The 57,671-nt window shown below is 58.1% G+C and carries 31 protein-coding genes (2 of these 31 only partly in view); 16 read left to right on the top strand and 15 right to left on the bottom strand.

What is annotated here, in order from left to right; all coding sequences use genetic code 11:
• Together Pan181_RS15295 and Pan181_RS15290 are read right to left on the bottom strand one after the other, a co-directional pair.
• Nucleotides 1–2,725: the 5' portion of a lamin tail domain-containing protein gene (locus Pan181_RS15295; protein ID WP_145247830.1), read on the bottom strand. Its footprint begins 1,553 nt before the window's first position; 2,725 of the gene's 4,278 nt are visible here — the first part of the coding sequence; it begins with the start codon at nucleotides 2,723–2,725; its stop codon lies beyond the left edge, outside the window.
• A 164-nt stretch (nucleotides 2,726–2,889) separates the two neighbouring features.
• Nucleotides 2,890–3,807, bottom strand: a complete 918-nt coding sequence (locus Pan181_RS15290) for a helix-turn-helix transcriptional regulator (protein ID WP_145247828.1) — start codon at nucleotides 3,805–3,807, stop codon at nucleotides 2,890–2,892.
• Between the two features lie 199 nt (nucleotides 3,808–4,006).
• On the opposite strand from Pan181_RS15290, the gene Pan181_RS15285 reads away from it, so the two are divergent.
• The 5 genes from Pan181_RS15285 to Pan181_RS15265 all read left to right on the top strand — a co-directional run bounded on the left by Pan181_RS15285 (nucleotide 4,007) and on the right by Pan181_RS15265 (nucleotide 11,092).
• Complete coding sequence (locus tag Pan181_RS15285) at nucleotides 4,007–4,981, top strand: carbohydrate kinase family protein (protein WP_145247825.1); 975 nt, start codon at nucleotides 4,007–4,009, stop codon at nucleotides 4,979–4,981.
• Between the two features lie 57 nt (nucleotides 4,982–5,038).
• Entirely contained in the window at nucleotides 5,039–6,127 is a 1,089-nt protein-coding gene (locus Pan181_RS15280) for a TIM barrel protein (protein ID WP_145247823.1), read from the top strand.
• A gap of 343 nt (nucleotides 6,128–6,470) precedes the next feature.
• A complete protein-coding gene (locus Pan181_RS15275) occupies nucleotides 6,471–7,856 on the top strand; it encodes an SUMF1/EgtB/PvdO family nonheme iron enzyme (protein ID WP_231943608.1) in 1,386 nt (461 codons plus the stop codon).
• 53 nt (nucleotides 7,857–7,909) lie between these two features.
• Nucleotides 7,910–9,307: a Gfo/Idh/MocA family protein gene (locus Pan181_RS15270; RefSeq protein WP_145247821.1), complete on the top strand. Its 1,398-nt coding sequence runs from the start codon at nucleotides 7,910–7,912 to the stop codon at nucleotides 9,305–9,307.
• Nucleotides 9,308–9,559: 252 nt separating this feature from the next.
• Nucleotides 9,560–11,092: a hypothetical protein gene (locus Pan181_RS15265; RefSeq protein ID WP_145247819.1), complete on the top strand. Its 1,533-nt coding sequence runs from the start codon at nucleotides 9,560–9,562 to the stop codon at nucleotides 11,090–11,092.
• Between the two features lie 45 nt (nucleotides 11,093–11,137).
• Here the strand turns inward: Pan181_RS15265 and Pan181_RS15260 are convergent, their stop codons facing one another.
• Nucleotides 11,138–12,283, bottom strand: coding sequence for a 3-keto-disaccharide hydrolase (locus tag Pan181_RS15260; RefSeq protein WP_197528389.1), 1,146 nt, complete (start codon nucleotides 12,281–12,283; stop codon nucleotides 11,138–11,140).
• Nucleotides 12,284–12,573: 290 nt separating this feature from the next.
• On the opposite strand from Pan181_RS15260, the gene Pan181_RS15255 reads away from it, so the two are divergent.
• Entirely contained in the window at nucleotides 12,574–15,417 is a 2,844-nt protein-coding gene (locus Pan181_RS15255) for a ThuA domain-containing protein (protein ID WP_197528388.1), read from the top strand.
• 27 nt (nucleotides 15,418–15,444) lie between these two features.
• On the opposite strand, the gene Pan181_RS15250 is transcribed toward Pan181_RS15255, so the two are convergent.
• The gene (locus tag Pan181_RS15250; protein ID WP_145247813.1) at nucleotides 15,445–16,464 is read right to left on the bottom strand and encodes a zinc-binding alcohol dehydrogenase family protein; all 1,020 of its coding nucleotides are present in this window, start codon (nucleotides 16,462–16,464) and stop codon (nucleotides 15,445–15,447) included.
• On the bottom strand, nucleotides 16,461–17,303 hold the full coding sequence (locus Pan181_RS15245; protein ID WP_145247811.1) for an amidohydrolase family protein: 843 nt from the start codon (nucleotides 17,301–17,303) through the stop codon (nucleotides 16,461–16,463). The genes Pan181_RS15250 and Pan181_RS15245 overlap by 4 nt, the downstream gene beginning before the upstream one ends.
• A gap of 191 nt (nucleotides 17,304–17,494) precedes the next feature.
• Here Pan181_RS15245 and fucP point away from each other — a divergent pair, with 191 nt between their 5' ends.
• From fucP to Pan181_RS15230, 3 genes are read left to right on the top strand one after another with little or no spacing between them, the layout of a single operon-like run.
• A complete protein-coding gene (gene fucP, locus Pan181_RS15240; protein ID WP_231943607.1) occupies nucleotides 17,495–19,069 on the top strand; it encodes an L-fucose:H+ symporter permease in 1,575 nt (524 codons plus the stop codon).
• A 40-nt stretch (nucleotides 19,070–19,109) separates the two neighbouring features.
• On the top strand, nucleotides 19,110–20,426 hold the full coding sequence (locus tag Pan181_RS15235) for an L-fuconate dehydratase (protein WP_145247809.1): 1,317 nt from the start codon (nucleotides 19,110–19,112) through the stop codon (nucleotides 20,424–20,426).
• Between the two features lie 44 nt (nucleotides 20,427–20,470).
• Nucleotides 20,471–21,214, top strand: coding sequence for an SDR family oxidoreductase (locus tag Pan181_RS15230; protein ID WP_145247807.1), 744 nt, complete (start codon nucleotides 20,471–20,473; stop codon nucleotides 21,212–21,214).
• 637 nt (nucleotides 21,215–21,851) lie between these two features.
• Here Pan181_RS15230 and Pan181_RS15225 read toward each other — a convergent pair.
• Nucleotides 21,852–26,531 (bottom strand): lamin tail domain-containing protein, encoded by a 4,680-nt coding sequence (locus Pan181_RS15225; RefSeq protein WP_197528387.1) that lies wholly within the window; start codon nucleotides 26,529–26,531, stop codon nucleotides 21,852–21,854.
• Between the two features lie 708 nt (nucleotides 26,532–27,239).
• On the opposite strand from Pan181_RS15225, the gene Pan181_RS15220 reads away from it, so the two are divergent.
• The 4 genes from Pan181_RS15220 (at nucleotide 27,240) to Pan181_RS15205 (ending at nucleotide 35,956) form a co-directional block, all read left to right on the top strand.
• On the top strand, nucleotides 27,240–32,348 hold the full coding sequence (locus Pan181_RS15220; protein WP_231943606.1) for a DUF1549 domain-containing protein: 5,109 nt from the start codon (nucleotides 27,240–27,242) through the stop codon (nucleotides 32,346–32,348).
• Between the two features lie 24 nt (nucleotides 32,349–32,372).
• A complete protein-coding gene (locus Pan181_RS15215; protein WP_145247801.1) occupies nucleotides 32,373–33,842 on the top strand; it encodes a DUF1501 domain-containing protein in 1,470 nt (489 codons plus the stop codon).
• Between the two features lie 231 nt (nucleotides 33,843–34,073).
• Entirely contained in the window at nucleotides 34,074–35,441 is a 1,368-nt protein-coding gene (locus Pan181_RS15210; protein ID WP_197528386.1) for an MFS transporter, read from the top strand.
• A 317-nt stretch (nucleotides 35,442–35,758) separates the two neighbouring features.
• A complete protein-coding gene (locus Pan181_RS15205; protein WP_391483957.1) occupies nucleotides 35,759–35,956 on the top strand; it encodes a transposase in 198 nt (65 codons plus the stop codon).
• A gap of 552 nt (nucleotides 35,957–36,508) precedes the next feature.
• Here the strand turns inward: Pan181_RS15205 and Pan181_RS15200 are convergent.
• Entirely contained in the window at nucleotides 36,509–37,186 is a 678-nt protein-coding gene (locus Pan181_RS15200; protein ID WP_145247799.1) for a DUF2293 domain-containing protein, read from the bottom strand.
• Between the two features lie 125 nt (nucleotides 37,187–37,311).
• On the bottom strand, nucleotides 37,312–39,030 hold the full coding sequence (locus Pan181_RS15195; RefSeq protein ID WP_231943869.1) for a GxGYxYP domain-containing protein: 1,719 nt from the start codon (nucleotides 39,028–39,030) through the stop codon (nucleotides 37,312–37,314).
• Nucleotides 39,031–39,435: 405 nt separating this feature from the next.
• On the opposite strand from Pan181_RS15195, the gene Pan181_RS15190 reads away from it, so the two are divergent.
• Together Pan181_RS15190 and Pan181_RS15185 are read left to right on the top strand one after the other, a co-directional pair.
• Nucleotides 39,436–42,615: a DUF1553 domain-containing protein gene (locus Pan181_RS15190; RefSeq protein WP_197528384.1), complete on the top strand. Its 3,180-nt coding sequence runs from the start codon at nucleotides 39,436–39,438 to the stop codon at nucleotides 42,613–42,615.
• A complete protein-coding gene (locus Pan181_RS15185) occupies nucleotides 42,612–44,075 on the top strand; it encodes a DUF1501 domain-containing protein (RefSeq protein ID WP_231943605.1) in 1,464 nt (487 codons plus the stop codon). The genes Pan181_RS15190 and Pan181_RS15185 overlap by 4 nt, the downstream gene beginning before the upstream one ends.
• Before the next feature lie 51 nt (nucleotides 44,076–44,126).
• Here the strand turns inward: Pan181_RS15185 and Pan181_RS15180 are convergent, their stop codons facing one another.
• From Pan181_RS15180 to Pan181_RS15155, 6 genes are all read right to left on the bottom strand, one after another.
• The gene (locus tag Pan181_RS15180) at nucleotides 44,127–44,522 is read right to left on the bottom strand and encodes a hypothetical protein (RefSeq protein WP_145247795.1); all 396 of its coding nucleotides are present in this window, start codon (nucleotides 44,520–44,522) and stop codon (nucleotides 44,127–44,129) included.
• Between the two features lie 245 nt (nucleotides 44,523–44,767).
• A complete protein-coding gene (locus tag Pan181_RS15175) occupies nucleotides 44,768–45,817 on the bottom strand; it encodes a DUF1559 family PulG-like putative transporter (protein ID WP_145252250.1) in 1,050 nt (349 codons plus the stop codon).
• Nucleotides 45,818–45,905: 88 nt separating this feature from the next.
• Complete coding sequence (locus Pan181_RS15170) at nucleotides 45,906–47,639, bottom strand: PQQ-dependent sugar dehydrogenase (RefSeq protein ID WP_145247793.1); 1,734 nt, start codon at nucleotides 47,637–47,639, stop codon at nucleotides 45,906–45,908.
• A gap of 118 nt (nucleotides 47,640–47,757) precedes the next feature.
• Nucleotides 47,758–51,912: a PEP-CTERM sorting domain-containing protein gene (locus Pan181_RS15165; RefSeq protein ID WP_197528383.1), complete on the bottom strand. Its 4,155-nt coding sequence runs from the start codon at nucleotides 51,910–51,912 to the stop codon at nucleotides 47,758–47,760.
• Nucleotides 51,913–51,931: 19 nt separating this feature from the next.
• Nucleotides 51,932–52,579, bottom strand: coding sequence for an IS630 family transposase (locus Pan181_RS15160; RefSeq protein ID WP_145244957.1), 648 nt, complete (start codon nucleotides 52,577–52,579; stop codon nucleotides 51,932–51,934).
• Nucleotides 52,567–53,031 (bottom strand): helix-turn-helix domain-containing protein, encoded by a 465-nt coding sequence (locus tag Pan181_RS15155; protein ID WP_145244956.1) that lies wholly within the window; start codon nucleotides 53,029–53,031, stop codon nucleotides 52,567–52,569. The genes Pan181_RS15160 and Pan181_RS15155 overlap by 13 nt, the downstream gene beginning before the upstream one ends.
• A gap of 699 nt (nucleotides 53,032–53,730) precedes the next feature.
• On the opposite strand from Pan181_RS15155, the gene Pan181_RS15150 reads away from it, so the two are divergent.
• On the top strand, nucleotides 53,731–54,912 hold the full coding sequence (locus Pan181_RS15150) for a XylR family transcriptional regulator (RefSeq protein ID WP_145247789.1): 1,182 nt from the start codon (nucleotides 53,731–53,733) through the stop codon (nucleotides 54,910–54,912).
• Nucleotides 54,913–54,927: 15 nt separating this feature from the next.
• On the opposite strand, the gene Pan181_RS15145 is transcribed toward Pan181_RS15150, so the two are convergent.
• On the bottom strand, nucleotides 54,928–57,671 hold the 3' portion of the coding sequence (locus Pan181_RS15145) for an efflux RND transporter permease subunit (RefSeq protein WP_145247787.1). It continues 451 nt past the right edge of the window; only the last 2,744 of its 3,195 coding nucleotides appear in the window; the start codon falls outside the window, past its right edge; it ends in the stop codon at nucleotides 54,928–54,930.

The raw sequence follows: 57,671 nt of genomic DNA, 5'->3' as shown, positions 1-57,671 counted from the left end.
GCAAGAGGAAGGTATTGCGAAGCCAGTCGACTTCGGCCAGCCAGGTATCTTTGGTCTTCGCTGGTTCGTTGTGCTGGTCACCCCAGCGAGCCGATTCGGCGATGATGGCCATGTCGATCTGCGCAGCCCGCGCGTCGAGCATCGCCTGGGCGTTATCGATGGTCAGCGGCCCGTCATTGAAGAACAACTGCTGCACCCGATCGGCAAAGCGAACACGGTATTCTTCATGTTCGGTGAGTTGCTGATGGATGTAGCGAGGGTTCAGATTCGAGGGAGAAGTGCCGACCGAAATGTCGTTGGTGCCGTTGTAGTAGACATTGTGATCCTGGGCACCCATCGAGTGTTCGCTGTCGTGGGCAATCCACATCCAGCCTTGGCTGCCATCCTGAGGGCGAATCGTCCAAAAGTTGTTCGGTGCGTTATTGCCAAGCGTAAGCGGCATGTCGCGGTTCGCGGTGTAGTTAACACTGATCATGAAGTCGATCAGGTTGTCGACGTCAATGTGTTTTTCGAGTGCGGGGTTCTCGGTGCCATCGGTGTTCAGGCCTTGGATCGAGTAGTAGGCCTCGTCGGTTTCGAATCCCGCATTCACCAGAGTCGACAACGTGTTCCAGGCATCAAGATTGCCATCGGTCGCTTCGATGACGGCTCCGCTGGCCTTTACCGCGTCCCAGTCTTCATCGGTTCCGCCGTAGTACGTGGAAGCAAAATCGGCCTCCGGGCGTTCCTCCGTCTGGTACAGGCCCCAGTACACCCCGTTGATATACAGGTGGTAGTAGTCGCCGCGGGTGTAGGCTTGCCCCATCTCGCCTTGCAGGTCGCGCGAGAAAATATCGCGGAGGAACGTGTTGTGGTTCTCGTTGTTAAATGTGTCGTTACTCCACGCGTAGTTCTGGGCAGTTCGCAGATCGAACGCGTCGAACTCGTCGGCTCCCTCTTCGCCGAACAAGGGGAAGTTGAGCTTGCCGTCGCCGTACTCGCTACGGAAAAACAGACGGAACGAGTGCTTGGGGTTAAAGTCGCCGCGACTGAAGCCACCCCGAATCCGCAAGCCTGCGTCGGTCTGAAAGCCGGTGGTGCCGTCGCCGTTGATCAATTCGATCGAGGTGGGGCGTTCCCAGGCGCGGCCACGCCCTTCCGCATTCACGTAAATGCCGCTGGAGGAGTCAAACAGATTATCCGAGTCGGTGACCAGCGAGATCGACGGGATATCGCTCAGTGCATCTTGGAGTTGCGGCCCCCAGGTAGCACTGTTCACAATGTTGGGATCCATGCCATAGTCGAACACCTGTCCGTTGACCGAACCACTGGGGAACCCAGAGGGGGCCGACCCGGTAGGAGATTGAGCGACAACATCGGACAGGAACAGATAGGTCTGCGTATCGGCATTCGTCGGCTCAAAACCAAGCTTGAACGCAGCAGCCCTGATGACCGAGGTGGCGGAGATATTCACCGCGCCGGTGTATTCGATGCCGTTGAGAATGTTCATGTTCTCGTCGACCATCGGAGTCGATCCATCGGTCGTGTAAACGATGGTCGCGTCGGTGGTCGCAGAAGTGATCTGCAAGTTGAACGGAGAATTATAGAACCCGCGATCGTGGCTGAACTTCGTGTCCTCGACGAAGCCATCAAACGCTTGCCCATTGGCAAACCCCGGAGTCGGATTGTCGAAGTAACCGACCTTTACCGAATCGCCGATTTCTCCACTCACCCCGCCGACGAGTTCGGCCATCATCACCATGTCGGAGCTATTGGAGAGATTCAAACCTTGGATCGACAGCACGTTGTCGCCGGCGACCAGTTGAGGAAGGTAACTGGAGATATCGAAGTCGACAAAATCTTCGACCACAACGGAGTCCCCTCGTTGGCCGGTTGCGACCGAATTCCATTGCAGCACATTGGGAGCAAACTGCTCGGCGATCAACTCGCCATTGAGGTAGGCGGCAAACCCATCGTCGAACAACATCCGCAAGGTCAACGAGTTGAGCGTGCTTGGGTCGGCGAGGTTGAACTCAAATCGCGTATAGACCGAAGTGGTGCCCGAGGGGATTGTTGTGTCGATCAGGCTCGAATAGTCTACCAACGAACCGGGACTGTTCTCGTAGCCGATGCCGGAGGTGCCAGTATCCCAGGTCGAATTGTCGAACAACGGTTCGGTCCAGGTGGTTCCCAAATCGCCATGGGTCGGTACCCAGTACGACATGGGAGAGTCGCGGTCGACGAAGGTCTGGTCGTACGACGCCATCTCGATGCCATACGAATAGTCTTCGGTCTGCTCGGGATACTCGGGAGTGAACTCGTGGACGATCGCCGAAGATGGGTCGCTGAGTGCCAGGTACTCGCCCCCTGCGTTCAGGGCGAAGTTGGTATGCAGTGCGCCGCCCGGGTCGATGTAGGCATCGTCATCCTGGCCCGAAGCAAACACCACCAGGAATTCCCCGGGGCCGATCACCGACTGCGCGACGTTGGGAAAAGTCCACTTATCCAAGTCGTTCGAGCGATCGGTCAGGTGCCAGCCGGTCAGATCAATCGACTCGGCAGTGGGGTTGTACAGCTCGATCCAGTCCGAAGCGTTGCCATCGCCGTCGAACAGGGTGCTATCGTTGCTCGCCATGAACTCGGTGATAAGCGGCGTAGTCGACAACGTGTATCGTGGTTCGAGTTTCTCGAACCGACCCACCGACTTGAAATTGTGGTGAGCAAGCGCACCCTTCCCGAATCTCATAGATGTTGCCTCAACGTCGTTGTCGTTTTAACCATGGCTAGTCAAGGGTTTCAATATAGCGGGCGCGAGAGTGAATGCCAAATTATTTCCCCACGGGTAGCTATTTCGATAGATCGCAGTACCCAGCCCTGTGGGGCGAAAGTAGTGGATGATGAGCAGCGAGCTCAACTTGCTGGCGTCCGTCGATGGGCACGCTGCAGCTCGTGCTTGCGGTACTCAAGCGGCGAGACTCCCTTGGTCTGTCGAAACACCCGGTTGAAGTTCGATAAGTTGGCGAATCCACAGCAAAAGGCGATATCGGCAATGGTTTTTTCGGTTTGCATCAGCTCTCGACAGACTGCGTCGACGCGCACCTCGTTCACAAACGCGACGAACGTCCGCCCGGTAATTCGCTTGAACTCTTGGGAGAAGCAGGTGCGCGACAAGCCCGAAAGTTCGACCATTTCCTGCAACTCGAGAGGCTCGGAATAGTGCTGAGTGATCTGCGAGATGGCTTCCTGAATGGCGCGAAAGTGGACCGTGCGAACGTTGCCGCCGTATGCTTTCTCGGACAGGGGGACGGCCCCGTCGATCAGCTGTTCGACCTTCGCCAGCAGTCGAAACAACTGCTGCAGTCGGCCCAAGTCGGACGCTTCGGCCATGGCTTCGAAGATCGGCAGCAAACTGCTGGCCGCTGGATCGCGAAACCGATACACCCGCCCGGCAGTGCGGATGGTGCGGGCAAACTCGGCAAACTCTGGGAGCTGCGCAAGCGGGCGGCGATCGTCGATCGAGAACTGAACCGCCATGCCGCGGGTGGGGCCTATCGCTTGCCAGCAGTGCGGCACGTTCGGCGAAACGAGCAGCAGCTCGGGACCTTGGAACGGGCCGATGAAGTCGCCGGCGAACAATCGCCCTTCGCCGGCGGCAACAAACGTGAGTTCGGCGTCGTCGTGCAGGTGAAGCTGACTGCCGAGGCCGTGAATCCGCTCGCAGGTGTTGTTTGCGCCGACCAATTCCACCTCGCCGACGGTGCGGTCCCATCGCAGCAGTCGAAGCGACTCGGTAGGGCTGCTGAGTTGGGTTTCGACAACAAGCTGCATGGTGGTCGCCTGCGAGGGAGTACGCCAGCGGTTTGGGGGCGTTGTAGTAGTATTGTCGTTCTGCGACGCGAAAAACTCAAGCTGTTGCGTACGATACCACCATGATTGGGATGATTTTGGTAGAAACCGCCCGCTTCAACCCCTAGGCTGAGAACATCGTTTGGAACCATCAACTCTGCACCCGACAGGCGGCTGGGGCATGTGTGAGCAGCGTAGTATCGACGTATTAGTCTGCGGCACCGCGGTGCTCGACATCGTGGTCAAGCCGGTAGAGCTGCAGCAAGCCATCGGCGGCGGCAAGCTCTTCAAGACCTCACCGCTCTCGGTGCACGCAGGCGGCATTGTTGCGAACTGCGGAGCAGTGCTCGCTCGACACGGCATGCGAGTCTCGGCGTTAACCGTGGTTGGGAACGACGTTTGGGGCGAGATGCTTCGCGAGCGGATGCAGTCGCTCGGGATCGAAGTCGAGTCGGTGGTCGCGACCGAGGGATCAACTAGCACTTCGATTGTGCTGGTCGACGAGAGCGGGCAACGCTCGTTCGGGCATCACGTTGGAGTGCTTGAACAATATGACTTGAAGACCGTTCAGATTCACTCTGATTTACTGACAAACACGAAGCTGCTGCTCGTCGGCTACCTGGCGCTACTCCCTGAGTTGGAGAAGGAGCTTCCGAGTTTGTTTCGGCAGGCGAGAGAAGCCGGTTGCCTGACCGCGCTCGAGCCAGCCGGCAGCGGCGGCGACGTTGAGCTGCTGAAGCCCTGTTTGCCGTGGCTCGACTATTACTTCCCGAGCAAAGAGGAAGCCTACGCCCAGACCGGCGAGTCGGATCCCGCAGCTATGATTGCCGCGTTCCGCGACTTTGGAGCCGCAGGCGTCGTCGGAGTAAAACTCGGTGCCGACGGAGTGGTGGTCAGTGAGCGTCCGGGCCAGCTGCAGGCGATCGCGGCGGTCGAACCGCCTGGCAAGGTGGTCGACACCACGGGAGCGGGCGATTGCTTTCTGGGGGCGTTCCTCGGAGGTCGCCTACGCGGAATGGATTGCACCAACGCGGCGAAGCTTGGTGCTGCTGCTGGAGCGAGCTGCGTGACCCAAATCGGCGCCCAAGCGGGGCTGCTCGATCTGAGCGACGCTTGCCAACTAGCCGGCGTGCCGACCCCCGAAGCATCGATGTGAGAACTGTTAAATACAAGTAGTTACGATACCGACTCATCCGTCATAGGAAATGAAGCAATGACTAGCCAGGCAGACTATAAGTTTTCGTTCGGGCCTTGGAACATCCACGAAGGTGCCGACCCGTTTGGCCCCACGGTGCGCGACTCGGTCGACTTTGCCGCGAAGATCGCTGTCTATAAACGACTCGGTTTCGATGGTGTTCAGTTGCATGATGACGATGCCGTCGCGGATCTCGAAGACAAGTCGTGGGACGAGATCCAGGCTGAAGCCAAAGAGATGCGGCGGCTGCTAGAGTCGGAAGGGCTGGAAGCCGAGTTCGTTGCTCCGCGGTTGTGGGAAGACCCACGGGGAATCGACGGCGGCCTTACCGCCAATGATCCAGAGGTTCGCCGATGGGGAGTGGAGCGGTCGAAGAAAGCAGTCGACATTGCCAAGCTCATGGGCACCGACTTGGTGGTGCTCTGGTTAGCACGAGAAGGTACCTACATTCGCGAGTCGAAGTCGGCCCGCGTGGCCTACGACCGCTTGGTCGAAGCGATCAACACGATGCTGCAGCACGACCCGACGATTCGGATTGCTATCGAACCAAAGCCAAACGAGCCGATGGATCAAGCGTACGTGCCGACCATCGGGCACGCGCTGGCGCTGGCCGAGCGAACCTGCGATCCACAGCGGGTCGGGGGACTCATCGAAACCGCCCACGCTCAGCTAGCTGGTCTGGATCCGTCGGACGAAATGGCCTTTGCTCTTGGCAACGACAAGCTGTGGAGCGTGCACCTCAACGATCAGAATGGTCTGAAGTTCGATCAGGACAAGTCGTTCGGTAGCGCCAACCTGCGGGCCGCGTTCAATCAGGTTCGAGTGCTGGAAGAAGCCCGCTACTTCGACACCGGGCGGTACATCGGCCTCGACGTAAAGGCCATGCGTACGCAGGAAGCCAGCCGAGCGACTCAACATCTGGCCAATAGCAAAGCGGTGTTCGAGGCACTGGTGCAAAAGGCTCGAACTTTCCCCGAGCAACAAGCACAGCAATTGATCGCAGATCGTGATTACGAGTCGCTCGAAATGCTGGTGCTGAGTCATTTAATGGGAGTCGCGTGCCCTGAGCTGCAGCAACAAGAAGATTATGCGACGCAAACCGCTTGATGACAGACTCAAGACGCTCACGGTCGATGCAAAGGGTGCCGACATGGCATTCCTTTGCTCGATCGTTTCGCGAAGACTCGGAGCTGAGAACCTCCTGAGCCGGTTTAGATTACTACGGATATGGTAATACGGCCAACCAAAAAGATTCGAGAATAATAGTCGTTTCGCGATGCCAACCGAGAGCGTGTGATTGGTTGGTCCCGCGGATACAATAATTCGGTGATGCAGGGATGTCGGATCGTGACACTACCTCATGAGCAATGGTGCAACAATGCGTGATGCGGCGAGCGGAAGGTGGAGCGTTGAAGTTCGCGTGGCAAGGTCAATGCTGATGCCTGCGATCATGGTGATAATCTGTCTCTCGATGGGCGAAGCCCGCGCGGTGGTCGACTTTGCGACGCACGTGCAGCCGATCTTGGAGCAAAACTGTGTTTCGTGCCATCAGGGAGCAGAACCCGATGGCGGGCTCAACCTGACAACCAAGCAGCAGGCATTCTCGTCTGGCGATAACGGCCCGGTGATTGTCGCCAAAGAACCGGAAGCAAGCTCGCTGTACATCCGCACTCGTGTCAGTGCGTTAGCTGCCTCCTTGATGCCCCCCGTCAATGCGGTCGGTCCACTCGCCAAAGAGCAAGTCGAAACACTGCGGCAGTGGATTGCCGAGGGAGCCAACTGGCCGGAGGGAGTCACCCTCACCGCCAAGGCCAAACCAACCGTGGTGAAAGGTTCGCCTGATAACCTGGAGCTTCTCGAGAAGATTCACGCTTTGATCGTCGAGCGCTCTACGGCCGACGCCAAGGCGGAGATGGTCGATTACGAATCCCGAGTTCCGCAAACGAATGTTCCGTTCGCCATGAAGGCCATCCCAGGCGGTACGTTCAAAATGGGTAGCCCTGCGACCGAGCCCAATCATGGCGAGAACGAGGGGCCGCAGCGTGAGGTGAAACTCGAACCGTTTTGGATGGGCAAGTGCGAAGTCACTTGGGACGAATACGAGCCGTTCATGATCTCGGTGGTCGAACGCGAGAAGAATGGTAAACGCAAGGATTTCGATCCCACGAAGCACACGATCGTCGACGCGGTGAGCGCGCCGACCGCTCCCTACATGGAAATGAGCTTCGGCATGGGGCAGTCGGGCTACCCGGCTATCAGCATGACCCAACATGCAGCCAACAAGTACTGCCAATGGCTTTCGGCCCAGACGGGCCACTTCTACCGCCTGCCGACCGAGGCGGAATGGGAATACGCCTGCCGGGCTGGAACGACCACTGCCTACTCGTTTGGCGACGATCCCGCGCTGCTCGATGACTACGCGTGGTACTACGAGAACAGCGACGCGCAGTATCAGAAGGTCGGCACCAAGAAGCCGAATCCATGGGGACTCTACGACATGCATGGCAACGTCATGGAGTGGACCGCCGACCAGTACCAGCCCGACTACTACCAACGCCTCACCGGCGGCGCGACTAATCCCTATCTAAAACCCGATAAACTCTATCCGCGGAGCGTGCGCGGCGGCGGCTGGGACGATGACCCCGAGAACCTGCGCTCGGCAGTTCGGCGTGGATCGGATCCCTCCTGGAAACAGCAGGATCCTCAATTGCCAAAGAGCATCTGGTATCACACCGATGCCATGTGGTTGGGATTCCGCATGGTTCGCCCCCAGAAGATTCCCACCGTGGAAGAGATGGATGCTTATTGGAATAGTGCGACAGGCAAAATCAAGTAAACAGCGAGGCGTCAGAGTTCAACCAACTTCTAAAACAGAATGGTAACAAGGTCATGGCTACTCCCAATGCAAGCAATCCTAACCGACGTGGCTTTCTAAAAACGGTCGGCGCTGCATCCGTTTTGTCCACGGTGCCGCGCCATGTGTTCGCGCAACACGGAAGCGAGGCGACCATTCGGGTCGCCCTGGTCGGCTGTGGCGGGCGTGGCACCGGTGCGGCGGCCGACGCGTTGAACGTGAAAAGTGCTAAGCTCAAGCTGGTTGCGATGGCCGATGTGTTCGACCATCGCTTGAACTCCAGCTACAACACCCTTACCCAGGTGTTTGCAGACCAGGCGGATAAGGTCGACGTGCCCGCCGATCGGCGATTCGTTGGTTTCGATGCTTACCGCCATGCCCTCGACCAACTCCGCCCTGGCGATATTGCCATCTTTGCAACTCCGCTGGCGTTTCGGGGCGTTCATTTTCAATATGCCATCGAGAAGGGCGTGAACGTCTTCATGGAGAAGCCGCTCTCGGCCGATGGACCCACTTCGCTAAGGTTGCTCGAGCTAGCCAAGCAGGCCAGCGAAAATAACTTGAAGTGCGGGGTCGGACTCATGGTGCGTCACTGCCGCGCCCGACGCGAACTGCACGATCGAATCGCGAACGGTGAGATCGGCGACATCATCCTGATGCGCGGTTACCGGATGCATGGCCCCGTAGTCACCTGTTTCTCGACCCCCAAGCCGGAGGGACGCGAGGAGTTGATGTGGCAGATCGAACGCTTCCACAGTTTCCTCTGGTCGAGCGGTGGGTTGTTCAGCGATTTCAATATCCATCAGATCGACGAACTGTCGTGGATGAAGAACGCCTGGCCGGTCAAAGCGATGGGCATCGGCGGTCGTCATTACCGCGGCGACTACATCGACCAGAACTTCGACAGCTATGGAATCGAGTACACCTACGAAGATGGAGCGAAGCTGTACTTCGATTCCCGCATCATGCCTGGCTGTAAGAACGACATGTCGAGCATCGCCCATGGCAGCAAAGGTTCCGCAGTGGTGAGTCACTCGGGGCATACGCCGGGACGCGTGCGGATTTGCTCGGGGCAGAATCAGGATCGCAAAGACACCGTCTGGGCGTATCCCCAACCCGAACAGAATCCCTACCAGCTTGAATGGGACGATCTGGTCGAGGCCATTCTGAAAGACACGCCGTACAACGAAGTACCGCGTGGGGTGGAAGCTAGCGTCGTGACCAGCATGGGACGCATGGCCGCTCATACCGGGCAGGAGATCACTTTCGAGCAAATGCTCAACTGCTCGCACGAGTTCGCGCCAGGCTTGCCGAACTTCTCAAAGGATGGCCCCGCTCCGGTGATGCCTGATAGCGAAGGGCGTTACCCGGTGCCGATGCCAGGCATTGTGCGCGACACCGAGTATCTCACTGCAACCACGCAGCCTTCGTAGCCATTCGTGGTGGATGCATTCCGCTGACAAACAAGAAACTCCAGTCGGGCACTTGTTGTTGACTCGACTTGGAGTTTCTTGCTTCTTGCTAAATGCGATGCGAATAGTCATCGCTTCGACTCGATTCGCATCGCATGATATCACCAATCGTAGCGCTCTCGACTAGTCAGCAATCGTTACGACGTTACGATATACTATCCAGCCGGAGGGTTGGGAACTCATCAGCAACTTCGCAAGCAAAGAGAGTCCACCATGCGAAACATTCCATCGCGGCGAGCATTTCTCGGATCGACCGTTGCCACGAGTGCCGCTCTGGGATTGGGCGACCTTGGTTTTCTGAGTACGCTGGCGCCGGTCTCTGCGGCCGAGGCCCAAGTCGATCCGAACTTTGTGCAACTCCGTCCCGAGATCACTCCGATCGTACGGTTGATCGAGGAGACCCCTCGCGAAAAGTTGCTGGAAGTCATCGCCGAACGGCTTCGCACCGGACTCAGCTATCGCGAACTACTGGCCGGATTGCTCCTGGCCGGCGTGAAGAACGTGGAGCCCCGCCCAAGCGTTGGGCACAAGTTTCATACTGTGCTGGTAGTGAACTCGGCGCACCTGGCCAGTATTTCGTCTCCGCCTGAGCATCGGTGGCTCCCCATCTTCTGGGCGCTCGACTACTACAAGAGCGCCGCCCAGCGCGATGTCGTGGAGCGGGGGGATTGGACCATGCAACGCGTCGACGAGTCGGCCTTGCCTGCACCGAGCGAAGCGGCCCGCGCGTTTACCGAGGCGATGGACAAGTGGGATGTGTCCGCGGCCGACACTGCGGTTGCTGCGCTGGCTCGCCAGACGGGAGCGATGCAGGTGTACGAGCTACTGTTCCGCTACGGCATGCGCGACTTCCGCTCGATTGGCCATAAGGCGATCTACGTCGCGAATAGTTGGAGAACCCTGCAGTGCATCGGCTGGCAACACGCCGAGCCGGTGCTTCGCTCGCTCACCTACGCGCTGCTTCAGCACGAAGGCGACAATCCCAGCCAGCGCGACGCCGAGGCCGACCGCCCGTATCGCCAGAATGTCGAACTCGCCAAGCAGGTCCGCAGCGACTGGCAAGCAGGCATCGTCGAGCCGAGTGCAACCCGCGAACTGCTGGCGACACTTCGCTCCGCAACACCGCAGCAGGCGAGCGAGCAAGTGGTCGACCTGCTAAATCGCAAGATCAGTCCCCAGGCGGTTTGGGACGCGCTGTTCGTCGCAGCAGGCGAGTTGCTCATGCGTCAACCAGCGATTGTCGCCTTGCACGCAGTGACCACCACGAATGCGTTGCACTTTGCTTACCAAACGTCGGGCGATCAGGAGACTCGCTTGCTGTTAATGCTGCAGAACGCCGCGTTTCTTGCCATGTTCCGCGACGCGATGGGGGGCCGCGGTTCGGTGAAGTCGCTCTCCATCGACGACCTGCAGCCGGAGGTTCCCACCGAGCAAGGAGCCGGAGCAATCGAGGAGATTTTCTCGGAGTTGAATGGGCAGCCAGCGACGGCCGCGTCCAAGATGCTGGGCTATCTCAATCAATCGCAAGATGCCAGCGAGATGATGGATGCCGCGCGGGTGCTGATCTTCATGAAAGGAGATAACGCCCACGACTATAAGTTCAGCTCGGCGGTGCTCGAAGACTACTACCATCTCTCGCCGGATTGGCGGAACACCTACATGGCGTCGAATCTGTTCCTGATGCGCGGCTCCCAAACGCCCGACAACCAACTCGTTGCCCGCGCCCGCAGTGCTCTGAAGGGATGATTCTCGTCGCAAGTGCCTGCAGGTGATGATAAGAACTAAGCCAAGCTACTTTGCGGGCGAGGGGAGCTGGCGGATCATCATGTCCTTCCATTGAATCGTCTCTTGGTTGCGATGCATTTGCAGCGAAATGCGTCCCCACCGGCGGCGATTCATGCTACTGCTCTCGGCGACAGTCGTCCCATCGACTCGCACGATGCAGGTATTGTCCTGCAGAACGACATGCAGTAGCGACCACTCCCCCTGCTTGCGAGGAAGCTGACTGGCTCGCACTCGACCGTAGATGCTGCCAGTTGGATCGTTGCTGTCGAGGATGTCCTCGATCTGAATTTCGAATCCTCGCCCATTGTCAGGGACCCAGTCGAAAAATACCCCACCATTGGCAAGCAGCGTCGGTTGAATAAAACACTTCCATTCGCAGTTATAAAACTCTTCGTCCGAAACAAGGTAACCATGTCCATCGGCCGATGTGAGCACGCCCTGTTCGTCAACTTCCCACGTGGCCGAACACTTGTCGCTGATGGTCCATCCGCTGAGGTCGACTCCGTTGAACATGGGCTTCCATTCATCCGTCACCTGGTTGGGAAGACGCTTGATGCGAACATGGCGAAAATCGACCCGCTTGCCTCGGCAGGCGAAACCCAGGTGCCCGACGCGTTGCTTGTATTTCAGCAGAGGGTGTTCTTCGCAGTTCACGTCTTGCACTAGCTGACCGTTGAGTCGAACCTCGAGTTTTGGCCAGTCCAGCTTGATTTCCAGTTGCTGAAACTCCTGATCCGACGAACCATTGTTCGCCCGCGCGAGCGGAGCCGACGCCCCGGCGATCGCTCCAGTGGAGTAGGGGGTGAGCTGTCCGGTGCCGTTGATTTGGTACTCGAAGCCGATGTCCGCGACCCGCCCCGCTTGGGGGGCCGAGAAGTAGATGCCCGATTCGGCTCCGTAGTAGGTTTTGTATTCGAGCCGCAGGATGAAGTTCTCATACTGCTCGGCGGTTCGCAGCCAGCTTGGCCAGTTGCTGCGACCAGTGCAGACAATCATTTCGTCGCGCACTTCGAAGTCGCCGCCATGCATGGCGACCCAGCCTTCGAGGTCGTGCCCATTGCAAAGCGGCGCGAAGCCTTCTTCGAGGGATTCGTCGGCGAACGCTGAGGAAGTGAGCATCAACAGCGACAGGGCCAAACTCGCTAGAGCCATTCCCAACCGTATCAAATAGTTGCGTCGCCGATGCTGGTGCATGGTGTATTCCAAGGGGGAGGTGGAATGATTTCAGCGTTAGTGTGTGATTGTACCAGCGGGACGCAAGAGTTGCTGGTCGGTGGAACAGCAGTGCAGTGAGAAATAGAAGAAAGTACCCCGAATAGATTCGAGATGCTTGGCGAAAGGTGTTAGAATCCTTGCCAAATCATCCCCCCTGAATGCTGCCCCCATTGCATGGATAGGTGACGATCGTGATGCAACCACTTCGAATTCTCAGTTTGGTCGCCATGAGTCTGTTTTGCTCAGCGGCATTAGCTCAGCAGAGTGAGCCAGCTCCGACCGACGGTATAGAGTACGAACGAGGCGTGCGACTTCGCGTCTACCGAATCGAGCAGCCGAAGTCCGACTCGCCGCAATTGGCCGCAGGGCAGAGTGCGAACATTGATCAAACGATCTCCGAGTTCAAAATCACGGGTGACGAGGCCTATCTCGCCGATGTCGAGCGGCCGCTGCTGGTGCAGATGGAATGCCTGCTGAAGTCGGAGGTCGCCCAGCAAGTGGAACTTACCTTGAAGACGGCAGCCCGTTGCACGTTGCAGGTAGAGGATCGTGGATTCGCGAGCCCCCCGAATAGCAGAGGGCTACAAGCCAAGGTGTCGCTCAAGCAAGGAGTGAACCGCATTGAATGCACTGCGCTGTTTGTCAAGCAGAAGCCAGAACTAGAGCTGCTGATGCAATCGAAAGAGCAATCGGAGCCAACTTCCATCGCAACCAGCGAGCTACAAGCCCAGGCGTTTCACTTCCGCCCCACGAGTCCTGGGGTAAAGCGTTTGGCTCGCGACGAAGATCGCCCTGGATTGGGAGCGAAAGTCGTGGGGCTGCATCCGAGCATCAATCTTGCGACCATCCGCGCCCCGGACGACTACGTTCCTGTCGGGGGGCTCGATGTGCTGAGTGACGGAACGTTGGTCGTCGCCACGTTCGACGCCCGCCGACTCCGTGCGCCGAGTCCTCAAGAAGAACCCGATGGCGAGCTTTGGCTGTATCACGGAGCCGAAGGCAAGGTCGAGGGTATCCGCCGCGAGAAGATTGCCGAGGGACTCTACGAACCGGCCGGCGTGTGCGTGGTCGGCGAATCGATTTACGTGTCGCAGCGATTGGAGGTGACCCGTTTCGATCGCCTGGAGTCGCAAGGCAAATGGCAAGCAACCACCGTGGCCAGCGGTTGGGAGTCGAACGATTTTCACGCCCTCAGTTTTGGTTTGTTGCATCAGCCAGGGCAGGGGGGGCATCCAGGGCATCTCTACTTGGCCAAGGGGACCGGGCTGGGATTGAAATCGAATCCGCCGAACCACGGCTCGGTCTGGCGCATCGACCTGTCGCTTCCTGTCGGTGAGAACGTCGAAGCCATCACCGGCGGCCATCGCACCCCAAACGGGCTCGGCTGGGGCCCCAATGGCGAGATCTACGTCACCGATAACCAAGGCGAGTACACGCCGGCCAACGAGTTGAACCTGGTGAAGGATGGCTCGTTCTACGGGTTCTTCCATCGCACCGGTGCGCACGCTGAGCTATCACCGTTCCAGCCAGACGCCACGCGCGACAAGAATCCCTCGGCGGTAACCGAAGCGACCGTGTGGATGCCGCAAGACGAAATCGCCAACAGCCCCTCGGAGCCGGTGCTCGTTCCCGAGGGCTGGCCTTTCGCGGGGCAAATGCTCGTTGGCGACGTGAAGTACGGCGGCATCAATCGCATTGGCCTCGAGCAGATCGATGGCGTCTGGCAAGGCTGTGCGTTTCGGTTCACGCAAGGCATGGAAGGCGGCGTCAACCGCTTGGCGTTTGGCCCCGGCGGTTCGCTGTTCGTAGGAGCCATCGGCGGCGATCACGCAGCCACCTGGAATTGGGTCGACCCCGACGGGCGGAAAACTTATCAAGGCTTACAACGATTGCAGCCCAACGGCGAGATGCCATTCGACATCGAATCGGTCCACGCGCTACCCGAAGGTTTCGAGGTGCGATTCACGCAACCCGTCGATGAGAGTGCGGTAGCTGATCCCAGCAACTACCTGGCGGAGCAGTGGACCTACCGGGCGACGCCTAACTACGGTGGTCCCAAGTTTGAGCTGGAACCGCTCGCCATCAAGCAAATCACTGCCTCGGCGGACCGTCGCAGCGTTGTACTGCAGATGGATGGGGTAAAAGCAAATCGCGTGGTGCATCTCACCGCGGATCCCATCAATGAGCAAGGCGAAAAGCTCTGGTCGTCCGAGGCATGGTACACGGTTCGGCGTATCCCGCAAGACAAAACGCCTAAGCCGAGCCGAGTGGTCATTGTGACCGGCGACAACGAGTACGGATCGGAACTGTCGATGCCGATGATTGGTTCGATCCTGGAGCAACTGCCAGGGTTCGAAGTCAAAGTGTTGTACTCAGTTGACGAGCAGGGCAACCGCGATCGCCACGCCCATTCGATCCCCGGACTTCGCGCGCTCCGCGAGGCCGATCTGGCTGTGTTCTTTATGAGGTTCCGTGCCTTGCCCGACGCCCAGGTGAAGGAGATCGAGGATTACGTCGCGTCGGGCCGACCGGTGATTGGGCTGCGGACCTCGAGCCACGCGTTCTTGTACGAGTCGGGCCCTCACCAACATCTCGATAATGGTTTTGGCGACGAGGTACTCGGCCAACGCTGGATCTCGCACTACGGGCATGGGACTAGTTCCATGGCCAAGGTCGATGCGTCGGCGATGAACTCCCCCATCCTCCGCGGCATGAAACCGGAGTTTCCCTTAGCGTCGTGGTTGTACGTGACCGATCCCCCCACGCACCCGCTTCCCGCGGATTGTCACCCGTTGCTCACTGGCATCGCGCTTAAAGAGCCTGGAGAGGTGGCGTCGAAGTTCGGCGAGGAGCAACCGCTGGCGTGGACTCGCGAACTCCAGACTGCCACGGGCCAAACGCAGCGAGTGTTTTACACGTCGCTGGGGCATCCGCGTGATTTTCTCGACGAGCCCTCGCGCCGATTGCTGGTGAACGCGATCTACTGGGCGCTGGGGCGTGAGGGGGAGATTCCCGAGTCGGGCGCGCCGGTCCCGCTGCCCAAGGGGTATCGCCCGCCGAATCCCAAGTAGCGAGCGTCGGCCCTTTCAAACACCAAACTAGGCGTTCAGGTCGATTTGAATCTTGGTAAACTCACGCGGCGACTCGGCCCACGCTTGCAGCAAACCGGGAGCTTGGTCGAGCGAGCCTCGGTGCGAAATCACCCTGTCGGTCGGAAACCGCCCGCTTTGCAGCAACTCGATCACGTCGGCAAAGTCGCTCGGCAACGCGTTCCGCGATCCGCGGATGTCGAGTTCCTTCATGACGAACCACTTGGTGTCGTACTCAACCGGCGACTTCGCGTAGCCGATATACACCACCCGTCCGGCGAAGGAGACCAGATCGATCGCGGCAACAAAGGTCTGCGACACGCCGACCGCTTCGATCACCACGTTCGCTCCATGCCCGCTGGTCCAGTCGGCAACTCGCTTGTCGAGCGGCTCGCGACTGGAGTTCACCGTTTCGCACGCACCGCAGGCTCTGGCGATTTCGATCTTCGCGTCGTCGATGTCCACGGCCATCACCCGCGCCCCGCGAAAGCACGCGCCGGCGATCGCGCCGAGCCCAATCGCTCCCGCACCGAACACCAGCACCCGATCGTCGGGACCCACCTTACCCCTAGCGGCCGCGTGGAATCCCACCGTCAGCGGTTCGACGAGTGCAAGCTCGGCGAACGAGAGCCCATCGGCCCGCATTAACTTATCTGGTGGTAGCGCAATGTACTCGGCCAGGGCCCCCTCGCGCTGCACCCCGAGCGTTTGGTTGTGCTGGCAACAATTCGGGCGGTCGGCTAGGCACGCAGCGCACTCGCCGCATTCGGTGTAAGGGAACACCAACGCTTGCTCACCGATTTGCCACTCCGTGACGCTGGCCCCTACCTCGGCAACTACGCCCGAGAGTTCATGGCCCGGCACACGTGGGTACGACACCAGTGGATTCAGGCCACGGAAGGTATTGAGATCGCTGCCGCAGTAGCCGACCGTTGCGACACGGAGCAGCACTTGGTCTTCGTGGATCGAAGGCACCTCAAGTTCAACAAGACGGCACTCGCCGGGCGCAGTGATTTGCAAAGCTCTCATGATACCGGTACCTGCAGTTGGTACGCTTCGATCGCGGTACCGCTGAAGAGCTGTTGTTGTTCGCTGGGGGTAAGCTCGGCGGTCCACGATCGTACGACTTCGAACCATTTCGCGTAGTCGGACGCCAGCAGGCAGACTGGCCAGTCGGAGCCAAACATCAGCCGCTGAGGGCCGAACGCCTCGAGCACTACGTCGAAGTAGGGCCGCAATGCATCGGCGGACCACGTCGCGCAATCGGCCTCGGTCACCATGCCAGAGACCTTGCAGTAGACGTTCGGCCGGCGAGCCAGTTCGACGATCTGCGTCCGCCACGGCTCTAGTGCTCCGTCGGCGATGCGCGGCTTAGCGATGTGATCGAGCACCAGTCGCAGGTCGGAGTGATCATCGACAAACTGAATGGTCAGCGGTAAATGTCGCTCGAAAATCAAGATGTCGTACGTTAGATCGAAACCAGCAAGCAGCGAGACCCCGCGATTAAAGTCGGAGTTCAGAATGAAGTCGTCGTCGGGTTCGTCATGCACGATATGACGGATGCCACGTAGCCAGGGGTTTTGCGAGAACCGCTCGAGCAACGCTGCAACTTCCCCATCGACCAGCGGCAGCCAACCGACCACGCCGCATACAAACTCGTGTTCGGCAGCCAAGTCGAGCAGCCAGGTGGTCTCTTCCGTCGACTGCCGAGCTTGCACCGAGAGCACCCGGTCGACGTCAGTGGTGCTAATCGCATTCGACAGATCGGGTGGTAGGTAGTCGTTGGCCAGAACGCTCATCGAGTCGCTGATCCACCCGAATTCCAAAGCGGTGTAGTTCCAGAAATGATGGTGAGCGTCGATGATCATCGCCATAGGTTCCGCCGGCAGGAGATAAGCTGGGAAGTAGAGGGGAAGTCTAGCGAGCGAGGGGGGGGGCAATGCCGATCCCACAACCCCACCAAGTTCAGACAAGACGGTAATGGAACCAGCTACCGGACGTCAAGAAAAATAGGCAGAAACTCTTCGCCAGCTGAGTGCTTGGAACGAAAGTTTTTGTAGTGAAACTTCGTGCCATAAAAAAAGTGACATCCAGTGATCCGGCTGTTATGATTTCCGACACTCGCCTCCTCCTCTTCTCTCTTTTCACGTGGGGACCAGCTTTGGAAAGTTATTCAGCGACTGCAGATTCTGTTTCTCCAACAGGTGGTACTGGGGAGAATGCCGACGGCCATGCTGCGCCTAAATTGAACGATGGTCCGCCAGCGATTGTCACTGCCGAAATGGTCTACCCCTTCATCTTGGTGACCACGCTCTTTGCGTTGTGGGGGTTCGCGAACGATGTTACTAATCCGATGGTCAAATCGTTCCAGCAGATCTTTCAATTGAAAGCCTGGCAAGGCAATCTGGTGCAGTTCGCCTTTTACGGTGGGTATGCAACCATGGCGATTCCCGCGGCGCTGGTGATCCGCAAGATTTCGTTCAAAGCAGGCATCATTATTGGGCTTACGCTCTATGCCATCGGCGCACTTTTGTTTATTCCCGCCAGTATCAGCCAGATGTATTGGCTGTTTCTCGGTTGCTTCTACATTATCACGTTTGGTTTGGCGTTTCTGGAAACGTCGGCCAATCCCTATATTCTTTCGATGGGCGATATACGTACCGCCACGCGTCGACTCAACCTCGCCCAGGCGTTCAATCCGATGGGGTCGCTCGCGGGGATGTTCGTTGCTGCAGTCTTGGTATTGCCCAACTTGGAAGTCAACGAATTTCGTAAGGAGCATATCGACGCCCATCCGGAGTACAAAGAGCAGGGATTGTCGGCCGGGGAGATTGGTGAAAACGTCTCATTAGCCATGAAGTCGATGGCCACGAATCAACCGGAGGCCTACGCCGAACTCAGATCGCATGATCTCGGTGTAATCCGCGTACCGTATGTGGCGATTGCCATCGTCGTGCTAGCCGTTCTGGCGACTTTTCTCGTGTCGAAAATGCCCCACACCGGACATACCGAGGAGCCGATCGAACTATCGCACACGCTCGCCAATCTGGCAACGTTCAAATACATCGGCGGGGTCATTGCCCAAGGCGTATACGTCGGTGCTCAGATCATGTGCTGGACCAACATCATCGAATATGGCATGAGTGTCGTCGGTATCGACGCGGCCAGTGCCCAGTGGTACAACATTGGCGGCATGGTGCTGTTCCTGGCGAGTCGTTTTGTATGGACCTATGTATTAGGGTTTGTCCGTCCGGGGCTCTTGTTAGCGGTGCTTGCCATGGGGGGCATCGTATTCAGCTTGGGAACCGTATTGCTTCCCGCGCATGTTGGAATCATCAGCCTGGTCTGCATTTCGTCGTGCATGGCCGCGATGTTTCCCACGATTTATGGGATCGCCCTCGATGGTTTGACGGTCGATGACGCCAAGTTGGGGTCGGCTGGGCTTATTTTCGCCATTGTCGGTGGGGCTCTCATGCCTCCGTTGCAGGGATTGGTGATCGACTGGGCGAGCAAGGAGTGGGGCGACCCAACCCTGGCGGTGCGGGCATCGTTCCTGTTGCCAGCCGCTTGTTTTGTATTTGTTGCCATCTATGGATTCCTGGTAAATCAATCCAAAGAACCGGTGGCCGTGTAGTCGTTTTTGTGAACTGTCGCGATTCTCTTGTTAGCTGATTATGGACCCAACACTTACGATCACCGATTGCAAAGTCGTCGACCTTCGTTTTCCTACTTCGGAGGAAGCGCATGGCTCGGATGCCATGCATAGCGACCCGGACTATTCGGCCGCGTACGTCGTGCTTACGACCAACCAATCCGACCTCACTGGCTTTGGGCTTACTTTTACCCTTGGCCGGGGCACCGATTTGTGTGTGGGAGCCATTGAGCAACTCGCCGAGAAGATCGTCGGCAAGCAGCTTTCGACGCTGGTGGAGTCGTTTAGCGAGACGGTTCACCAGCTGGCGAACGACTCGCAACTGCGATGGCTCGGGCCTGAGAAAGGGGTGGTGCATCTGGCCACCGCGGCGCTGCTGAATGCCGTGTGGGACCTCTGGGCGCGGGCCGAAGGAAAGCCGCTATGGAAATTGGTATGCGATCTCACTCCCGAGGAGTTACTGCGGTGCATTAACTTCAGCTATCTCTCCAACGCCCTCACCAAAGAGCAGGCGCTCGAGATCCTGCAAGCCAACGAAGCGACAAAAGCAGTTCGCGAAGCGGAGCTGTTAGAGACGGGCTTCCCGGCTTACACGACCTCGGCCGGTTGGCTCGGCTACTCCGACGACCTGATCCGCCGGTTGTGTCGCGAAGCGTTGGCCGACGGATGGGAGCACTTCAAGCTGAAAGTGGGAGCCAACCTGGAGGATGATCGTCGTCGCGCGGCGATCATTCGTGAAGTGATTGGCCCCGATCGCAAGTTGATGGTCGACGCGAACCAGCGATGGGAAGTCGCCGAAGCGATTGAATGGGTCAAGTCGCTGGCCGAGTTCAACCTGTGGTGGGTCGAAGAACCGACATCGCCCGACGATGCGGTCGGCCATGCTGAGATTGCGCGGGCGATCGCGCCGATTGGCGTCGCCACCGGCGAGCAATGCCAGAATCGGGTGATGTTCAAGCAGTTGCTTCAGCTCAATGCGATTTCGTTCTGTCAGATTGATAGTTGCCGAATCGGCAGCGTGAACGAGATACTTGGCGTGCTGCTGATGGCCAAGAGGTTCGGTGTGCCGGTCTGCCCGCACGCGGGTGGTGTGGGGCTGTGCGAGTATGTGAACCATTTGGTGATGATCGACTACATCGCGGTGGGAGCAAGCTTAGAGAATCGCGTCGCCGAGTTCGTCGACCACTTGCATGAGCACTTTGTTTATCCCGTGGAGGTGAAGCGAGGGCATTACATGCCGCCACAGGCTCCCGGGTATAGTGCCGAGATTCACACCGCGAGTCTCGATGACTATCGCTACCCAGATGGAGTCGAATGGCAGAAGCGGCTCAGCAAGTAATCCAAAATTCCGTCATTGAAGCGTTCACTAACTTGAGGAAAGCAATGGGGCAACGTCTAGAAGGCAAAAAGATCCTGGCGACCGCATCGGGGCAGGGCATCGGCAAAGCCGCCGCGCTGGCATTCAGCCGCGAAGGGGCTCAGGTGCTTGCGACCGATATTAACGAAGAAGCACTCGCAGCACTCAAGTCCGAAGCCCCTTCGATCGAAATCGCCCCGCTCAACGTGTGCGACGCCGAAGCGATCGCCAGCATGGCGGCCAGCCATACCGATATCGATGTGCTGTTCAACTGCGTCGGCTACGTGCACCATGGCACGATTCTCGACTGCGAAGAAGCCGACTGGCAACGCTCGATCGATCTCAACGTGACTTCGATGTACCGCATGACTCGCGCGTTCCTCCCTGGCATGGTCGCCCATGGCGGGGGATCGATCGTGAATGTCGCCTCGGTAGCCTCGAGCGTGACCGGCGTGCCGAATCGCTTTGCCTACGGAACCACCAAGGCCGCGGTGATTGGGCTTACCAAAGCGGTCGCGGCCGACTTCGTGGGCCAGGGCATCCGGGTGAACGCCATCTGCCCCGGTACGGTCGAGTCGCCCTCGCTCGAAGACCGCATTCGCGCCCAAGGCGACTACGAAGAGATCCGCAAGGCCTTCGTCGCCCGCCAGCCGATGGGCCGGATCGGAACGCCGGAGGAAATCGCCGCTCTGGCGGTTTACCTGGCCGCCGACGAGTCGGGCTACACCACCGGAGCAATCCACGTGATCGACGGCGGTTGGTGCATCTAACGTACCGACTTACGACGAAAACCACTCGCCGAAGCTAGCTTTGCTACTTGGCATTCTTTGCCACTTTTCGCTGGGAAATGGCCACCTGCGGTGTTCTAATGAACAGGCGAGTGAGGCTCGCGGCTTTCAGCTATCGGCTGTTGGCCTTGTTAGTGATGGGAGGTGAGTGTGATGTAATGCTTTCTGTGAAGTCGAACGTTTAGCAACGCGCAGGCGAATGGTTGCTTGCGTGGGCGTTCGCTGCTGCGCGTTTGTGAAAGCTGCAGGCTTCAGGCAGTAAGCGGTTGGCTAGATGCTTCGGGTCGCTGGAAGCTCCCGTCAGCATGACATCCGTTTACCTGTATCCCCAAAACTTCCCTGCCCCCCGAATCCTGTTTCCTGACTCCTCCCAAGAATAGTTTCCCATGGGTGGGAATCTATTTTGGGCAACTATCGCCGAGGTGTTGATGTAAATACATACAGGCACACGACTTACGATTGATTCCCACTGCGAAAATAGATTCCCACTCGATGCGTTTTGGGTAATGGGAATCTATTCGAGAGCGAAAACCACTGGTTTTGTAGAGTGCGTGCAGATTCAATTTTCCCATCGGTGGGAAAATTGGGAATCTATTGCCCGCTGGGCGGTTTGCTCGGCTTACCGAAGGTTCGGCAGCGAGCGTTCGGTGCGATCTGCGAGCGTATCGAAGTCGCTAAACGCCTGCTCGCGGACCAAGTGTTGGTCATCCTGTTTGCGTGGTTGCTTGAGCAGTGGATGATGAACTTCCGTGGACTGTTCGGTGTTCGTAGCGAGCAAACCAGTAGCGACTTGCGGTCGCAGCGCGGATTCGCTCGCAGTGGAAGCAGTCGGCAACGATCGGGAGTGACTCGCGGAAAGCTGTCTGCTGGCGGTTTGCACTACCATGAACGAAAGCGGTCTGGCGGTGTTCGGGCTACCGATATCCTGAAACGCGCGATCCGCAGCGGGAGCAGTAGCCGGTTCTTCAGAATCGTCGATCGGAGTCTCGGCGACCTGGTCGACGCTAGCGTCCGCTGGTTGGGTGGTTGGAGTCGTGGGAGTGGTTGGAACCGTCGTGCTCGACGCGGCAGAGTCGCTGAAGTTGGTTGCCGCAAGGCTGCTGATCGTCGGCTGTGAAGTGCCAAGATGGTCGCGCCACACGGTGTAGTCGGCGAGGCTCACGAGGCCGTCGCCATTGCCATCGGCACCCGTGCCGGCAGCGAGCGTCTGGCCGATGCTCGACTTCCAGACCTGGTAGTCGGCCATATCGACCATGAGGTCGAGGTTGTAGTCGCCCGGGAGGACTGGCGTGTCGTCGGCGCCAGGCGTTCCGTTCGCCGCGGTCGACGTGGTCCAGTTGGCACCATCGTTGTAGTCACCTTGCAGGTCGATGATCACGAGCGAAGGGCCATTGCCATCGGGTGCGGTGGGCCAGGCTTCCTCGCCGGGGTCGTCGCCATCCTGGTAGGTAAATGATTGGATGAGTTCCGACTGATAGTCGAGCAGCGTGAGGGTTTCGCCGCCGTTGGAAAGCCGGCCGGTCCATTGACCGACGATGCGAGCTGTGATGCCGTATCGCGTTTGGAATGCAGCTTCGTTCTCGACCAGCACCACCCGCTCGCCGGGAGCCAGCGGAGTGGACGAATCGAAATGGAAATCGACGCCGCCCGAGAGGGTCACGCCATGTAAGTCAATCGTTTGATCGGAGGTATTCAACAACTCGATGAACTCGAACTCCTCGTTGTCCACCCAGCCGGCATTCGCTTCCGCGGTGGTGGGTGGCGCGGGATTGTACTGGAGCTCGGTGATGCGAAGATTCGTAGCATTTGCCAGCGTGTCGACTGTAAACAGAGCGGAGTTGAGTGCCGACCAGTTGCCACCCTGCACCACGCGGGCTTGCACTTGGGACGTGGAGGTCACCTCGATTGGCTGTCCGGTGTACAAGATGGCGGAAGGACTGATCGCCCCGCCGGGTTGGCGAGGGTCCGAACCGTCGAGCGTGTAGTAGATGCTTCCCGCCGAGGCGGTGATCGACAGATCGTACCCGCTTACTACCTGACCACCATGCTGACTAAACACGGGGGCATCGATGCTAGGATACAGACCATAGTTGCGAAACTCTTGCAACACGATCGCCGAACGTTGCGGCAGATAAGTTTCGAGAATCCAATCGCGCTCGGCGAGCCAATCGTCCTGGGTGAGCGGAGTGCCGAAAATCGCATCGCCCCAGCGGGCCGACTCGGCAACGATCGACTGCTCGACCTGATCGGCAAGTTGCTGATAGCGATCGATAAGGTAGTCGGGCGTGAGTACTCCGTCGTTGAAGAAGGCTTCGTGAATCTGGTCGGCGAAGAACATGCGATACTCGAGACTCGACTTGAGATTCGTATGCGGTTGCCCCGCGTTGCGGCTGCCGGTGAAGTCCTGGTCGAGCGTCGTGGCGTAAAGGGGAGATCGACTGCGATTGTTGCCCATCGTGTTTTCGAAGTCCCAGCTGAAGAACTCGAACCCGGTGGTAGTTGCCGGATCGCGATCCCGCCCCGCCCAGAAGTTTTTGAATGGCCAGTCCCAGTTGCCTCCCCAGACGTTGAGCATGATGTAGTCGATGTACGATTCAACATTCAGCAGCGGGGCGATGGATTCGTCGATGGATCCATCCACGCCTTTGCCCTGGAGCTCATAGAAAGCACTCAGCGACGAGCCCGCATCGTCCGACAACGCGAGCATGGCATCCCACGCTTGGAAGTCGCCGGTCTGGGCATCGCCAACGTGAATCGCGTCCCAGTTGTCCGCATCGCCGGTCAGGTAGCTGGCAGCAAACTCGTTGTCAGGGCGTTCGACCGGGTTGTAGAGACCCCAGTAAATGCCGTTGATGTACAAGTGGACGAAATTGCCGTGGGCGCTGGGATGCCCCAGGTCGTTCTGCAGCAACCGCCCGAATTCGTCGCGGGTGAACTGTTCGGTATAGCGGGCCGCGTTCCAAGAGTATCCATCGTTGGCCCCCGCCCGCAACACAATGGTATTGTACTCGTCGACGGCTCCGTCGTTTGTGAAGAGAGGAAAGTTGAGCGTCGTCGGCCCGTATTCATCTTTGAACAGCAAGCGGAAGGAGTGCTTCTTGGTCGCGCTGTGCGAGCGGAAGTAGCCCCCTTGGATGCGGATGCCAGCGTCGACCTGAAAACCTTCGCTCCCATCGGGATTGATGAGTTCTACCGAAGTCGCACGCTCCCAGGCGACACCGCCTGCAGTGCTATTCGTGTAGATGCCATCGTCGCCAAACAGATCGTCGGTACTCATGACGATCGACAGCGTGGGAATCGAGACGAGATCGGATTTGATCGAGTCGGCGTAGATTCCGCCGTAGTTGTCTCCCCCCAGGGAGTTGCCTTGCTCGTCGAAGTCGCCGATGACGTCGGGATCAAGGCCGTAGTCGGGCGATACCCCGCCCCAGTTCGTGGGTAACCCCGCGTCGAGGGTCGCCTGGTAATCCTGGCTTACGATATCGTCGACAAACAGGTAGGTTTGCGTGTCGACATTGGTTGCGATGTAGTCGGTCTTGAACGCTGCTGCGCGAAGCACCGTGGTTTGCGAGATCGTCAGCGGCGACGTGTAGAGCAGCCCAGTCGTCGGTGTCGGGACTTCGCCGTTGGTGGTGTAGTAGATACTGGCAGCAGGCGTAGGCGAGGTAATCTCGACTTGGAATGGGGCATCGTAGAACCCGCGATCGACACTAAACGCAGTATCGGCAACCCTGCCGAGCACCCCCTCGTTGTTCGCCGAGCCGGGTGTCGGGACGTCGAAATACCGCTCGGCCGAAGTCGTGGCGATACCTTTGAGTTCCGGAACCAGCAGGAAATCATCATCGCCGGCACTCAGGTTAAGCCCCTGAAGTGCCAGCACGTTCTCCCCGTCGACCAGCAGGTTGAGATACGAAGTGAGATTGATCGACTCAAAACGAATCGCCTGCACGTCGTTGCGTTCAGCGGTCGCGGTTGCATCGTACCCAAGTTCTGCAGGCGCGTTGCGTTCGGCGATCTTCACTCCATTGAGGTAGGCAACGAATCCATCGTCGTACTGCACGTTCAGAAGCAGTGCTTCCAGGGGAGTTGTCTGGCTGTCGTATTCGAACGTGCTGCGAAGATAAACGCTGCTATTTACCCCGAACATGTCGGTTTGCAGATTCGTGGGGAACAGCTGGTCGTAGCTTACCGTTTCGCGGCCAAACACTTGCACTTCACCGAGCGAAAGTACATCGGCCTCGTCGTGATTGCCATTGCCAGCGGTTCCCGAAAGGTCGGGATCCGGCGTGCGAATCACGCGGACGGTTTGTCCCAACAGCGATCCGCCGGTAAGGGCAACGAGATCGACTTCCAGCGTTTCCGGCCCAGCAAACACCACTCCACCGCCGAGGATGTTCTCGGGATTCAGCAAGTCCGAAGTAAAAATGACCGCGTCGGTTTCGTCGAGCACTTCGACGGTAATATCGCGCAAACGCGAGAAGCAGCAGCCATCGCGATTGTGCAGCACGATTTGCTCCAGGGCGTACGCGTCGCCGAGGTCGACCTGCCAGGTGGCGGGCAGGTCCTGCCCGGCAGCGGTGTGCGTGAAGTTAGTCAGATCGCCATCGATCGCCCGGTCGGATTCAAACGACGACAACTGCGACGACTGCGAAGTGATGCCGTTGAGAGCCAAGTTGATGAGGTCGCCGGTGCCGCCAGACGTGGGATTGGTCTCGTATCCAATGCCAAGCGTGGACGGAGTCCACAGCGAGTCGTCGAAAGCGGGCGTGGTCCAGGTGTTTGCCAGCGAGTCGTCTGGTGGAACCAAGTATCGCCCTGGCGAATCGCCTTGCAGCAGCACCGTGTTCGCCTGGCTAATACCGTACGAAACGTCGATAAGCTGCTCGGGATACTCCGGAGCAAACTCGTGGACCACCCCCCCCACGGGATCGGTAAGGGCCAGGTACTCTCCAGACACACTGAGGGCAAAGTTGGTGTGCAAGTATCCATCGGCGTCGACGTAGTCGTTACCCTCTTGCGACGAAGCAAACACCAACAGGTACTCACCAGGAGCAAGCACCGACTGCGTGAGGCTCGGGAAGCTCCACTTCGTCGGGTTTGCAGCATCATCGGTCAGGTGCCAACCGGAGAGATCGATCGACGAGTCGGTGGGATTGTGCACCTCGATCCAGTCGGGGTAATTGCCATCACCATCGGCGAGGGTCGCGTTGTTACTGGCCATGAACTCCGTGATGAGCGGATCGGCTGCCAGCAGTTGGCGAGGCTCGAGACTCTCGATTCGAAGTGGTCGGTTACGCATGCAGTGGGCCTTTCCGCCACCAAGGCGAGTTGCTTCGCGCGCATTGCTAGACGCCATGGATCGGTCGAAGGGAGAGCGACCCTGATGCCGTGTGGCGGGGAGTGATGCGGGCGACGCGACGCGCCGAAGGGATTGAGGAGGAGGTGTTGGGTTGAGAGGAGCAAGACCATCGCGAACGATCATTGTACAGAAAAGACATGCCTGAATCGATAAAAACATCCACAAATATAGGAGGAAACAAAGTCGATACGGGACGCTGCCAGCAACGGACTATGTTTTTGAATCACGGACTTAGAAAACAGCTCACGCAGCTTTCGACGATCTTCTTAGTGGTGCGCTTGTTCCAACGCTTTGGTGTTTCGGAGACAACGCTTAGGCAAGGTTGTGCAAGCGAGTCGTCGAGTGTCTTGTGATTCTGTTCAGGACGATTGCTTGAGTAGGTTCGTGCATCAGAGTTGTTACTCGCCATAAACTTCCTCAGTTACCTGGAGTTGTGTTGATGTAGGAAACATGCGGTTGTTTTGTGAAAAAGAAACCAAGGGTTCATCAAGAATTGTTTGGGTCCGGTTGCTCAATACGTTATCATGTCACCGCTACTCTGGATTTGAATGGTGCTGTGTTCCCACCCTCACTCCTCAAAAGGCACGTTCCTGGTTCTCCCCTCTCCGACGAACGTGGTAGTCGATGATTGCAAGATTCAGTAGAGTTGTGTTTGCTTTGATCGTGGTTGGACTCATGATGAGTCCCGACGCGGTTGCCGCTGCGGAAGAGTCGTCGCCGAGCGTGAGTTTCGCCAACGACATACAACCGATCTTTGCAGCGCATTGTTATGGATGTCATCAGCCGGCCAAGCCGAGTGGCAACTACTCGATGACGAGCTTCGACCGCCTGATCGCTATCGGCGATCGCGGAGAGCAACCCGTCGTTGCTGGTAAACCCCATGACAGCTTGCTGGTGTCGCTCATCACGCCGACCGATGGTCAGGCGGAGATGCCAGCCGATGGCGAGCCGCTGAGCGCCGCAGAAATCGAATTGATCACGCGCTGGATCGCCGCTGGTGCTATGGACGATACACCGGCTGCCAGCGAGCCGCCCATCGACCAGGCGCACCCGCCGGTCTATACCCAGCCCCCCGTTGTTACCTCGATCGACTACTCGCCCGATGGTCAACTGCTCGCGATTGCCGGATACCATGAAGTTCGGTTGCATCGCGCCGAGGGATTCGAACTCGTCGGGCGACTGGTTGGACTCTCCGAACGGATCGAAACCGTGAGGTTCTCGCCCGATGGCAAGCGTCTGGCCGTTGCGGGGGGCAACCCCGCCCAGCGTGGGGAAATACAGATCTGGGATGTCATGGATCAAGAGCTGCTGCTCTCGCACATGGTGAGTTACGACACGCTCCGCGGAGTCAGTTGGTCGCCGGATGGCAAGCAGGTCGCCTTCGGGGCTACTGACAACACGATTCGCGCGATCGACTCCGAATCCGGCGAGCAGCTGTTGTTCCAAGGTGCGCCGAACGACTGGCCGCTCGATACGGTTTACTCGGTCGATGGAAGCCATTTGGTCGCCGTGGGGCGTGACATGACCGCGAAGCTGGTCGAAGTCCCCAATGAGCGGTTTGTCGATAATATTACGTCGATCACCCCCGGCGCGCTGAAGGGTGGTATTCATAGCGTCGCTCGTCATCCAGAACGCGATGAAATCCTGTTCGGCGGTGCCGACGGTGTGCCGCGCATCTACCGCATGCACCGCCAAACCAAGCGGGTGATCGGCGACGACGCCAACCTGCTGCTCGAGTTTTCCCCGCTGCCAGGGCGGATTTTCAGCATCGATATCAGCCCCGAGGGGTCGCTCGTCGCCGCGGCCAGCAGCCTGAATGGCCAGGGGGCGTTGCATCTGTATCGCATCGATCCCGCGCAAGCACCGAGCGAAGAAATCAAGCAACTGCTCTTCAAGCCAACCCACTCCCGCTCCGCGGACGAGAACCAAAAGCTCAAGACTTACTTTACCGAATCGGTAACCGTGGTGGCTGAGCTGACGATCGAAAACAGCCCGCTGTATAGCGTTGCCATCAGCCCCGATGGCACACGCGTGGTAGCCGCGGGACGCGATGGCGTGGTCCGCATGGTTGATGGAGCCACTGGCGAGCTGCTCCACCAGTTCGATGTGGTCGAGCTGCAGTCGTCGCCGGCGGACGAGCAGGCAGAAGCCGAACTCGCTAGCACCAGTAACACGGATACCCCATCCACCTCGACCGCGGCCAACGAGCCGGTGGTGCCGGACGATTCGCCGATCGCGCGGGTGGTCGTCGAGCCGACACAGGTCGACGCGGCCAGCCTTACCCATCCCGTTCAATTGACCGTCACCGCAGAACTGGAAGATGGACGCCGCTACGATGTGACCCGTCAGGTGGCGTTCCAACTTGATACTACGGTTGCTCAAGTCGATGGCTATGGAGAGCTGCTCCCGATTGCTGCGGGGAGCACGCGTTTGCAGGTATCGTTTCACAATATGTCGACCGAGGTACCAGTCGAGATTCGCGCGTCGGAAAATGCTTCCATCGACTACATTCGCGACGTGAATCCCATTCTCACCCGGGCGGGATGCAATGCAGGTACGTGTCATGGAGCGAAGGACGGAAAGAATGGCTTCAAGCTCTCGTTGCGAGGGTACGATTCGCTGTACGACATTCGTTCGCTCACCGACGACCACGCCTCGCGGCGGGTGAATCTTGCCTCGCCGGGCGAGAGCTTGATGCTGCTCAAAGCCATCGGCGTCGTGCCGCACGAAGGTGGGCAAGTGATCGAGCCTGGCAGTCGCTACTATCACACGCTTCGCGAGTGGATCGAGTCGGGCGCGGGGCTGAACACCAACACTCCTCGCGTGATTGGGGTTCGGATCAGTCCGACCAATCCCGTAGTCGAGCAAATCGGCGAACGCCAGCAGTTCCGCGTGATTGCCGAGTACGCCGACGGAGCGACGCGCGATGTGACCGCCGATGCGTTCATCGAAAGCGGCAATGCCGACGTGGCCGAACCGGCCGGCGATCACGCTGGGCTGATCGTCACCCTCCGCCGGGGCGAAGCTCCCGTGCTGGTGCGTTACGAAGGTGCCTACGCAGCGACCACGCTCACCATCATGGGCGACCGCACCGGTTTCGAGTGGGCCGAGCAGCCTGCGACGAATGACATAGACCGCTTGGTGGACGAGAAACTCAAACGCACCAAGACACTGCCTTCGCCGGTCGCCGACGACTACGCGTTCGTGCGTCGGGTTTACCTCGATCTTACCGGGTTGCCACCCACGACCGATCAGATTGCCCAGTTCGTGGACAACACACGCGACTCTCAAACCAAACGCGATGCGTTGGTCGATCAACTCGTTGGCAGTCCGTCGTACGTGGAGCATTGGAGCAACAAGTGGGCCGATCTGCTGCAGGTGAATGGCAAGTTCCTCGGACGCGAAGGGGCGACCGCTTTTCGACAGTGGATTCGCGACGAAATCAGTGGCAACACTCCGTACGATGAATTCGTCGCCAAGATTATCACCGCCAGCGGATCGAATCGTGAGAATCCGGCCGCGTCGTACTACAAGATTCTCCGCACGCCGGAGGACACGATGGAGAACACGACCCATCTGTTCCTGTCGACGCGGTTCAACTGCAACAAGTGCCACGATCATCCGTTTGAGCGGTGGACGCAGGATGAGTACTACGAGATGGCCGCGTATTTTTCGCAAGTTACTCGAGAACGCGATCCGGAGAGCGGCGATCGCACGATCGGCGGCACCGCGGTCGAAGGCAACAAACCGCTGTTCGAAGTGGTCGCCGACGCCAGCCAGGGAGAGATGGTGCACGAGCGAACCGGGCAGGTTACTCCTCCGTCGTTCCCCTACGAAGTGTCGTACGAGTCGCCCAACAACGCGACCCGGCGACAAGAATTGGCTGCCTGGATTACCTCGCCCGACAACCCTTACTTTGCTCGCAGTTATGCGAATCGCTTGTGGGGCTACCTGCTCGGCACCGGCATCATCGAACCGATCGACGACATTCGCGCCGGCAATCCTCCTTCGAACCCTGAGTTGCTCGATTACTTGACGAACGAGTTTGTCAGCAGCGACTTCGATACCCAGCATCTGGTGAAACTGATTTGCAAGTCGGACACCTACCAGCGAAGCGTCGCATCGAACGACTGGAATGTCGACGACACGTTGAACTTCTCTCACGCCCGCCCGCGCCGACTTCCCGCCGAGGTTCTGTACGACGCGGTGCACCAAGTCACCGGTACTGCGATGCATTTGCCAGGAGTTCCGGCCGGCACTCGTGCAGCAGCGCTGCCCGACTCCGGCATTAAGCTGGCCGATGGGTTCCTCGACAATCTCGGCCGCCCGGCTCGCGAAAGTGCTTGCGAGTGTGAACGGGTGAACGAGATGCAACTCGGCCCAGTCATGGCCTTTGTGACGGGACCGACTATCGGCAACGCGATTAGCAACGGCGAGAACACTATCGCCCACTTGGCTGCTGCCGATACGAGCGACGCGGTGTTGATCGAAGAAATCTACCTGCGCATTCTCAACCGCCCGCCAATCAGCGACGAGACGACAGCGGCCCAAGCGATCTTCGACGAGATTCGCCAGGACCATGATCATTTGGTAGAGAACCGCGATCGCTACGTGGTGGAACTCACGCAGCAGTTGGCGCAACGCGAACTGGCGCGGCAGCAACAGGTCATCCACCTGAGTGCAGAGCTGGCCTCGCATCGAGTGAGCATCGCCGCAGAACGCAAGCGAATGGAACAGCAGCGAAACCAGGCCATCGCGGCGGCTGAGCAGAATCTCAAGCAGTACACGGAGGCTCTCGCCACGACTTCGGCCGAGTGGGAAGCAGAGCTGCGCGGGCAGTTTACCCCTTGGCACGCGTTTACCCCGCTGCAATTGAACACCACCATCCCAGGCGAGTTGATTCCCCAGGACGATGGCTCGATTCTGGCGAAGGTCGAGCCCGCGAAGGGAGCCTTCACGATCTCGGGCACCTCTGTTCCGGAGCGAGTTACCGCGATTCTTCTCGAAGCGTTGCCGGATGCGAATCATCCCGAATCGGGTCCTGGCTTGGCCCACAATGGCAACTTTGTGTTGACGGAGTTCTCCGCTCAAGTGTTCGATGCGTCGAGCGAAGCAGCAGCCACCGCTGGTGAGCCGCTTACCTTCGATTCGGCCAAGGCCGATTACAGCCAGGAAAACTACTCGGTCGCCTCGGCCATTGATGGTAACCTGAGCGACCGCAATAACGGGTGGGCAATTAGCGGCCAGGCGGGCCAACGCCATGTGGCCGTGTTCCGATTCGCCACGCCGGTGTTGTTGGAGGAGAACCAGCAACTGCAGTTGCAGCTGCAGCACTTGTATACCGACAGCAAGCATCAACTCGGCCGGTTCCGACTGTCGACCACCGACGCCGAAGGAGAGGCCGACTTTGGATTGCCCCCCGAGGTCGATGCCATTCTGCAAGTGGCCGCAGCCGAGCGATCGGACGAGCAAAAGAAATCGTTGGCCGACTATCGCCAGGCGAACGACTCGCGTCTGAAGGAACTGCAACAACAACTTGCAACTGCTCAGCAACCGCTGGCGATGGATGCCAGGGAGCAGGAGTTGCAATCGCAGCTCCAGAAAGCAAGCCAGCCGTTGCCGATCGATGAGCAGCTTCGTCGCATGGAACAGGAACTGCTGCTCAGCAAACAACAATTGAACAACCTGCGACTGACTGCAGCGCAGGATCTGGCCTGGGCGTTGTTGAACAGCCCGGCCTTTCTGTACAACCACTAACGCTCTGCCCAAGCGAGGTCCCCTATGTGGCGTATCACTGGAAACTCGGCTGTTAGAGACTTGTGCGATTCGCATTTGCGTCCCACGCGTCGCGACGTGCTGCGCGTCGGCACTTCGGGCTTGCTGGGACTGTCGCTTGGTTCGTTGCTGCAGCTTCAAGCCCAAGCCAGCGCCAGCACTTCGGCCGCTCCCGGCTGGGGCAAAGCGAAGAGCGTGATTCTGTGCTACCTGCAAGGTGGTCCGAGTCACCTCGATTTGTGGGACCCAAAAGAAAACGTGCCGGACAACGTGCGGAGCGTGTTCAAGCCGATTTCCACGAAGATTCCAGGCATTCAATTCACTGAAGTCCTGCCGAAGTTGTCGCAACTTAACGATCGTTTCACGATGATTCGCTCGATGAGTTACACGCCGAACGGGTTGTTCAATCACACCGCGGCGATCTATCAAATGATGACCGGCTACACCACCGACAAGGTGAGTCCCTCCGGACAACTCGAACCGCCGAGTCCTAAGGACTTTCCGAACTTCGGTTCGAACATCGTGCGGCTGAAGCCGACGCAAGATCCGATGCTGCCGTTCGTGATGCTCCCTCGCCCGCTGCAGGAGAGCAACGTTGTCGGTAAGGGTGGTACCGCTGGATTCCTCGGCAAAGCGTACGATCCGTACACGTTGTATCCCCCCGGGGACGACATGAAGATGGACAAAATGGATGGGGTGCGAGTCGACGACTTGCAGCTTCAGCCCGATGTGTTCTCGCTCCGCTTGCAGCGCCGCGCCAGGCTTCGCGAACTGGTCAGTCGCCAGATGCCAGCCATCGAGCAAGCCGTGGCGGGAGAGAACCTCAACCAGTACTACGAACGGGCGGTCGACCTCGTGGCCTCCGGGCGGGCCCGCGATGCGTTTGATTTGTCGCAGGAGCAGGACTCGGTTCGCGATCGGTTCGGCCGAAACACGTTTGGGCAAAGCTGCCTGCTCGCTCGGCGACTCGTCGAGGCCGGCACCCGCGTGGTCGAAGTGGTATGGCCGAAAGTGGCCAACTCCGACAATCACTCGTGGGACCAACACTCGGATCTCAGCAAGCGGATGCGCGACCAGTCGGCCCCGATGTTCGATAACGGCATTTCGGCGCTGATCGAGGATCTCGACGAACGCGGCATGCTGGAGGATACCTTGCTGGTGGTCGTCGGTGAGTTTGGCCGTAGCCCGCAGCGAGGCGTTAGTACTTCGGGCAACAATAACTCCGATGACGGTCGCGACCACTGGCCCTACTGCTATACCGCGGTAGTTGCCGGTGCGGGTACCAAGCGGGGGTACGTGCATGGCGAGTCCGACGCAACTGGCTCCGCCCCGTTGGTCGACCCGGTGCACCCCACCGAGCTGCTCGCGACCATCTACCATGCTTTCGGCATCAATCCCGAGACCACGGTGCTCAATCACCTGAAGCAACCGCGGGAACTGGTGAAGGCCAAGGCCGTGACTAGGCTGTTTGCCTAGGCAGTTGCCAATCCGCCTGTTCGCACAATACTGGTGGTGTTGAGCCGGATTTCGTCGACATGCAGGCAAATCGTGTGCTGCAATCGGTTGCACGCTGCCGCAGTAGTTTCGGTGCTGCGCAACAGTCCGCGGGCGACTCACTTGCTGTCGTTCCTTGGTTGTGCGAAGATCGCGACTGGTTCTCATGGTATTTCTCAAAGCGACGGACCTTGCTAGCAACGGCAACCGGCGTTGTTTCAAGTTATTTTCACAACGGTCGGCGCCGCGATGGCCAATGCGTTTCGTGCCCTGAAGCATCGTAATTTCCAGTTATTCTTTGCCGGCCAGTTTATTTCGCTCACTGGAACCTGGATGCAATCGGTCGCCCAGAGTTGGCTGGTGTACCGGCTTACCGGGTCGGTGGTGCTGCTAGGGCTGATTGGTTTTGCTTCGCAGATTCCGGTGTTCTTGATGGCTCCGTTGGGGGGAGTGGTCGCCGACCGTAACGATCGTCGTCGGGTGCTGGTGATTACCCAGACGCTCTCGATGCTCGTCGCTTTCGTCTTGGCGGGTCTCACGATTACCGATCTGGTACAGGTCTGGCATCTGTTTGTCATTGCGGTAGCGTTCGGCGTGATTAACGGATTCGACATCCCCGCCCGCCAAGCGTTTGTGCCCGACATGGTTGGCCGCGAAAACCTGATCAATGCGATTGCACTGAACTCGTCGATGTTCAACGGCGCCCGAATCGTCGGGCCGGCGATCGCTGGAGTGCTTGTTTCGCTGATTGGCGAAGGCTGGTGCTTCTTTGTGAACGCAGTAAGCTTCATCGCGGTGATCGTTGGTTTGCTGCTGATGAATATCACTCCTCTCGTGCGCCGGCACACAGGCAGCACGCTCGAAAATCTGGTGGAAGGTTTTTACTTCACTGCCCGCACAGCTCCGATTCGTGCGTTATTGTTATTGCTTGGTGTCATCAGTTTGATGGGCATGCCGTACGTGGTGTTGATGCCGATCTTTGCCGAGCAGATTCTCGGCGGCGACTCGGCCACGCTTGGTTACCTGATGGGCGCGACCGGCGTAGGGGCCATGATCGCCGCGCTGGTGCTCGCCGCCCGCGACCAGGTGTTTGGCCTCGGCAGGTGGATCGCCGCCGCGGCGGCTGCTTTCGGGGTGAGCTTGATCTTGTTCTCCATGTCGGAAAACTTCTGGCTTTCGATGTTCCTGCTGATTCCTGTCGGGTTCTCGATGATGATCCAGATGGCCGCTTCGAACACACTGGTCCAGGCGTCGGTGCCCGACTCGCTTCGCGGCCGGGTGATGAGCGTCTACTCGATGATGTTCATGGGCATGGCACCAGTCGGGGCGTTATTGTCGGGTATGGTCGCAGGTTGGATCGGTGCCCCGGCCACCCTAGCTTGGGGCGGAGGAGTCTGCATCCTCGCGTCGCTCGTATTTGCCATGCGGTTACCACGACTTCGCGAAGAAGGTCGCCAGCTGATCATCGCTCTGCAAATGACCGGCGGCGATCCAGCTGTCGAAGCAAGTTGCCAGCAACCCACGCTGACCGCGGATCCACCGATCGTCGAACCAGCCGAACCAGCACCGACCGCCCGCTAGCCACCGCCCGCTAGCCACCGCTCGGGTTGCGCGGGGCGAGAATTCGCGCAGGCGAAATAGATTCCCAATTTTCCCACCGATGGGAAAATTGAATCTGCACGCACTCTGCAAAACCAGTGGTTTTCGCACTGGAATAGATTCCCATTTCCCAAAACCCATCCGATGGGAATCTATTATCCAACCGATGGGGTTAGAACCCTCGCCTTCAGGCGAAACCTTCAGGTTCATATACTACTAGGATGGATAGTTACCGGACTGGGGCACATTGCCGCTTTATTTTGAAATGCCATTTCGTTTGGGGCGAGAAGTTACAGTAGGTGAGGAACTCGCGAAAGCTTCTGATGGAGTTCCAGCATCTGCAAAAGCAGTACTGGGGGCGTCATTTGTGGGCCCGCGGGTACTTTGTGGCGTCTAGCGGAAGTGTGACTGAGGAAGCGATTACCGCGTATATCCAGGGTCAGCGGGGAACGGAGCCCAAAGACGGGGAAGATAACTTCCGCGTAACGCCTTCGTGAGTGAAGGACTTCAGTCCGTAGCTCACGAACTCTTTCCAAACCTACCGGCTTCCAGCCGGTAGTAGTTCAGTTTTGCGGTGCCTAGCGGTCGCAAGTCATTTGCCTGTATGTATTTACATCAACACCTCCGCGGAAAGTGCCCAAAATAGATTCCCACCCATGGGAAACTATTCTTGGGAGGAGTCAGGAAACAGGATTCGGGGGGCAGGGAAGTTTTGGGGATACAGGTAAGCGGATGTCATGCTGACGGGAGCTTCCAGCGACCCGAAGCATCTAGCCTACCGCTTACAGCTTAGAGCCTACAGCTTTGATAACCGCGCAGCAGCGAACGCCCACGCGGGCAACCGTTCGCCTGCGCGTTACTAAACGTTCGACTTCACAGAAAGCATTACATCTAAATCACCTCCAATCACTAAGAAGCCGATAGCCGATAGCTGAAAGCCATGCGTACCTGTTCATTAGAACATGTTGGGTGGCCATTTCCCAGCACAAAATGGCAAAGAATGCCAGACAGCTGGGATAGCGTTGGTTGGAGAGTAAGCCTGCCAGTTGTTAAGCTTGGCTTGCTTGCGACACGGCCGTTTGCAGCGGGCAGTTGTCGACCTGTTTTCCTTCGCGGTATTTGGCGAGCAGTGCTTTGGAGTGCTGCGCTAGCATCCGTCGCACTTCGCGGCGTTTGCCTTTGACGCGGGGGATCTTCATCGAGTCGTAGGCGGTGGTCTGATGACGCATCCAGGCGATCACGGCCGCTTCGGCACGTCGCTCCACGGGAATCCGTTTCGTGCGGGCGACGGTGCCGCTGCCTACCGGCGTGGCATGCGTCGTTACCGCGTCGGCCAGTTGTTTGGCGAGTTCGGCATGGCTGGGGTGGAAGTTGAGAAACTGCAGCACCGCGTCGGCAAACTCACCCACGTATTGAGTCTGCGTCGCTTCGCGGCGTCGGACGCTGGCGGCTTGCTTCTTGGCGTAGCTCTCGGTCGAGCGCATCGCTACCAACTCGTCCTTGATGCGTTCAATGGTATTGCTGGGGGCCCATATGCCTTTTGAGAAAACTTTGCGGCCGCGCCGCTCCTGCACCACCCAGTGATCGCCGGCCGCTTTCACCCGGCGAGTCAACGCGGCATCCCCCGGCGGCAACAGCGACCAATCTTTGGGGGGCTCGAGCACCTCTCCGTCAGGCGTGCAAACGGTATTGGGGCGGGGGCCAAGCGTGAATTGGTTATTCGTCATCCAGCTACAAACTTCAGATCGAGGTGCACATCGAGGGACGTTCCGCTGTCGCAAGCGACGCTCGTTACCCTCAGTATCGCGTGACTGGCCGCGATAGCTTAGCGAAATATAAGTGGCGTGCCTCGTTAGGGGCAATGGTGCAAGCGGTATAACAGAAACAGCGTGTATGGATCGACAAACTTGATGTCGCGATGTTGCTGCGCCTGCTCGGCGGTTTGCTGATGCCAGCTGGGTGTCTTCAGGATCGTGCGGACGAACAAAAAGTGAGGTGCCTGGCCACTGGGGAGTTCGGCTAGCCGTTTACCAGCTTCTGCCGGTTCGCCATACAGATCGGTCGCCATGGGAACTACCGGCAATTGATGTTCTCGAAGTGCTTGCTCGGTGAGTGCGGAGTCGTAAACCCCTTGAGTACCAATGCCATCAGGAGAAAACTCCGCGTACTTACCAAGCCCAGCCGCATCCATCCGCGGCGCGAGACCATCGATCACGAATCCGGTGAGTGACAGGTCGTACTTATGGAACGCACGCTTGTTGAGATCGATCCACGCTTGCCAACTCTCGTCGGCATGGTTGGTATTGGCAAACTCGCCGGGGTTGATGTAGCCGGCACCACAGTCGCCCGACATAAAATAGTCGGAAGCCGCCGCGTGCGTGCGAGCGTAGTACATCGCGTGCGGCGCCCGGCGGTCGAGGCTGGGATTAATCGCCCAGCCGCAGGGAATCTTGCCATGCGCTTCATCCGACCACAGCAGCGGCACATGATGATGGAACCAGGCGGCCGAATCGTAGTCGCCCATGTAAAACGCAACATACGTGGCCGGCTTTACCTTGCCATCCGCATCTACCAGACCTTCGGCTTGTAGTCGTTCGAGCGTTGGCTTGTTCTGTAGTGGGTATTGCTCGGGTTGTGGATGGTGTTGATAGAACGAGGCATTCGCCATGCCCGAGAACCCGAGCGCATCGGCGTCGAGAATGGCGTTGTTCGCGCTGAGCATTTTTACCAGCTTCCACTCGGTGGCCACTGGTTCGTGGTGCGATCCGGCCGGGCCATAGTTCGTGTACTTGTAAGCCCAAGGGATAAAGCCACCCATGTAGTACATATTGCCATCGGCCTGTTGCTTCATCGCTGCGAGTAATTGCGTGAGCGTTTCGGTGTCGGTACCGACGGGTTGATCGGGATCGTCGACCGGGGCTTCGTCTTCCCAAACATGCAAGTCGGTGAAAAACGACTGGTTTGCAATGAAGTAGTCGTGATTCATCACGGTGCTATTCAAAACACTGCTATTACCCGCACAGCGAAGCCAGTAGAGATCGATATAGTAGGCCAGCTCGCTCTTCGAAACCATCCCGGTGTCGAGGTACCGCTCCTTCGCCCATAGATAGGCGTTGCACTTGGCACTTGCCACTCGCTTGGCGACGTCGGGGGACTCAGCGTCGCTGGTTGGCGAAGCGGTAGCGTCGAACATCACGCTTCCATCGTCGTTCATCAGCCGATACTCGTTCGCCGTAAACGACAGCTTGCTATGAGATACTTGGGAATACAGCGAGTCGGGCGAGGGATCGTAACGCAGGCACACGCGACTCTCCACCCCCGCAATAGTGCTCGCCACATTCGAGGTAGCTGGCACCCGTGGATCGTAGACCACGGTGCCCTTGAGTTGCGATTGGAATACTTTGAGTAGTTCGGTGATCGAACCAATTTGCTTGACTGGTCGGTTGTGGAGCCATTCCCCCTCTGATCGCAAGTGGTTCCACCAGAAGTCGTCGGGGTTGGGTGAGAACCGTACGAACAACGTGGAGCGATTGCGATTCACAATGCCTTGCACCGACGAGGTAAGGTGCATCACATCCCATGCTCGTTGCGCTTGGGCAGGGTCTTTGAGGTCAGCTTGATGGAGCTCGCTCAAGTCGAAGTAATAAACTGGCGACGCAGCGTGGAGCGAGCTCGATAAAACTGCCAGTGTGGCAATCACAACAGTCAAGGCGTAACGAATCACGGGTCTGCTTTCCCAGCGGAGGGTGTTGTGCGGCGACCGATGCAGTGTCCGGCAGCGGCCCACGAAATATAGGGAACGGGGAAGGGGAACTAAAATAGTAGAGCGGCGATTGGTGGGGTGCAACATCGCCGACTCAGGCCAGATGGAACGTGGGAGAACAAACTCGTAGAAAGTTTGCATCCCGAAACAACTGGGATACAATTTGGTTTTCTCCGCTGCACATACTTCTGGTTTGGTCGAAGGGAGATTCCTATGGGGGGCCGCATCGCTTGGTGCCTTGTCTGGTTGCTGGTGGGCATCGGGTGGCCGGTGGTTGGATTCGCGCAGCAGGAGAGCCAGGTTTCGTTCAACCGCGATGTGTTGCCGATTCTCTCGGACAAGTGTTTTCACTGCCATGGTCGCGATGCGGCGAATCAGTCGTCGGAGTTTCGACTCGATACCCGTGAGAACGCCATTGCCGATCTCGGTGGATATGTCGGCGTGAAGCCGGGCGACCTTGCTGCGAGTGAGCTGCACGCCCGCATTCATAGCGAGGGGGACGATCGGATGCCGCCCCGCGAAGCGGTCCGCCAGCTTACCGAAAAAGAGAAGCAACTGCTCGACCAGTGGATTGAGTCGGGCGCAGCTTACGAAACACATTGGGCGTTTGCCACCTTGCCGGAGAGCGTACCGGTACCAGCGAAGGGAAAAGGGTGGGCGAAGAACGATATCGACCGGTTCGTGGCCGCGAAAATCGAGGCCGCTGGCCTCCGGCCGAATGTCGAGGCCAGCAAAGAAACTTGGCTGCGCCGCGTGACTTTCGACCTTACCGGGCTCCCTCCCACGACAACCGAGATCGATGCGTTTCTCGCCGATGATTCGGCAGACGCCTACGAAGAGGTGGTGGACCAACTGCTGACCCGACCTGCTTGTGCCGAGCGGTTGGCAGCTGAATGGCTCGACGTGGCGCGGTATGCCGACTCGTATGGCTATCAGGTCGACTCCGAGAGATTTGTCTGGCCATGGCGCGATTGGGTGATCGAGGCCTTCCAGCGAAATCAGCCGTACGACGAGTTTATTACCTGGCAGCTAGCTGGCGATTTGCTGCCCGAGGCAACGCAGGAGCAGCGCCTAGCGACCACCTTCAATCGGCTGCATTCTCACAAAAAAGAAGGGGGCGTGGCGGTCGAGGAGTTTCGAGTCGAGAACGTGGCCGATCGTGCTCACACGGTCGCCACTGCGCTGATGGGGCTAACGTTCGAATGCGCGCGGTGCCATGATCATAAGTACGATCCGATTACGACGAAGGACTACTATCGGTTCAGTTCGTTCTTTGCGAACATCGACGAGCGGGGGCTGATTTCGTATTTTACCGACGCCGTGCCGACCCCCTCGATGCCGCTGGTTACCGACGAAGAGCAGCAGGAACTCGACAAGGCGCAAGGCGAAATCGCAGCCGCCGAACATCGACTTAAGCAAATAGAGTCCGATGCGGAATCCGATTTTGCCAGCTGGCTTGCTAGCGAGCCGAAGATAAGTGAGATCCGTGGTAAGGTCTCGCATCTCTCCTTCGACGCCCCTGAACAAGTAGATTCGGCAGAAAAGCCTACCACACTCACGATTGCCGACCAGGTGCGGCCCGATGCGCCTGCCAGTACGTCGGCAGCTAATCTGCTCATGCCAGGCAAAGTCGGCACCGCGATCAAGCTCACCGGTGACGATGCGGTGGAAATCCCAACCGTGGGGCAATTTAGCCGTGACCAGCCATTTAGCATCGCGCTCTGGATTCAGCCGAGTGAAGTGACCGAACGGGCGGTGATTTATCGTCATTCGCGCGGGTGGGACGACGCGGGGAGCATCGGCTACGAACTTACCAAACTGGGTTCGAAGCTCAGTGCTAAGCTGGTCCATTTCTGGCCGGGCAACGCGATCTGTGTCGAGACCGTCGACGTGTTACAGCCTGGGCAGTGGTGTCATGTGCTGGTGACATACGATGGCTCGAGCAAGGCCGCAGGGCTGCGGATTTATCTCAACGGCGAGCCAGCGAAAACCGAGGTGGTAAAGGATCATTTGACCCGCCAGATCACCCGCTGGGGCGGTGGCGAGAATAATCTGGCGATCGGGTCGCGGTACCGCGACCGTGGTTTCAAAGGTGGCCTGGTCGACGAGTTCCAAGTGTTCGATCGCCAGCTTAGCTCGCTGGAAGTCCGTCACGTGTACGATGGTGCCGATCTTGAGCAAGCCGTGGTGGCCGCGCTTCAGGTGGCCTCACGAAATAGTATGGACGAACTCCGCGACTATTATCTGCTGGCAGTTCACGAACCGAGCCGGCAAGCCCGCAGCGAATTGCAGCAGGCACGGCAGCGTTGGAATAAGCTAATGGACGCGACACCTGCGATCATGGTGATGCGCGAACTCGAACAGCCCTTGCCAGCCTACGTGCTGGTGCGGGGTGGATACGATAATCGTGGAGAAGAGGTGCAGGCCGACACGCCGAGCTTTCTGCCTGCTTTTCCGGCCGATCTTTCGCGCAATCGTCTTGGTCTGGCAAAGTGGTTAACCTCCGACGACCATCCACTCATGGCTCGTGTCACGGTGAATCGTTACTGGCAGCTGATGTTCGGGATGGGCTTGGTGAGGACGCCGGAAGACTTCGGAGCCCAGGGAGAACGTCCCACGCACGAAAAGTTGCTCGACTGGCTCGCCCGCGACTTCATCGAGCACGATTGGGACGTGCATCGGTTGCTCAAGCAAATGGCCCTCTCGGCGACCTATCGGCAGAGCGCGGTGGTGTCGAAGGAAGTTCGCATGGCCGATCCTGAAAATCGACTGCTGGCTCGCAGCTTCCATCGCCAACTCTCTGCGGAGATGCTTCGCGACAACGTGCTGGCGGTGAGCGGGCTGCTGGCGAACGATGTGGGCGGCCCGCCGGCCAAGCCCTACGATTTAAGTCTCTCGTACAAGCCGACCACTCCCGCGACGGGTGCCGGGTTGTATCGTCGCAGCGTGTATACGTTCTGGCAACGGACCTCGCCCGCACCGGTGATGACCACGCTGAACGCCGGTAAGCGTGAGGTGTGTCGGGTGCGTCGTGAGGAGGTACCGTCGCCGCTGCAGGCGTTGGTGATGCTCAATGGCACGCAATTCGTAGAAGCCTCGCGGGTGTTTGCCGGGCATTTGCTGAAGAAGCACCAGGAGGACGATCAGGCCTTGATCGAAGAAGCATTTCGCTGCCTGACCAGTCGTCGACCGACCGAAGGGCAACTAGAAGTACTGCAGGCGTTGTACGACGAGCAGCGGGTGTTCTATACAGCTCAACCGGCCGAAGCCGACTCGCTGCTAGCGATCGGAGACGCTGGCAACGAACCCGATCTATCCCCCGCCCGCCATGCGGCGGCAACCGTGCTGGTGAATGCCATCATGAACCTCGATCAATGCGTGAGGTTGCAATGACAAGCTTTAACGAGAATCGCAACATGGCCATGGAAAATCCGTTCGCTCCAAGCGGACTGAGCCGCCGCCAGGCACTCGAGCGTCTGGGGCATGGTCTCGGTGCGATCGCGCTGGGCACGCTATTGAATCCCACTGCGGCCGAAGGAAGCGAAGCGGTAGCCCCCGCCCCTCATCTTCCCGTGCGGGCGAAGCGGGTGATCTTCCTCTTTCAGTCAGGCGCCCCGTCGCAGATTGAGTCGTTCGACTACAAGCCGTTGCTCAACAAAATGCATGGCGAGGAACTGCCGGACAGTGTTCGCAAAGGGCAGCGACTCACCGGCATGAGCAGCAACCAGGCGAGCTTGCCGCTTGTCGGTTCTCCGTTCGCGTTCGCTCAGCATGGCAAGTCGGGCGCGTGGGTAAGCGATCAAATGCCTCACGTGGCGAAAATGGTCGACGAGCTTTGCATCGTTAAATCGGTCTATACCGAAGCGATCAATCACGGGCCGGGCGTCACATTCATGCAAACCGGTTCGCAATTTCCCGGGCGGCCGAGTTTCGGTTCGTGGCTGTCGTACGGACTGGGATCGGAGAATCGAGACCTGCCAGCATTTATTGTGCTCGTCACCAACGGGCAGGGGGGCCAGCCGCTCGTGTCGCGGCTGTGGGGCAGTGGTTTCCTTCCGGGCAAGCACGACGGGGTGCAGCTGCGGAGCGACGCCAACGCGGTGTTGTATCTCAACAGTCCCAACGGCATCGGCCGCGAGAGTCGCCGCCAGGCGCTCGATCGGTTGCAGGAATTGCATCGCATGCAACTTGCGGAAACCGAAGACCCGGAACTCGAAACACGCATCGCTCAGTACGAGCTGGCCTATCGCATGCAAGCTTCGATACCCGACGTGACGAACCTGGCGGACGAGTCGGAAAGCACGCTCGAGCTATACGGTTCCGATGTGCGAACGCCCGGAACTTATGCAGCGAATTGCCTGCTCGCCCGACGCCTGGCCGAGCGGGGCGTGCGTTTCATTCAGCTCTATCACCCGGGATGGGATCACCATGGTAGTCTCCTGAGTGGGTTCCGCAACAAATGCCAACAAACCGACCAGCCGACCGCGGCGCTCTTGCAGGATCTGAAAGCGCGGGGCATGCTCGAAGATACCCTCGTGGTCTGGGGTGGGGAGTTCGGGCGGACGAACTACTGCCAGGGCAAGTTGAGCAAAAACGAGTTTGGCCGGGACCATCATCCCCGTTGCTTCACCATGTGGATGGCCGGCGGCGGGGCGAAGCCGGGCACGGTGTATGGGACCACCGACGATTTCAGCTACAACGTGGTCGAGAATGGAGTGCACGTGCACGACCTGCACGCGACGATGCTGCACCTGCTAGGGATCGACCACGAGCGGCTGACCTTCAAGTACCAAGGGCGGCATTTCCGTCTGACCGACGTGCATGGCCGAGTTGTCAAGGAACTCGTCGGTTAGGCAAGCCTTATCAGTTGCCTAAATCGTGGGCTACCAGCTCACGTCATGGCATTACAGATTAAAGGTCATGCGACTTACTTCGGGAACATCGTCGGCAATTTCGCAGCCTTGGATTGTCTGTTCTCCACCTTCGCGAGTGATCGTGATGGTGTAGAAGCCCTGTGGTAAACCTGGCAGCTTCTGTTCCTCGCCGGAGAGCATCACGTAGCCCGTGGCGTCGGACACCCCGGTGAATGATTGCATCTCGCCCATGAACGACTCCGGCGCGAAAGTAACGGTCGCCATCTCGAGCGGACGTCCCCCCAAGCGAAGTTGAACCGTCACTGGCACAAAGCTCGACTGCGAGTCGTACACCTTAATTCGTTGTGCGATCTCGTCGGCCGAGATCGCGTCGTCGTCGTTGGCGTCCACTCGTTCCTTGGCCGACGTCAGGGCAGGGGACTTCACGAGCTCTGCCGAACTCAACGAACCATCCCCATCGGAGTCATAAGACTCCATCGCAAGGCTAGCCGCCTCATCCCCATCAAGACGACCTGAGCTCGAAGAGCCCAGGCATCCCGATGTGGTCAGGAGCGTCAGGAGAACTCCACAATACGTCACGCAGCGAAGGTGTGGTGGCATGATACAAGCGAAACTTAAGTTGGCAGGAAGCGTCGAAAAAAATATACCGCAGGGGGAAGTCCCTGGGGACACTAGCGAACCGGGCCGGTTGGTCCCTTGGGTTCCTTCACCTTGCAAGTTTCGCCAATTACGCCCATCACTTCCCAAAGGGCTGGTTCGATGTCGTAATCGACCGACTGCACCGAGCCATCGCACATCACCACATTCAGAGCGCCGGAGTGAGCACTGCCGAAGCGAACAGAGCAGGCTTCTTCGACACCGGTATCGGGCTGCGGCAGGTAGCGGGCTTCGCTACGAGTCCAACGAATCACGTCCCAGTCGTAACCTTGGTAAAGCGAGTTGTTGTCGGAGCAACTGTTCTCTCGGCTTTCTTCCGCGTAGAACGTTGGGCTCAGGTACTTCTCAGCGGCTAACATGGTGTTCGAGGTGCCACGATCGAGCTGACGAAGTTCGAGCGGAAAGCGAGGACGCACCGGGCCGTCGAACCACTTGATGTTCTTTTTCGTGTAACCCCAAGTACCACAGTTGGGATAGTTGTCGACGCAGTTCATGTTCGAAGGTCCTGCCCACCAACCCACTGGCGAACCTTCGGCAGGCGAGTGGCAACCACCATTCGCGGCGTAGTCGGTTTTGGCGACCATGAAGTCGGGTGGATCGTTAGCATTGACGACCGAATAGGGAGCGTACGACAGTCTCGGCGCTCGACGGCTTGGGCAGTAGAACGCCGGAACAATCTGGGTTTGTTGCTGGGCCAAGGCGACCCGTTTCTGTGCCGGGGTCATGCCGTTACCCACCGCATGCACCACGTCGCCTTCCATGTAAGGCAAAATGCTGTAGGCCCACCCGCCAGGTTGACGCTCGCCCGATCCCGAATCGGGATCGCCAGTCCAGGTCCATCCCCATCCGCCAGACGGCAATGCACCGTGGGCGCTCTCATGGTTCAAAAAGGCCAGGCCGATCTGCTTGAGTTGATTTCGGCACTGGGTGCGTCGGGCGGCTTCACGAGCCGACTGCACCGCTGGCAATAGCAAGGCGACCAGGATTCCGATAATCGCGATGACTACCAGCAGCTCAACTAATGTGAAACCTAACGGAGAGAGCGAACGTTTGCGAATGTGCATGAGTGACTCCAATTCTCCATAAATGGGCAGTGTAAAATTGGCGAGTGGATGCCGAGGGTACGTAGTGAACGATACTGAAAAGTAAGGGTTAGCAGGTGGAGCTGACTTTCGTAACGCTGCGATAGCTCGACCATGCGATAAACGTCATGGCGAGCGGCGCCAGCAACACTTGACTGGTTGTTTCAGGAACTTGCAGGGACTTTCCGAACGCCCACTCGATACCGACATCGGCGAGCGCGGTGTGCATCAGGTAGACGTCTTCCAAGTCGACTCTGGCGTCGAGGTTTAGATCGCCATTCATCCAGGAATGCACTCCAGCAAACGCAAACGTCGAGAGCCATCCTGCAACGAACTGATCGATATCTTGGGTGGTGAGCGAGCCATCGAGATCCAAGTCGCCAAGTATCGAAGGAGGGGCAATCGGCTCACCCGAGGTAAACAGATAGACGGTGTCGTTGTGTTTGCTGAACAGGTAAAGCTCTCCATCGGAGTCTTGCCCGAATCGCATGTTTGCGCGACCCCCTGCACCCACCCCTACGATTTCGCCAAGCGATATTGGATTATTGGAATGGTCGACCAACGATTGACGAAAAACCATAGCAGGAACTTCGTTGTTCGTCAGTTGATCGGCTTCAGCAAAGAAGATCTGGTCGGTCGATAGATTCCCGAACAGGTACAGGCCATCGAGTTCGGGAGCAAGTGTGCCGTGGTAAACCGCGCCGGCGATGATGGCCGCTGTACCATTGAGGTTGTTTTTGTGGTCGAATTGAGCGACCGGATAGGTATAGGGATCGGTAAGTCGAGTTGCCAGCGGCACTTCAGCAAGTGTGGTGCTACTGTAGGGGGTCGTGAAGTCGTAGGTGCCCTCGCGTTCGGCCCAACCGTAGTTGGCTCCGCTCTCGATGAGGTTGATTTCCTCCACGTTGTTGTGGCTCACATCGCCCGACAACAGCATGCCAGATACCGGGTCGAACGCCATGGTTTGCGGATTGCGAAATCCCAGTGCATAGACTTCGTCCAGTATGTTGCCCCCGTTAGGTGCCTGGCCGTCGTTGCCGACAAAAGGATTGTCGGTTGGAATCGTAAAAGGCTGGTTGGCTTGCTCCAGAGGATTAATTCGAATCATCTTGCCAAGCACCGTGGTGCCATCCTGGGACACGGTGGTAATCACATTGTCAGCGGAAAAGTCTTGCGATCCCGGCAACTGGCCACCGCTGTCCCCAAAGCCGATGTACAAGTTCCCGTAATCAGGATCACCTGGCTCGGCAATAGGATTGAACGCGATGTTCTGGCCAATATGGTGTCCAGCTGGATATTGAACTCGGTAAACTTCCCGCTGAGAGATCAGCTGGGTTGTCCCGGGGTGGAAGGTCCACTCGGTCAGCACGCTATCGACATTGCTTCCAGTTCCCAGGCTCCATGCTGGATTGAGCGTGTGTGTCGGATTTGCCCCCCGAGTTTCGCATTGCATGGAGTAGAACTTGCCATTGCTGTCGAAGTCGGGGTGAAAAGCGATACCACGCAGACCATTGGCCGAGCCCACCGGATTGTTACCAAAAACACCTGACCGCTCGGTTGCTACATTGAGAAACGGTTGCGGGCTGGGGATGAGCGATCCATCGCCGCTCTTGGTGAACTCAGCAACCGTCCCATTTTGCAAGGCGAAGTACAGCTTGTCGTTGCGAGCAATGATCTGCTGACTATCGCCCGCTAGGGTGGCCACTTCCACCAACCGCACCGATCCGTTGGTGCCAAACGGCACGATCCCCAGGTCAACATCCTGTGCACCGGGAGCGGTAAGCGTGCCCCCTACTGCAAGCATGAATGCGACGAACTTCGTTAGGTGTGCCGGCCGGTGCACTCGCAATATAGGCCTTTCTGGGGTTCTTGCCGAAAGCAAGTCAACACTTCGGGTGGTTGATGGGACAGTAACTGGCAACTCAGCGGACGCTCGACTTCGCGACCTTGCGAAGGCCGAGCAGTCCAACGGCACCTGCCAGAGCGAATAGCAGCGAGGCTGGTTCAGGAACCGCCTGCCCAGCGAGCATGTCGCCCGTGATGCCACTGAAGCCCGCGCCAGCGAGGGCTTGGTTCATGATGTAAAGGTCAGCCAAGTCGGTGGCCCCATCGTGGTTCATGTCGCCTTTGTCCCAGGTGCCCCAGTCGCCAACAAGTTGGGAGCTGTGAGCCCCGGTTTGGATTTGCTCGCTAAGCCATCCAGCGATAAAGGCGTCGATATCGTCGCCATCAATGTCGCCATCTTTGGTGACGTCGCCGGGCTGTAGGACACCACTCGGGATAGTGGTCGCAATCTCGTTGGCGATCCACTCATTGTCGGAGAACAGGTCGAAGGTGCCCCAGTCCTCGCCATCAGCAAGATTGCCGGGAGTACCGGTTTCGTTGTTGCCGAACACGTACATTTCGATGTCGTCGAGCACACCCTGGAAGTGGTTCTTGAATCCGCCGCTTCCGTCGTCTTCCGCACCAACAACGAGACTCCCACTAAAGCCTTGAGAGAGTAGGTCGAAATCGGCTGGCAGGTTGTCGACGTTGGACGAGACGGCAATGCCATTTACATAGATAACTGATACGTGATTCGATCCCGCTCCACCCGACAGGCGTGCCGGTGCTTGGGGATCGTTTGCGTTGTACACATGGTGCATCACATGTTGCCAGGTGTCGCCTACGACATCGACTTCAGCAGGCACAACACCAAAGTTGTTGAAGTTGTCGGTGGTGTGCTGACTGTTGGCTTGAGTCCACTTGCCATCCGCAGAAATCTGCGGGCCGCCAAAGATTTGTGAATCTAGGAGGAGCGTTTGCGGTGCATCGGTCGCCAGTTTGGCGGAATCGATGAACGCCCACATTTGTACGCCACGCGAAGTGATGCCGGTGTAATCAATGGGGTAACTTTGCCCCAATCGATTGGAAAGACTGTCGGGGCGGTCGAGCGGTTGGCCCGTCATGTAATCATCCACGCCATCGAAGCGTGCACCGAACTCACCAACCGATGCTCCCGGGCGAGCGGAAGTGCTGGTGTAGGTGGGGCCAAACACTTGTAAGTCGAGGTAGGCACCACTTGGTCCGGTTTCGTCGCCAGTGCTGATGCGGCCATCGAACACAAAGCCCATGGGACTACCTTCGCTGACGGTCGCTGCGGTTTGCACCGAAGGTGGGGCCAGCGTGGCGTCGGCACTTCCTGGATCACCAAACAAGTACTCGCGGTCGTTGGTGACCGCCGCGTGGGCGGTGCTGCCCGCTGCCGCCCACGCGACGACGCACCATGCGGTGAGTCCGAAGAAGGAGAAGGAAGTAATCGTCGATTTCTTAAGCTTCATGGAACCGAATCCGTTTGATTTCGAAAGGGTTGCTAGAGCCAAAGCAAGGCAAGAGAAAAGCATTAGCAGTTGCGGCGAGGGTTCAGGTACCGCTTGGGTATCAGCAGCCAAGCTTCCGGAACCAATGGTTGCACCGAAGTTCGATTTCCAGGCCGAGTAATCGCTGGCATCGACACCACCGCCGTTGCCGGTGCCGGCTGCGAAGGCCGACTCGTCGCTGGCACCAAGATTGTCACGCCAGACCGTGTAGTCTGCCAGATTTACGGTGCCGTCGCCGTTGTAGTCGCCGGCCACTGCAGCCAGCTCTTCGTACATAACCAAACCGGGGATCAACGATCCGTCGGACATCCGATAGGTGAACTCAAGATCGCCATCACTACCAGCCCCAAAGACCGTTTCGTCGAAGATCGAACCGATCGAGAGTCCCCCAGCAGGGATGCTGGTGCTTCCCAGCAAGAAGCCTTCGTGAATAATCGAGCTCGAACCTGGTCCCACCTGATCCCAGGTTTCACCAGGATTGGTGCCAGAGTTGACCGGGTCGAGGTTTTGATCCGAGAAGCTATTCCAGGCGTCTGGGTCGATCGCACCCGCAACACTCGTCACCTGGTAGCTATTGATATCGACACTTCCACCGGTTGGATTGCGAATAATCGCGCTGCCAGTATTCGGATCGACCTGCAGCACGAGAAGTGCAAGTTGCGAGAGCGAAGTAATAGTAAACGAGTTGTCCCCATTGTCGGAGACGCCGAGCGAGTAGCCGGAAGTCGAACGGAACGAACCATCTCCTGCCAGTGAAGCAGCTGCTTGCACGGCCGAAAGGTCGAGGAGGTCGCCACCGTATTGAGCGGTGAAAGTGCCGCCGGGAGCGGTGAAGTCGACAAAGTTGCTTACCGCCAAGGCGTCGCCGGTGGCAGCAACAGTAAAGCGAGTGAGCGGTCCGGCAATGTCGACCGCACCACCATCCACGGTGAAGGTACCATAGCGTGGACGTCCGCTTTGTGAGAGTTCGCTACTGAACTCAACGCCAGCGTCGAAGGTAAGGGTGCCGTCCGAGTTGACCAGCAGGTTGTGAGTGACTTCCTGCTCATGACGAATCAGGGCGCCCGTGTGAGATAGGTTGAGTGTTACGTCTTCGGTTCCCCCGCCTACACCGTCGCCGACGATGATCAAGGTGCGAGTTGCCGCGGTCTGGTTGGTAATGAATCCACCAATACCCCCTACGCCACTTGTGAGCGATAAGCTACCGCCACTATTTAGCTGAAGGATCGGCGAGTTTGTGCCGGTGGCGTTGCGACCACCGATTTGAGGCACATTTGTAGACGGCATGGTGCTGCCTGAGAAGATGATGCGATCGTCGAGTCCAGCGAGGCTTAGGCCTGCATCGCCGGCGTTGTCGTCAACTGGAATGCCGTTGCCATCCCAGTTGCTGGCATTGTCCCAATTGCCATCGCCTGCGGTGCCGGTCCACGTGTAATCGATGGCATGAGCGTTCTGCGAGGCGAACGCCGCTGCGATCACCAACACGCAAGCTGGTAGCCAGTTCACTTGCACTTTGCGACGAACCACTAAAGCACCAATCGCTCCCACGGCCAGCAGCATCCAACTGGTAGGCTCAGGAACATTATGGGAGGCCACCATTGCTTGGAAGCTACCTGGACCATTAGCGACTTCGTATGCATGGATGAACAAGTCGGTATCGAATAGGTTGGTCACACCATCGCTATTCAAATCGCCCGCTAGATAAGCCATGGCTGGCGAAAGACCAGTGAGATCGTTCATCGCATTCGAGACGTATTCCTCCCAGTCATTCGCATCGAGTGCTCCGCTACCATCCAGGTCGCCGCGTTGGATGGAATTGCCGTCGTACTGCACGGGAACCGTGAAGATGGAACCATCGCTCGCTAGAAGCTTGGCGGTCACGTCTTCATAGGGAGTTTGCCTCCAGGGAGTACCGAGGTTGATCTGAGATCCGGAGGTGAGCACACCACCGTCGCCGCCGTCGAGTTCACCTTCGCTCAAGTCGGTTCCGTTGGGAGTGGTCGTAAGCACGGTCCACTCGTCGTCGACGTCCACCGAACCGTCGCCTGTGCCTCCGTTGGCGGAGGTTGCGTCGTAGTTGCCGCTGATCGAGATCCACTCAGAAGGACTGGAATTCAACGAACCTGCGAGGGATTGCAGCGAATAACCAACGATATTGATATCGCCAGCGGTGAAGTTCTCAAGCATCATGCCACCAGTCGCACGATCGATTCGCAGCACTGGATTGAGCGGTAGGCTGGCAAACGCACGGATTTCGACCGGCGTAAACAGGTTATTGTCACCGGTGCCATTCGAGTCGTGGGCGATGATTCGGAGGCTGTCAAACGTTTCGCCCGCGGTGCCGAGTACCGAACGATTGAATTGCGGAGCGGAGTCAGGAATCATCTGGTTGGCGATCGAGGTCACTAATGAACCGCCATTGTAAAGCTCGATTTCATAGTCGTCGTCACGATTGAAACAGCAGTTGTTTCTGCCCCACAGATCGACCTTAAACGTCTCGCCCGCAGCGAGTGTGATGGGGCCATTGGTGAAATCGAAAATGAGGGTCACATCGGTTCCTGCCGGCTCATCGGCGTGGAATCCATCGGAGTGGGCTCCTAGCGGATTGGTCGAAGTTGGGTTCGCCGGATCGTAGGCGAACGGATCGCTCACCAGGTTGGCAATATCGGTTCCGTAAGCAGGTTGGGAAGAGTTAACTGCGTCGGGAGTTAATGGCACTAGTACGTCGTCCCGGAAGTCATTTCCTATAGAGTTCAGGGAAGACGCGTTTGGCGTCTTTTCGATGGAAGGTCCAATTGATTTTGATTTTCTTCCGATTGCGGTCGCGTGAACAGTGGGAGAGTTCGCTTTGAACCTTGTCGAGCGAAGCCAACCGACGTCCCAGGCATTGTCGCTGTATGGCCGAGATTTCGATCTCGGCCATGTTGAGCCAACTGGCATGCTTGGGGGTAAAATGCCACACAATCCGCTCCAGCATTGGCCGAGCCGCCTCCTCGCCAAAGGTTTCGATCAACGACTTCTCGTTGTGCGTGTTGAGGTTGTCCATCACCAGATGAACCCGCTCTGCGTCGGGATAGCGCTTCAAGAGGTCGCGGACGAACCGGGCGAAGTCGGCTCGCTTGCGGTGACGCTTGGCCTGAACGAATCGCTTGCCCGCCTTCGGCTCGACCGCCACGAACACGCTGCAGGTTCCGCAGCGGCGGTACTCGTAGTCCTGCTTCGCGATCTTGCCGGGTGCCGCGGGCTCGGGCGGCCGCGCGTCGTCGACCCTCTGATAGGGCTGCTCGTCGAGGCAGACGACCGGCTCGTTCGGGTCGAGCGGCTTCTCGTACTGCTCGAGGACGTCCTCCATCCGCTCACAGAACTCGTCGTTCAGCTTGGGCACGCACCAAGTTTTTTTCGCCACGGCTTCAGGTCGTGTTCCTTGAGCCACAGCGAGACCTCCGTCACGCTGAGCGAATCGACGAAGCCTTCCTTCACCGCGTGCTCGCACAACAATTCCAGCGTCCAGCGAGCCCGTCCCTCGGGCGGCTCGCTGCACGCCAGGGCGATTACCTGTTGCTGCTGCCGCTTGGTGAACTCTGGGGGGCGGCCCGAGCGAGGCGCATCGTACACCGCCCGCTGGACGCCCTCTTCGCAGAACCGCTTTCGGACGGCTCGGACGTTGCGCGTCGTGCAGCCCACATGCTCGGCGATCTCTTCGTCGGTGCATCCCGAGTCCGATTTCAATAATATCTGGCAGCGACGCACCACTTGCGCCGCGCGGGCGCCTGAGCGTGCTAGCTGCTCCAAACCTCCACGGGCCTGGTGGTCCAGGCAAACAATGTGCTTTTTCATTCCGCAGCATATAGCAGCGGAATGGATTTCAGGAAAGACGTACTAGTGTTAATGCATAGGTGTTGCATGCCAATAACATGAGTGACGAGAATGCAGCCAGTGTTGCGTGACGCAACGTGGGGCGCAAACAGAGTGGATGGAGCAATGTCAACATAGCGCCGATATCTCCCTTGAATTCAGCTCAAGTAAGGTAATACGCGATAAGCGCACGACGAAAAGAAAAGCACAAATCTCGTCAGCTGTTCTTCGCACTCATTCGCGAAGAACCAACATCAATCAAGCAAGCACACCTGTGGTGAATCAAGCAGCAGAGCAATTGCCAGCTGTTAAGTGCTGTTTTGCTCTTCCAGCGGGTTGCTGTGGAACAGCAGGAAAGCCGTGTGTGTTGGAAGTAGGTTTTGTGACTTATGGGAAAAGTATTCGAAGTCTCACGATTGACTGTGACACTTCGCGGGTCGCAGTGTACCATGCTAGGGGGACAGAGTCACTTAGGTTTTAATTCAAAGTTATTCGTTTTTGGCGCACGTGTAGTTTGCTCTTGAATCGACATAAGTTGTTCTGCAGAATGGCTTTACCTTCAGTGAGCGAACTTCCCTATGCGTTTGCGCTGCCTGCGATTGGCTTTTAGCGCCTGTTTTCTTCTCGTTTGTTTACGGGAAGTCGGACCTGTACCTATTCTTTTGCATTGGACTGGCCCTTATGGTTCCAAAGGTTGCGATTCTCGTTGAGTCTACGCGAGGTTATGGAAGAAACCTGCTTCGCGGAATCGCTGCCTATACCAGATCGCACGGAGCGTTCTCCATCTATCGTCAAGACTGTGGTCTAGGCGATGCCATCCCGGCCTGGCTGCGCGACTGGAAGGGCGATGGCATTATTGCTCGTATCGAAACCGAAGAGCTTGCGGAGTTCTTAGCAAATCACGAATTGCCAATCGTTGACCTCCGCTATCGGTTCTCGCTGTCCGGTGTGCCGAGGATTGAAACCAATGAGTTGTCTGTCGCTCAGCAGGCGTGCGATCATCTGATTCATTGCGGTGTAAGGAACTTTGCTTTCTGCGGGTTTAATGGCGCGGACTATTCGCGGGTGCGACAAGAACTCGCGGTCGAGTATCTCTCGCAGCGGGGATACAAGGCGAGCGTTCACAACAGCGAAGCCACGAGTTTTACCGACACCGCGAACATCGAATCGTCGGGCTTTGCCCACGACCCACAATTGTGCAAATGGCTCAAAGAGCTACCGAAACCAGTGGGACTGTTCGCCTGCAACGATGTGCGGGCGGCCCAGGTGTTGAATGTGTGTCGGGAGCTAGGTATTCATATTCCTCGAGAGATCGCGGTGCTTGGTGTCGATGACGATCGTTTGATCTGTGAGCTTACTACTCCTCCATTGAGCAGTGTTGCGTTAGACACATTCCGCATTGGTTATCTGGCAGCCGAGACCTTGTCGCGGATGATGCGAGGACTCGCTCCGCACGAGTCGCGGATGCTGGTGAGTGCCAAAGGCATCAGTCGGCGGCAATCTACCGATTTGCTGCAAGTAGACGATCCTGATGTAGCGGTGGCGCTACAGTTCATCCGCGAGCACGCCTGCGATGGCATCACTGTTGACGACGTCGCCAAAGCGTGCCATCAGTCTCGCAGCACGTTGGTGCGGCGGTTCTCAAAACACACCCGCACCACGGTGAAAGGGGAGATCAAGCGAGTGCGTGTGAATCGTATCAAGCAGTTGCTGGCCGACACCGACTATTCTCTCACCGAGATCGCTGGACTCGTTGGATTCGCTCACGTGGAGTACATGTCGACCATGTTCAAGAAGCACTCTGGCGAAACCCCCGCCCAGTATCGCAAGATGTATCAAACCATTCGCACCGTTCACGACTAGTACGGAGTCGGGTGGCTATTCAGCCGAAGGGGAATGACTACTGGTCGCAGGTTGTGAATTCGCTTGGCTCGCACGGAACGGGCGGAAATACCAATTCTTGGCCGCGGATAGAAGCTTGCCAACATCGTCGGCAGCCAGTTGGGCGCAGGGGATTAGGAACAGCGTTACCAGCGTGGCGAACATCACTCCAAACGCCAGCGAGGCGGCCATTGGAATCAGGAACTGGCCCTGCAGCGACTTGTCCATCAGCAGCGGTACTAGTCCTACGAAGGTCGTAACGGAAGTTAGCATGATCGGTCGGAATCGTCGCGCGCCTGCCTGCAGCGCGGCTTCGCGAAGCGTGGCTCCAGCGGCCATTCGCTGGTTCACGTAGTCGACCATCACGAGTGTGTCGTTGACGGCCACACCAGCCAGGGCAAGCATACCGAATACCGAAAGATACGACGGAGTGATGCCAAGTGCGATATGTCCTAGCAAGGCACCGATGATGGCAAAGGGAATCGCCAGCAACACAAAGAAGGGCTGCCCCAGCGACTTCAGCGCGATTGCCAGCAGACCGTAGAGCACAAAGGCCAGCAAGCAAGAGCCCAAGATCGTTTGCCGCTGGGCGTCGGCTGCTTCGGCTACGTATCCCACAAACTGAAAACTAAGATTGTTTTCCTGGCAAAGGGCGTCGATCTGCGGCGAAATCTCTTTGGCGATCCCGAGAATATCGACCGTCTCGTCTACCGCCTGAGCCCCACACCTGAGGATTTCGGCACCGTTTTTCCGATCCACCGACGAAGGAGCCTTGGTGAATACTATATCGGCCACCGTCGATAGCGGTACATCGGCCCCACGTGGAGTACGAATGCGCATGGTTTCGAGCGTGTGCAAGGTCTCTCGCTCTTCGCGAGGTAGTCGCACCATCACACGAATGTCGTCGACACCTCGTTGGAGTCGCTGCGCTTCTTCGCCAAAGAAAGACTGGCGAACCTGCTGGGCGAGGCGTTGCTGGGTGAGACCGAGTTCGGCAGCCAGCGGCTTCAGTCGCAGTTCCAGTTCATCCTGACCGTAATTGATATTCGCCCAAGCGGAACTGAACTCGGGATACTCTTCCAAGATGCGTTTTATTTTGCGGGCGACTTCCGCTTTCTCTGGCGACATTGGCCCACGCAGTTCGATATTCAGATTCTCGTTGTCGACGTTGCGATCGCGGTTGATGCTCGAGTCGGAGCGTATCCGAAATTCCGTAGCTTCGGGGATAGGACCGATCAATTCATTCCAGCGGGCGGCTAGCTCGCTGTTCGCCGGACCGGTCGAACTGCGGAGCGAAGGGGCCAATACTTCAAACGAAATGGATCCCCGCGACTTGTCGAAATCCCGATGAATGCGCGCCGCGCCTACCAACTTCGAAATGTTAAGCACAAGCGACTCTCCGGTGCCGGGGTCGATGAACTCTTTCTGAACTTGCAGCAACGCGTCTTCAATGCGTTGCATGTAGCGAGCGGTGGTCTCGAGCGAAGTATCATCGGGCATGTCGAGCTCGGCTGAGATTCGCTGTTTCTCGACCGCAGGATAGGCAATGAACTCCATGCGCCCGCTCATGCAGTATCCAGCCATCAGTAACATGCCAGCGGCGAAGATCGCCATCACCGAGATGCGATGACGCACGGCGACTTCGAGCGTGGGCTGGTACACATGCTCGATGAAGTATTCAAGGCTGCTTGCGATCGATGTTTGAATACGGGTGATAAAATTGTCCCGTGGAACCGGACGCAGGTGCTTAAGGTGCGCTGGGAGAATCAGTTTCGATTCAATCAGCGAGAAGAATAGTACGGGGGCGACAATCGGGGGAACCTGCGATGCGAAATCGCCCCAGCTGCCATCAAAGAATAGCAATGGAATAAAGGCGACCATCGTCGTGAGTGCACCAAAGGTCACCGGCGTGGCCACCTCGTGGGTGCCTTGCACGGCGGCTTCGAGCGGCGATAGCCCCTCTTTCATCTTCAGGTAGACGTTCTCGCCGGTCACGATTGCGTCGTCCACCACGATGCCGACAACGATGATGAAACCGAAGAGGCTCATCACATTCGCAGTGACCCCAAACCAAGGCATCAGCATCACCCCGCCGGCAAAACCAACGGGTATGCCCGCAACAATCCAAAACGCCAGTCCTGGACGCAAGAAGAGTCCTAGCAGCAACATTACCAGCAGACTGCCTTGCGCCAGCGACTCGACGAGCGTGGTTAACCGCCCGCGAATCTCAACCGATTCGTCGTCCCAGATGAACAGCTCGATTCCTTCAGGGAACTTGCTGCGAGAGGTTCGGACATACTCATGCACTTTGTCGGAGATGTCGATGGCATTTTCTTTGCCGGTTCGCAGTACTTCGACAAACAGGGCTGGGCGGCCGTTGAATTCAACCGTTTTTTCACCTTCGACAAAGCCATCGGTCACGGTTGCGACTTCCCCGAGCAGGATGTCGGTGCCAGCAGCCGCGTGGATCGGTATGTTGGCAAACTCTTGTTCCGAGTAAGCCTGTCCACGCGTGCGGACGATGAATGTACCGCTAGCACTGTCGATCGAACCGGCCGGCAGATCGATCGAGAACTGTTGGATGGCGTCGGTCAGGTCCTGCAAGCTCAGCCCGTAAGCAAGTAGCTTGTTCGTATCGACTTCCACACTAATTTCGTAGTCGCGATCTCCCTGAACCTGGGCGCGACTAATGCCTGGCAGCGCGATAACGTCTTCCTGGACCTTGCGAGCGACCTCTCTCA

Source organism: Aeoliella mucimassa (genome assembly GCF_007748035.1).
Classification (GTDB): domain Bacteria; phylum Planctomycetota; class Planctomycetia; order Pirellulales; family Lacipirellulaceae; genus Aeoliella; species Aeoliella mucimassa.
The sequence above is the reverse complement of the archived record's forward strand: the minus strand, read 5'-3'. Positions and strand labels throughout refer to the sequence as shown.

What these genes read in the sequence shown, in the direction of transcription:
- Pan181_RS15290 (WP_145247828.1), bottom strand. Translation starts at nt 3,807, where the DNA reads ATGCAGCTTGTTGTCGAAACCCAACTCAGCAGCCCTACCGAGTCGCTT.
- Pan181_RS15285 (WP_145247825.1), top strand. Translation starts at nt 4,007, where the DNA reads ATGTGTGAGCAGCGTAGTATCGACGTATTAGTCTGCGGCACCGCGGTG.
- Pan181_RS15280 (WP_145247823.1), top strand. Translation starts at nt 5,039, where the DNA reads ATGACTAGCCAGGCAGACTATAAGTTTTCGTTCGGGCCTTGGAACATC.
- Pan181_RS15275 (WP_231943608.1), top strand. Translation starts at nt 6,471, where the DNA reads ATGGTGATAATCTGTCTCTCGATGGGCGAAGCCCGCGCGGTGGTCGAC.
- Pan181_RS15270 (WP_145247821.1), top strand. Translation starts at nt 7,910, where the DNA reads ATGGCTACTCCCAATGCAAGCAATCCTAACCGACGTGGCTTTCTAAAA.
- Pan181_RS15265 (WP_145247819.1), top strand. Translation starts at nt 9,560, where the DNA reads ATGCGAAACATTCCATCGCGGCGAGCATTTCTCGGATCGACCGTTGCC.
- Pan181_RS15260 (WP_197528389.1), bottom strand. Translation starts at nt 12,283, where the DNA reads ATGGCTCTAGCGAGTTTGGCCCTGTCGCTGTTGATGCTCACTTCCTCA.
- Pan181_RS15255 (WP_197528388.1), top strand. Translation starts at nt 12,574, where the DNA reads ATGAGTCTGTTTTGCTCAGCGGCATTAGCTCAGCAGAGTGAGCCAGCT.
- Pan181_RS15250 (WP_145247813.1), bottom strand. Translation starts at nt 16,464, where the DNA reads ATGAGAGCTTTGCAAATCACTGCGCCCGGCGAGTGCCGTCTTGTTGAA.
- Pan181_RS15245 (WP_145247811.1), bottom strand. Translation starts at nt 17,303, where the DNA reads ATGATCATCGACGCTCACCATCATTTCTGGAACTACACCGCTTTGGAA.
- Pan181_RS15235 (WP_145247809.1), top strand. Translation starts at nt 19,110, where the DNA reads ATGGACCCAACACTTACGATCACCGATTGCAAAGTCGTCGACCTTCGT.
- Pan181_RS15230 (WP_145247807.1), top strand. Translation starts at nt 20,471, where the DNA reads ATGGGGCAACGTCTAGAAGGCAAAAAGATCCTGGCGACCGCATCGGGG.
- Pan181_RS15225 (WP_197528387.1), bottom strand. Translation starts at nt 26,531, where the DNA reads ATGCGTAACCGACCACTTCGAATCGAGAGTCTCGAGCCTCGCCAACTG.
- Pan181_RS15215 (WP_145247801.1), top strand. Translation starts at nt 32,373, where the DNA reads ATGTGGCGTATCACTGGAAACTCGGCTGTTAGAGACTTGTGCGATTCG.
- Pan181_RS15200 (WP_145247799.1), bottom strand. Translation starts at nt 37,186, where the DNA reads ATGACGAATAACCAATTCACGCTTGGCCCCCGCCCCAATACCGTTTGC.
- Pan181_RS15195 (WP_231943869.1), bottom strand. Translation starts at nt 39,030, where the DNA reads ATGCACCTTACCTCGTCGGTGCAAGGCATTGTGAATCGCAATCGCTCC.
- Pan181_RS15190 (WP_197528384.1), top strand. Translation starts at nt 39,436, where the DNA reads ATGGGGGGCCGCATCGCTTGGTGCCTTGTCTGGTTGCTGGTGGGCATC.
- Pan181_RS15185 (WP_231943605.1), top strand. Translation starts at nt 42,612, where the DNA reads ATGACAAGCTTTAACGAGAATCGCAACATGGCCATGGAAAATCCGTTC.
- Pan181_RS15175 (WP_145252250.1), bottom strand. Translation starts at nt 45,817, where the DNA reads ATGCACATTCGCAAACGTTCGCTCTCTCCGTTAGGTTTCACATTAGTT.
- Pan181_RS15170 (WP_145247793.1), bottom strand. Translation starts at nt 47,639, where the DNA reads ATGCTTGCAGTAGGGGGCACGCTTACCGCTCCCGGTGCACAGGATGTT.
- Pan181_RS15155 (WP_145244956.1), bottom strand. Translation starts at nt 53,031, where the DNA reads ATGAAAAAGCACATTGTTTGCCTGGACCACCAGGCCCGTGGAGGTTTG.
- Pan181_RS15150 (WP_145247789.1), top strand. Translation starts at nt 53,731, where the DNA reads ATGGTTCCAAAGGTTGCGATTCTCGTTGAGTCTACGCGAGGTTATGGA.